This window comes from Natrinema sp. DC36 (assembly GCF_020405225.1).
GTDB lineage: Archaea > Halobacteriota > Halobacteria > Halobacteriales > Natrialbaceae > Natrinema.
This window is the reverse complement of record NZ_CP084472.1, coordinates 2,749,207-2,805,387: the sequence shown is the minus strand read 5'-3', so window position 1 is coordinate 2,805,387 and position 56,181 is coordinate 2,749,207. Positions and strand designations below refer to the sequence as shown.

Annotated in this window: 56 protein-coding genes and 2 pseudogenes (1 of these 58 only partly in view); 26 read left to right on the top strand and 32 right to left on the bottom strand. The window is 64.7% G+C overall.

The features are described from left to right. The 3 genes from gnd to LDH74_RS14500 form a co-directional block, all read left to right on the top strand. A protein-coding gene (gene gnd / locus LDH74_RS14510) for a phosphogluconate dehydrogenase (NAD(+)-dependent, decarboxylating) (protein WP_226039424.1) crosses the window boundary here: on the top strand, positions 1-86 show its 3' end. The gene continues 814 nt to the left of window position 1, outside the view; 86 of the gene's 900 nt are visible here — the last part of the coding sequence; the start codon falls outside the window, past its left edge; the stop codon is at positions 84-86. Positions 87-242: 156 nt separating this feature from the next. After that, positions 243-548, top strand: a complete 306-nt coding sequence (locus LDH74_RS14505; RefSeq protein WP_226039423.1) for a HalOD1 output domain-containing protein — start codon at positions 243-245, stop codon at positions 546-548. A 697-nt stretch (positions 549-1,245) separates the two neighbouring features. Then, the gene (locus LDH74_RS14500) at positions 1,246-1,632 is read left to right on the top strand and encodes a hypothetical protein (RefSeq protein WP_226039422.1); all 387 of its coding nucleotides are present in this window, start codon (positions 1,246-1,248) and stop codon (positions 1,630-1,632) included. 97 nt (positions 1,633-1,729) lie between these two features. Here LDH74_RS14500 and LDH74_RS14495 read toward each other — a convergent pair whose 3' ends face one another. Continuing rightward, positions 1,730-2,212, bottom strand: a complete 483-nt coding sequence (locus LDH74_RS14495) for a hypothetical protein (protein WP_226039421.1) — start codon at positions 2,210-2,212, stop codon at positions 1,730-1,732. 256 nt (positions 2,213-2,468) lie between these two features. On the opposite strand from LDH74_RS14495, the gene LDH74_RS14490 reads away from it, so the two are divergent. Beyond that, a complete protein-coding gene (locus LDH74_RS14490; protein ID WP_226039420.1) occupies positions 2,469-2,729 on the top strand; it encodes a hypothetical protein in 261 nt (86 codons plus the stop codon). Between the two features lie 8 nt (positions 2,730-2,737). Further along, positions 2,738-3,022 (top strand): ArsR family transcriptional regulator, encoded by a 285-nt coding sequence (locus LDH74_RS14485; RefSeq protein WP_345778529.1) that lies wholly within the window; start codon positions 2,738-2,740, stop codon positions 3,020-3,022. A gap of 86 nt (positions 3,023-3,108) precedes the next feature. On the opposite strand, the gene LDH74_RS14480 is transcribed toward LDH74_RS14485, so the two are convergent. Continuing rightward, positions 3,109-3,309, bottom strand: coding sequence for a hypothetical protein (locus LDH74_RS14480; protein ID WP_226039419.1), 201 nt, complete (start codon positions 3,307-3,309; stop codon positions 3,109-3,111). A gap of 693 nt (positions 3,310-4,002) precedes the next feature. On the opposite strand from LDH74_RS14480, the gene LDH74_RS14475 reads away from it, so the two are divergent. Continuing rightward, entirely contained in the window at positions 4,003-4,515 is a 513-nt protein-coding gene (locus tag LDH74_RS14475) for an FxLYD domain-containing protein (protein ID WP_226039418.1), read from the top strand. A 386-nt stretch (positions 4,516-4,901) separates the two neighbouring features. On the opposite strand, the gene LDH74_RS14470 is transcribed toward LDH74_RS14475, so the two are convergent. The 3 genes from LDH74_RS14470 to LDH74_RS14460 form a co-directional block, all read right to left on the bottom strand. After that, the gene (locus LDH74_RS14470; RefSeq protein WP_226039417.1) at positions 4,902-5,267 is read right to left on the bottom strand and encodes a 4a-hydroxytetrahydrobiopterin dehydratase; all 366 of its coding nucleotides are present in this window, start codon (positions 5,265-5,267) and stop codon (positions 4,902-4,904) included. A gap of 77 nt (positions 5,268-5,344) precedes the next feature. Beyond that, positions 5,345-6,595, bottom strand: a complete 1,251-nt coding sequence (locus LDH74_RS14465) for a hypothetical protein (RefSeq protein WP_226039416.1) — start codon at positions 6,593-6,595, stop codon at positions 5,345-5,347. A 57-nt stretch (positions 6,596-6,652) separates the two neighbouring features. Further along, entirely contained in the window at positions 6,653-6,847 is a 195-nt protein-coding gene (locus LDH74_RS14460; RefSeq protein WP_226039415.1) for a hypothetical protein, read from the bottom strand. 86 nt (positions 6,848-6,933) lie between these two features. Here LDH74_RS14460 and LDH74_RS14455 point away from each other — a divergent pair, with 86 nt between their 5' ends. Continuing rightward, positions 6,934-7,326, top strand: coding sequence for a DUF393 domain-containing protein (locus tag LDH74_RS14455; RefSeq protein ID WP_226039414.1), 393 nt, complete (start codon positions 6,934-6,936; stop codon positions 7,324-7,326). 27 nt (positions 7,327-7,353) lie between these two features. Here the strand turns inward: LDH74_RS14455 and LDH74_RS14450 are convergent, their stop codons facing one another. Then, on the bottom strand, positions 7,354-8,814 hold the full coding sequence (locus tag LDH74_RS14450) for a lipase maturation factor family protein (protein ID WP_226039413.1): 1,461 nt from the start codon (positions 8,812-8,814) through the stop codon (positions 7,354-7,356). Positions 8,815-9,017: 203 nt separating this feature from the next. Then, positions 9,018-10,250, bottom strand: a complete 1,233-nt coding sequence (locus LDH74_RS14445) for an MFS transporter (RefSeq protein WP_226039412.1) — start codon at positions 10,248-10,250, stop codon at positions 9,018-9,020. 111 nt (positions 10,251-10,361) lie between these two features. Here LDH74_RS14445 and LDH74_RS14440 point away from each other — a divergent pair, with 111 nt between their 5' ends. After that, positions 10,362-10,886, top strand: a complete 525-nt coding sequence (locus tag LDH74_RS14440) for a pyridoxamine 5'-phosphate oxidase family protein (protein WP_226039411.1) — start codon at positions 10,362-10,364, stop codon at positions 10,884-10,886. A gap of 12 nt (positions 10,887-10,898) precedes the next feature. Here LDH74_RS14440 and LDH74_RS14435 read toward each other — a convergent pair whose 3' ends face one another. From LDH74_RS14435 to LDH74_RS14415, 5 genes are all read right to left on the bottom strand, one after another. Next, positions 10,899-13,409 (bottom strand): heavy metal translocating P-type ATPase, encoded by a 2,511-nt coding sequence (locus LDH74_RS14435; protein ID WP_226039410.1) that lies wholly within the window; start codon positions 13,407-13,409, stop codon positions 10,899-10,901. Between the two features lie 77 nt (positions 13,410-13,486). Then, positions 13,487-14,617: a GNAT family N-acetyltransferase gene (locus tag LDH74_RS14430; RefSeq protein ID WP_226039409.1), complete on the bottom strand. Its 1,131-nt coding sequence runs from the start codon at positions 14,615-14,617 to the stop codon at positions 13,487-13,489. Positions 14,618-14,902: 285 nt separating this feature from the next. Further along, entirely contained in the window at positions 14,903-16,273 is a 1,371-nt protein-coding gene (locus LDH74_RS14425) for a hypothetical protein (protein ID WP_226039408.1), read from the bottom strand. A 235-nt stretch (positions 16,274-16,508) separates the two neighbouring features. Next, positions 16,509-16,805, bottom strand: coding sequence for an Hsp20/alpha crystallin family protein (locus LDH74_RS14420; protein ID WP_226039407.1), 297 nt, complete (start codon positions 16,803-16,805; stop codon positions 16,509-16,511). A gap of 161 nt (positions 16,806-16,966) precedes the next feature. Further along, positions 16,967-18,592 (bottom strand): sulfatase, encoded by a 1,626-nt coding sequence (locus LDH74_RS14415; RefSeq protein WP_226039406.1) that lies wholly within the window; start codon positions 18,590-18,592, stop codon positions 16,967-16,969. A gap of 310 nt (positions 18,593-18,902) precedes the next feature. Between LDH74_RS14415 and LDH74_RS14410 the strand changes: the two genes are divergently transcribed. Then, positions 18,903-19,697, top strand: a complete 795-nt coding sequence (locus tag LDH74_RS14410; RefSeq protein ID WP_226039405.1) for a hypothetical protein — start codon at positions 18,903-18,905, stop codon at positions 19,695-19,697. Between the two features lie 160 nt (positions 19,698-19,857). Here LDH74_RS14410 and LDH74_RS14405 read toward each other — a convergent pair whose 3' ends face one another. After that, entirely contained in the window at positions 19,858-20,793 is a 936-nt protein-coding gene (locus tag LDH74_RS14405) for a phosphatase PAP2 family protein (protein WP_226039404.1), read from the bottom strand. 230 nt (positions 20,794-21,023) lie between these two features. On the opposite strand from LDH74_RS14405, the gene LDH74_RS14400 reads away from it, so the two are divergent. The 3 genes from LDH74_RS14400 (at position 21,024) to trpB (ending at position 23,420) form a co-directional block, all read left to right on the top strand. Further along, on the top strand, positions 21,024-21,161 hold the full coding sequence (locus LDH74_RS14400; RefSeq protein ID WP_226039403.1) for a hypothetical protein: 138 nt from the start codon (positions 21,024-21,026) through the stop codon (positions 21,159-21,161). Between the two features lie 4 nt (positions 21,162-21,165). Continuing rightward, complete coding sequence (locus tag LDH74_RS14395; protein WP_226039402.1) at positions 21,166-22,149, top strand: putative sulfate exporter family transporter; 984 nt, start codon at positions 21,166-21,168, stop codon at positions 22,147-22,149. A gap of 119 nt (positions 22,150-22,268) precedes the next feature. After that, entirely contained in the window at positions 22,269-23,420 is a 1,152-nt protein-coding gene (gene trpB / locus LDH74_RS14390; RefSeq protein WP_226039401.1) for a tryptophan synthase subunit beta, read from the top strand. A 54-nt stretch (positions 23,421-23,474) separates the two neighbouring features. Here trpB and LDH74_RS14385 read toward each other — a convergent pair. The 3 genes and pseudogenes from LDH74_RS14385 to LDH74_RS14375 form a co-directional block, all read right to left on the bottom strand. Next, positions 23,475-23,886 (bottom strand): annotated as a pseudogene (locus LDH74_RS14385) (HIT family protein). 78 nt (positions 23,887-23,964) lie between these two features. Continuing rightward, on the bottom strand, positions 23,965-25,026 hold the full coding sequence (locus LDH74_RS14380) for a glycosyltransferase (RefSeq protein ID WP_226039400.1): 1,062 nt from the start codon (positions 25,024-25,026) through the stop codon (positions 23,965-23,967). Between the two features lie 160 nt (positions 25,027-25,186). Further along, positions 25,187-25,924, bottom strand: a complete 738-nt coding sequence (locus tag LDH74_RS14375; protein ID WP_226039399.1) for a hypothetical protein — start codon at positions 25,922-25,924, stop codon at positions 25,187-25,189. A 234-nt stretch (positions 25,925-26,158) separates the two neighbouring features. Here LDH74_RS14375 and LDH74_RS14370 point away from each other — a divergent pair, with 234 nt between their 5' ends. From LDH74_RS14370 to LDH74_RS14360, 3 genes are all read left to right on the top strand, one after another. Continuing rightward, the gene (locus LDH74_RS14370; protein WP_226039398.1) at positions 26,159-27,979 is read left to right on the top strand and encodes a S9 family peptidase; all 1,821 of its coding nucleotides are present in this window, start codon (positions 26,159-26,161) and stop codon (positions 27,977-27,979) included. A gap of 75 nt (positions 27,980-28,054) precedes the next feature. Then, positions 28,055-29,023 (top strand): ABC transporter ATP-binding protein, encoded by a 969-nt coding sequence (locus tag LDH74_RS14365; protein WP_226039397.1) that lies wholly within the window; start codon positions 28,055-28,057, stop codon positions 29,021-29,023. After that, the gene (locus LDH74_RS14360; protein ID WP_226039396.1) at positions 29,020-29,859 is read left to right on the top strand and encodes an ABC transporter permease subunit; all 840 of its coding nucleotides are present in this window, start codon (positions 29,020-29,022) and stop codon (positions 29,857-29,859) included. The genes LDH74_RS14365 and LDH74_RS14360 overlap by 4 nt, the downstream gene beginning before the upstream one ends. 39 nt (positions 29,860-29,898) lie before the next feature. On the opposite strand, the gene LDH74_RS14355 is transcribed toward LDH74_RS14360, so the two are convergent. Next, positions 29,899-30,960, bottom strand: coding sequence for an NAD(P)-dependent glycerol-1-phosphate dehydrogenase (locus tag LDH74_RS14355; protein ID WP_226039395.1), 1,062 nt, complete (start codon positions 30,958-30,960; stop codon positions 29,899-29,901). A 173-nt stretch (positions 30,961-31,133) separates the two neighbouring features. Here LDH74_RS14355 and LDH74_RS14350 point away from each other — a divergent pair, with 173 nt between their 5' ends. Then, positions 31,134-32,216 carry a M48 family metalloprotease gene (locus tag LDH74_RS14350; protein ID WP_226039394.1) on the top strand — a complete coding sequence of 361 codons (1,083 nt, stop codon included), beginning with the start codon at positions 31,134-31,136 and terminating at the stop codon, positions 32,214-32,216. Here the strand turns inward: LDH74_RS14350 and LDH74_RS14345 are convergent, their stop codons facing one another. Next, a complete protein-coding gene (locus tag LDH74_RS14345) occupies positions 32,217-33,206 on the bottom strand; it encodes an NAD-dependent epimerase/dehydratase family protein (protein ID WP_226039393.1) in 990 nt (329 codons plus the stop codon). Positions 33,207-33,416: 210 nt separating this feature from the next. Here LDH74_RS14345 and LDH74_RS14340 point away from each other — a divergent pair, with 210 nt between their 5' ends. The 4 genes and pseudogenes from LDH74_RS14340 (at position 33,417) to LDH74_RS14330 (ending at position 34,787) form a co-directional block, all read left to right on the top strand. Beyond that, positions 33,417-33,554, top strand: a complete 138-nt coding sequence (locus LDH74_RS14340) for a hypothetical protein (RefSeq protein ID WP_226039392.1) — start codon at positions 33,417-33,419, stop codon at positions 33,552-33,554. A gap of 143 nt (positions 33,555-33,697) precedes the next feature. Then, a pseudogene (locus LDH74_RS26475) lies at positions 33,698-33,820 on the top strand (DUF123 domain-containing protein); the annotation flags it as partial. 83 nt (positions 33,821-33,903) lie between these two features. After that, positions 33,904-34,122 (top strand): DUF123 domain-containing protein, encoded by a 219-nt coding sequence (locus LDH74_RS26470; RefSeq protein ID WP_345778559.1) that lies wholly within the window; start codon positions 33,904-33,906, stop codon positions 34,120-34,122. Positions 34,123-34,172: 50 nt separating this feature from the next. Further along, positions 34,173-34,787 (top strand): peroxidase-related enzyme, encoded by a 615-nt coding sequence (locus LDH74_RS14330; RefSeq protein ID WP_226039391.1) that lies wholly within the window; start codon positions 34,173-34,175, stop codon positions 34,785-34,787. Between the two features lie 133 nt (positions 34,788-34,920). Here the strand turns inward: LDH74_RS14330 and gltB are convergent, their stop codons facing one another. From gltB to LDH74_RS14300, 6 genes are all read right to left on the bottom strand, one after another. Beyond that, positions 34,921-39,480: a glutamate synthase large subunit gene (gene gltB, locus LDH74_RS14325; protein ID WP_226039390.1), complete on the bottom strand. Its 4,560-nt coding sequence runs from the start codon at positions 39,478-39,480 to the stop codon at positions 34,921-34,923. Between the two features lie 649 nt (positions 39,481-40,129). Continuing rightward, positions 40,130-41,611, bottom strand: coding sequence for a proline--tRNA ligase (gene proS, locus LDH74_RS14320; RefSeq protein ID WP_226039389.1), 1,482 nt, complete (start codon positions 41,609-41,611; stop codon positions 40,130-40,132). A 66-nt stretch (positions 41,612-41,677) separates the two neighbouring features. Next, positions 41,678-42,916, bottom strand: coding sequence for an MBL fold metallo-hydrolase (locus LDH74_RS14315; RefSeq protein ID WP_226042532.1), 1,239 nt, complete (start codon positions 42,914-42,916; stop codon positions 41,678-41,680). Positions 42,917-43,052: 136 nt separating this feature from the next. Beyond that, positions 43,053-43,475, bottom strand: a complete 423-nt coding sequence (locus tag LDH74_RS14310) for an SHOCT domain-containing protein (RefSeq protein ID WP_226039388.1) — start codon at positions 43,473-43,475, stop codon at positions 43,053-43,055. Positions 43,476-43,577: 102 nt separating this feature from the next. Beyond that, positions 43,578-43,922 (bottom strand): hypothetical protein, encoded by a 345-nt coding sequence (locus LDH74_RS14305; protein WP_226039387.1) that lies wholly within the window; start codon positions 43,920-43,922, stop codon positions 43,578-43,580. A gap of 54 nt (positions 43,923-43,976) precedes the next feature. Continuing rightward, positions 43,977-44,255, bottom strand: coding sequence for a hypothetical protein (locus tag LDH74_RS14300; RefSeq protein WP_226039386.1), 279 nt, complete (start codon positions 44,253-44,255; stop codon positions 43,977-43,979). A 333-nt stretch (positions 44,256-44,588) separates the two neighbouring features. Here LDH74_RS14300 and LDH74_RS14295 point away from each other — a divergent pair, with 333 nt between their 5' ends. Both LDH74_RS14295 and LDH74_RS14290 read left to right on the top strand, forming a co-directional pair. After that, positions 44,589-44,987: a 30S ribosomal protein S6e gene (locus LDH74_RS14295; protein ID WP_226039385.1), complete on the top strand. Its 399-nt coding sequence runs from the start codon at positions 44,589-44,591 to the stop codon at positions 44,985-44,987. Positions 44,988-45,015: 28 nt separating this feature from the next. After that, positions 45,016-45,453: a hypothetical protein gene (locus LDH74_RS14290; protein WP_226039384.1), complete on the top strand. Its 438-nt coding sequence runs from the start codon at positions 45,016-45,018 to the stop codon at positions 45,451-45,453. A 162-nt stretch (positions 45,454-45,615) separates the two neighbouring features. On the opposite strand, the gene LDH74_RS14285 is transcribed toward LDH74_RS14290, so the two are convergent. The 8 genes from LDH74_RS14285 to LDH74_RS14250 all read right to left on the bottom strand — a co-directional run bounded on the left by LDH74_RS14285 (position 45,616) and on the right by LDH74_RS14250 (position 53,316). Next, positions 45,616-46,116: a helix-turn-helix transcriptional regulator gene (locus LDH74_RS14285; RefSeq protein WP_226039383.1), complete on the bottom strand. Its 501-nt coding sequence runs from the start codon at positions 46,114-46,116 to the stop codon at positions 45,616-45,618. A 340-nt stretch (positions 46,117-46,456) separates the two neighbouring features. Next, a complete protein-coding gene (locus tag LDH74_RS14280) occupies positions 46,457-46,918 on the bottom strand; it encodes a FlaD/FlaE family flagellar protein (RefSeq protein WP_226039382.1) in 462 nt (153 codons plus the stop codon). A gap of 175 nt (positions 46,919-47,093) precedes the next feature. Further along, on the bottom strand, positions 47,094-48,821 hold the full coding sequence (gene flaJ / locus LDH74_RS14275) for an archaellar assembly protein FlaJ (protein ID WP_226039381.1): 1,728 nt from the start codon (positions 48,819-48,821) through the stop codon (positions 47,094-47,096). Between the two features lie 6 nt (positions 48,822-48,827). Then, complete coding sequence (locus LDH74_RS14270) at positions 48,828-50,507, bottom strand: type II/IV secretion system ATPase subunit (protein ID WP_226039380.1); 1,680 nt, start codon at positions 50,505-50,507, stop codon at positions 48,828-48,830. Beyond that, complete coding sequence (locus LDH74_RS14265; RefSeq protein WP_226039379.1) at positions 50,508-51,236, bottom strand: ATPase domain-containing protein; 729 nt, start codon at positions 51,234-51,236, stop codon at positions 50,508-50,510. Next, on the bottom strand, positions 51,233-51,703 hold the full coding sequence (locus LDH74_RS14260; protein ID WP_226039378.1) for a flagellar protein G: 471 nt from the start codon (positions 51,701-51,703) through the stop codon (positions 51,233-51,235). Before LDH74_RS14260 ends, LDH74_RS14265 begins: the two co-directional genes overlap by 4 nt. A 3-nt stretch (positions 51,704-51,706) precedes the next feature. After that, positions 51,707-52,156, bottom strand: coding sequence for a flagellin (locus LDH74_RS14255; protein ID WP_226039377.1), 450 nt, complete (start codon positions 52,154-52,156; stop codon positions 51,707-51,709). A gap of 38 nt (positions 52,157-52,194) precedes the next feature. Then, entirely contained in the window at positions 52,195-53,316 is a 1,122-nt protein-coding gene (locus LDH74_RS14250; RefSeq protein ID WP_226039376.1) for a FlaD/FlaE family flagellar protein, read from the bottom strand. 417 nt (positions 53,317-53,733) lie between these two features. Here LDH74_RS14250 and LDH74_RS14245 point away from each other — a divergent pair, with 417 nt between their 5' ends. The 4 genes from LDH74_RS14245 (at position 53,734) to LDH74_RS14230 (ending at position 56,176) form a co-directional block, all read left to right on the top strand. Next, complete coding sequence (locus tag LDH74_RS14245; protein WP_226039375.1) at positions 53,734-54,354, top strand: archaellin/type IV pilin N-terminal domain-containing protein; 621 nt, start codon at positions 53,734-53,736, stop codon at positions 54,352-54,354. 3 nt (positions 54,355-54,357) lie between these two features. Beyond that, entirely contained in the window at positions 54,358-55,011 is a 654-nt protein-coding gene (locus LDH74_RS14240) for an archaellin/type IV pilin N-terminal domain-containing protein (protein WP_226039374.1), read from the top strand. Between the two features lie 25 nt (positions 55,012-55,036). Further along, complete coding sequence (locus tag LDH74_RS14235; protein WP_226039373.1) at positions 55,037-55,486, top strand: hypothetical protein; 450 nt, start codon at positions 55,037-55,039, stop codon at positions 55,484-55,486. Positions 55,487-55,741: 255 nt separating this feature from the next. Continuing rightward, a complete protein-coding gene (locus LDH74_RS14230) occupies positions 55,742-56,176 on the top strand; it encodes a DUF5807 family protein (protein ID WP_226039372.1) in 435 nt (144 codons plus the stop codon). Positions 56,177-56,181: the final 5 nt, after the last annotated feature.

Genomic DNA, 56,181 nt, shown 5'->3' with positions numbered 1-56,181 from the left:
GGGCCGACGACGGCCGGTTCTCGCGGCGCCTCGCGAACCGACTCCGGTACGGCTTCGGCCGGCACGAGGTCCCGAGACGGAACTAATCGTGTGCTGACACCGAACTCCGGAGACACGAATACTCGATTCCGGGCCGGTCGTGACAGCTATTCGACCGACCGCGTCGAACCGTTCTTTTATCCGGAATTGGCGAGGGGAAATATTGAGTCATCTTCTTTGCTCTCCGACCCGGATCGGCGGTTATGAACACATCTCAGTCGCCATCCGCTTCGGGAGAGACGTCTATCAGCATGACCGTCATCGACCTCGTCGCCCAGGCGGACGGCGCCGATCCGCTCGAGACCGAGCCGCTATACCACGCGATCGATCCCGACATCCTCGACTCGCTTCCCGATGCTGACGGTTTTTCACGCCTCGAGTTCTCCTATCAGGGGTATACCGTTTCCGTCACGGACGGTACCGACGGCGTCGAGATCTCGCTCGCGGAAACGGGTGTTTCGGTCGATGAGTCAAGCGGGGACCTCATCGACACCGAATTTTCGACGTAGTCTCGACGCTGACGGGGAAGTCGTGTCGGGAACGGGCAATCATCGTATTTTCGCTGCGGCTTCTGCTTTCTCGAGGGCGCGCCGCTCAGTGGCTGTGATTTTGGTCTCGAGCCGGGGTTTAGGCTCGAACGCAACCGATTGCCGCTCGCTCGAGCGCCCACAGGTGTTGCTACTACTCCGAGCAGTGGTGTCGGTCTCGACGGACGCCTCGGACGCCGATCGAGTCCCTCGTTCGGTCAGTCCCAACGTGATTTGGGGACAGACGTATCATCGGTACCACGGTATACAGAAGTACGGCAGGGCGACGCGCGACATTGAAAGTCACTTAATTTCGCGTGCTGTGTCCCCTGCCAGTATACCACTTCTTACGCGGCCCCAATCCGTACTCGAGAGGCATCTCGAAAGACGTCCGATGCTCGATAGCGCTGCGCGACGGCTCTCGGAGTCACTGCCCCTTAGTGCACACCTGATCGAACGACAGCGATGCGATTCGCGTGATGGCTTCCCGGTGACAGGTTCACCGATCGGACCGTGAGCCGCGCTCGATCGCCGTCGAACTATAGAGCCACTGAAACGAATCACACACTGATCGCGCCGCTATCGTCCGATCTGGCATGCAGTGACTTTCGGTGGCTACTATAGAGCCCGGCGGCTCGCAGTAGCCACTCTTATCAACGTCTTGTCCGATTGAAGTTATATGAACAGGCGGACGGTACTCTACGGGAGCGGTGCAGTATTCATACCGGCACTCGCCGGCTGCTCGAGCGACGAGACCGACGCCGATTCCGACGGTGACGGCGACGATGACGAACCGGAAACGGTCGTCGACGAAACGATCGCCACCGCGTCGAACTACAGCGTCGACGCCGACGCGGGAGACGTGATCTCCGTCGACGTCACCGGATACGAAGGGGGAGCCAGTATCCGTGTCGTCAACGTAGATGGGGCCGTCGAATCGATCTACCGCGAAACCGTCGAGGCCGACGCGTCGTTCGAGGTTGCGATCGAGGACGCAGGCGCGTACGAAATTCGAGCGGATCCACGGGGAGAGACGAAGATTCGGGCTCGGATCATTCGCTCGTAGGCAGCTATCGATACCGCCGGCCGCGGACTGTGTCGACCCCGATCGCCGAGCGAGTACGGCGATGGGATTCCGTACTCGGCCTCGAGAACCCCGGATTTCAGTCGTCTTCGGTCTCGCGCTGGCGCTCACACTCGCGCTCGAGCGCCTCCGGCTCCGGACCGCGATAGGCCGTCGTCAGCGAGCCGCCGGGAGCGGCGATCGAGAGGCCGCTGGAATCGCCGTCGGGTCGATACGGGATCGCCATCGCTGGACCGAACAGCAGGAGGCCGACGCGGCTCGCTTCCGCTCTGATCTCTCGGACGTGGCGTGTCGCTTCGAGACGCGCGTCTCGATCCGCGGTCTCGAGGTCGGCGTGAAACTCGTCCGTTCGGATATCCGCGAGCAACGAGCGCGTGAGTCGATCGAGCGACTCGAGGCGTTCGCGAACGGTGTCGTCGGCCGTCCCGCCGTCGGAACGGAGTTCCGGAGCGGGTCGCTTCGTTTCACTCGGATCACCGCGATCGTGACGGCCTCGAGCGTTCGGTGTCGATACGTCGAATCGGTCGGGGCTTTCAAGGCCCCGTGAATTGTCGTCGGACATGGCTTCCGTAGCACTGATACGGGAGCTACTGCGGATCGGTGTCTGCGCACCGGACCGCTTTTTCGAAGTACCTGGACTGACAGGGCCTCCGTTCGCTTCCGTCCGAGTACCATTTCGTGATCGATCCACTTAGAATATTCGCATATACGAATACTAAAAAATGTAAATGCGTATATGGGGTTGTATGAGATTCTATATGCGAGTGTTCTCGCTTGCATGAGCGGGTTCTATTGCCGAGTAGAACACGGACCTCGGTATGCGGGAACGCGCTGACTGGATGGTTCCGACTGACGACGCTGTTTTGGAGTACACACGGGATGCAGGCGAAGTTCCGCCAGCGGTTATCGGTCGGAATATCGATTCCCATCCGAACTACACCGGACAGCGCTGTCGCATCCTCGCCGATCACGGACTACTCGATCGCGAAAGTGATGGGTATTATTCGCTTACCGAACTGGGTGCTCGGTATCTCGACGAAGATCTCGAGCCGGGCGAATTGGATGACGATTCAGCGTAGGAGAGGACATGCGTCCACGATTAGCCGACTGGATGACGCCGGTTGATCGAGACATCCTCGAGGTACTCCACAATGCTGGCGGGCCTCACGAACTCGTTCTGTCACCCCGAATTATCGCGGAAAACATCGACTGGAGTCGGCAAACCGTCCGAGACCACATAATGGCGCTCCGTGACCGGGGTCTCATCGAGTACTACGACGAAACCGGCGGCATCTACCAACTCTCCGATCGCGGCCGTTCGTATCTCGAGGGGGATCTCGATGCCGCCGATCTCGAGTCCGAGAGCGAATAACAGAAGTGGTGATATAATTTCTTTCCCCGAATGAAAGAAAGAAAGTGAAGCACCCGATTTGGTAAGTACGTATGCGAACGGAACGATCAAGACTTCTTTTTGAAATGTGCGATTCCGTTTTTATATATAAGCACATATGATATAATTGGTACAATTAACTGTAATGGGATAGTATAGAACATTTGTGTGACTGGATCAGGTGGCGAAATGATTGCTGCTATTATGTTCGCAAGCGCAGATAACAGAACCATTACCGCTAAAAACTGGAGGAGTTTTTCCAAGTTCATGTCTTCGTTATATTGTCTATGCAATATATGCCTTCTGTCATAGGCGGGTTCTGTATCAGGATTATGCCTTCGTCTCGTGTTCGCCTCCCTGAACGCTACTTACTTCACCTGTACTGAACGGCAACTACATTTGCGAACTGAGCAATGGAGTCAGAAATCACAGATCGCCGCTTCTTGTTTTGCAACGTCTGAACCCGTCAAAGTACTATCGCGGACCTCCTCCACAATACCCAGATGTGCGAACAAACATTCTCCCTCAGTATCCTTCGCGTGAACCTCAGGGCCGATTGAACCGCCACTCGAGTAGCATTCCTTCCCAGTTGGATGTCGGTTTGCAGTAGCGCAGTCGCTCCCCAGAAGAACGGAGATACCGATCCGGTACGCGAGACTGGCGCGACAACGGTCACGCCGCCATTCGGATCCCCGTCGGGCACCCGGAGCGATGGCACCGACCATCCCTGTCCGTTCGCGTTCCCCCACGTTTGTAGGGCTAGATCACTTCACTCCTAACCAGACGACTATCCGTTTCATCAGTTCGTCCCTGAAAGTCTCTCTCTCTATACACCACTAAGGCCGATCCCGCTATCCCAACTGCCGAATCCCGGAGCCGTTTCCGGTTTGCCCGACTTTCCTTTGAAGGCCGAACTGGTACCCTGCTCAGAGAGTTAAGGTTGATTACGGTTATCAACTACTATGGATCGGAGAACGTTCGCAGCGACCGCTGGAGCAACGCTCGCAAGTGTCGGCCTCGCCGGCTGTAGCGCCATCAATGATAACGATAATAGTGGTAATAGCGGTGATGGCAACCAGACGAACGGATCCGGCGAGAGCGACGCCGCCGACGAACTCGATTGGGAGGAAATCGAGGCAGAGATCGGCCAGACGCCGGACAACGTCGAGCTCTCGGAGAGCCGCCTCGTGGAGACCCAGGAAGGCGCGGCGGTGATCGGAACCATCCGGAATACGGGACAGAACCCCTACTCGGTCCTCGAGGTAGAGGTGACGCTGAACGACGGCGACACCATCATCGGCGAGTGGGTGGACACCACCGAGGAGGAGATCAACAACCTCGGCTCCGGCGAGACCTGGCGATTCGAGGCGGCCTTCGACGACGAGAATGTCTACGACGTGACGGGGTACACGATCACCATCGACGGCGACATCGAGGACCTCGAGGGCGACGGCGCCGGGAATAACACCAGCTGACCACCGAGCGGACCACTGTCGGACCCCCCGACGGAGCCGGAGCCTCGCAACGAGCCGTCGCGTGCGGCTCGAGGACCCCCTTGGCCCGGAGGGTCCCCGACTTCCTTTCCTGCACTACTTCGCGAGCACCTGCAGGTGTTCTGGGCGCGTACGCCCTGAAACCGCTTGAACCAAATGATCTCATCAGGACCGTTGAAAAATTCTCATTTGAGTAGAAATCCGTGTGATATTAATCTAGTACTGCTATGTATGTCGCCTATACTTGCCGCGAATTGCACGAGTCTGTCTAAATAAAGAACGCGTACTACTATTTATTGGCAAATATCACCTCTGAAGAAGGCCGCTTCACATGCAACGGAGGTGTGTCTGCGGTCGGCTCGCCAGCGCTACGCGCCTTCGTCGGGTTCGTACTCCGCGTAGATGCGGTCCATCCGAGCGGCCATCACGAAATCGGTCTTGTGGAGCCCGTCGATCTTGTGCGTCCACATCTCGATCGTTACCTCGCCCCACTCGAGTTGGATATCCGGATGGTGCCACTCTTCCTCCGCCAACTCGCCCACCTCGTACGTGAACTCGAGGGCGTCCCGGAAGTCCTCGAACGCGTACGTTCCCTCGAGATGGTGGTCGTCGACGACGTCCCAGACATCGTCGCGAATCTCCGCGAGATAGTCGGCGTACTCGTCGGACTCGAGGGGCTCGTCTTCGCTCGTACAGGCCTCGCACTCCTGGTCGGCGAGCGCTGGTTCGGACATGGACGATACTACGACCGGGAACGACGTGAAGATTCGGGGGAGGCCGTGTCGTCTCGAGGGGCCGAAAACAAACCGAATCAGACGGGTTCCCGAAGCGCCCAGACATCCTCGAGCGGCTCGAGCCGGTGCGGTTCCGCTCCCCGCTCGGTGAGAATTCCGGTGTGGTACAGCATCGCCTTCAGCTGGAACACCGTCGGCGAGTGATAAACGGAGCCGTCCTCGAGCGCGGAGCGCCGGAGTTCGCCGTCCTCGGTCAGCACCCGGCTTCGGACGCCGTCGTCACCCCGGATGAACAGTTCGACGGTGAACGATGGATGGAGTTCGTGCAGGTAGGTGACCGCGTCAACCAGCGACGGCTCCGTGATCCCGTCCTCGTGCATGGTTTGTAACTCCGTGACCAGCAGTTCGGTCGCGGGATAGGCGAAGAGCACCCGCCGGGCCAGCCGGCCCCACGCGGGCGCGAGATCGACGAACCGCGCTCGCGATCGGTACCAGTCCTCGAACTCCGCGAGCGCCGCCTCTACGGAGCCACAGCGGGTCGTGGCGAATCGAACGACTTCCTCGCCGAGCGACGTTAGTTCGACGCCCTCGAGACCGACCTCGTCCTCGATCAACCCCAGGAACGCGGCACCCTGTCTGGCGCTATCGACGGCGCTCACGACATCGTACTCCGACAACAGCGCCGCGGTGTCGCCCGCCGCGTAGTGGGCGAGCGGATAACCGAGGTAGTTCTTCGGATGGTTCAGCCCGAACGATGCGTCCGCGACCCCCTGCGCGCTCGCCTGGAATCGCAGCGCCGTCGCCTCGCTCGTCGTCCGATTGCCGACGACGCGGGGCACCTCGAGCGCGTCGACCGCCCCCGCGGAATCGACGCCGAGAACGCCGACGTTCAGCTCTCGCGCGAGCGTCCGATCGGTCTCGGAGATCGCGGCCGCCGGCGCGGCCAGGTAGGCCGCGTTCGCCTCGTGGAGCCGATCGTAGGCCTGCACGATTCCGAGTTGGGTGTCGACGCCGCCGCTCGTCTCCCCCTTCGCCTCGATGGCGATCAGCGGCGGCTCGTCGCCGAGGCGCTCGACGGCGAGGAGATCGGACTCGAGGGTTCGAACCCCGACGAGGTCGGGGTAGCCGCCGCCGATCCGGACGTGATTGAACGGTGCCAGAGCGTCGCGAACCGCCGGCTCGACGGGGTGGCCCGGCAGCCACTCGGCTTTCGAGAACTGGGTGTCGGCCACCGCGTAGGCCGTTGACTCGTCGTCCGCCGGAAAGAGCCGCCGCTTCGCGTGGGCCAGCACCTGCGGTTCCGAGAGCGACCGGGCCGCGCTACTCATGGCTCCCCATTGGCCAGCTGTCCCAATAATGTTCTGGCGACGGAGCGACGAACCGGTTCACCCCTCCTCGACGGCGAACGCGCCCGGCTCGAGTTCACCGGTAATTCCAGCGACAACGGCTCCCGTCCCGAGTAGGGCGAGGACGATACCGCCAACCCACGGAACCGATCCGTAGTCGGCGAACGCGGCGAGCCAGCACGCGCCGACGAGGACGACGCCGCCGGCGACGATCAGCCGAACGAACCGCTCCATGGGTGTCGCTTCGCCGGCCCGATCCAAGTATTCCGGTGCTCGAGACCGAGAACAAGCGTTAGTAGCTCGAGGCCCCACGTCCCTCTATGAGCGAGAGCGAGACGATTCTCGTCTACGACGACGACTGCGGCTTCTGTACCTGGTGGGCCGACTACTTCGACGAGCGGACGGCCCTCCGTATCGTCGGCTTCAGCGACCTCACCGACGAGTTACGCGCGCGACTGCCCGACGACTACGAGGACTGCTCGCATCTGGTGACCGACGACGCGGTGTACTCCTGCGGGGCGTCGATCGAAGAGGCGCTCACCCGCACCGACGTTGGCGGCCCCGTCGACGATGTCGTCGAGTTCCTCCGGCAGTTCGAGGACTACGAACGGTTCCGCGAGCGCGGCTACCGGTGGGTCGCGGACAACCGCGACCGCTGGGGCCGGTATCTCTCGAAGACGCCGCCGGCGCGTCGGGGATCCGACGACGGCTGAACTGCGTCCCAAATACGGGCCGCCGAATCATCCCGATCGCCGCTGGCGACCCCGCAACTCCTCGAGCGAGACCGGCTGCACGTACGTTCCGACGCGCTCTCGAGCCCACCAGCGGCCGCTTTCGCTCCGCTCCTCGGACGTGGTGTACCGGTAGCGGTACCGGACCGCACGGACGCGTGTCGGCGGCTCCCCGTCGAACGGATCTTCGGCGAGCAGCGCGAGCGTCTCCTCGTCGGCCTCGAGCAGTTTCGCGAGGAATCGCGGGAACCACGGACTCCGGCGGGGGGTCGGCGACATGGCGGCGAACCACAGCTGCCAGTCCAGCCGGAGGTGGTAGGGCGCGATCTGTGACGGCCGGCGCTCCGGATCGGTCGGCTTCCCCCTGAACCGATAGGATCGCCACTCCGTCTCCGGCGTGAGCTTCTCGTCGTCGGTGCCCTCGACGACGATCTCGTAGCGATCTCGCGTTATCGATCCGAACGCACCGTAGGTGTTGACGAGGCTGAGCGGATCGAACGACGTGTTCATGAGCTGGCTCTCTGAGAGCATGTTCCGCACCGGCCGGACGCTCAGGACGACCACGATCGCGGCCAGGATGACCGCGAGGACCTCAAGATAGAGCGGCGTCGGCGCGGTCGCGGGCGCGGAAACCGGGAGCGCGGCCGCGAGCACGCCGTCGCTGAACGTCGGAATCGCCAGCACGATCGTGAGCGCGTTCAACCAGGCGAAGTTACCGGTGACCAGCAACCACCCCTGAAACCCGATCGTCGCCAGCCCGGCCAGCGCCGAGACGGGCTGCGGTGCGAAGTAGCAAAACGGTATCAGGAGCTCGAGGATGTGATTTCCGAACGTCTCCATGCGGTGGAATCGATCCGGGAGGCGGTGGGCGAACCAGCTCACGGGGTTCGGGATCGGCTGCGTCTCGTAGTGGTAGTCCATGGCGGTCAGATCGCGCCAGCAGTCGTCGCCGCGGAGCTTGATCAGCCCGGCACCGAACATGTTGCGAAACAGCACCCACTGCAGGAGCAGGATCACGACGAAGGGCGGCGCGACCGAACCTGCCCCTAGAAAAATCGCCAGAAAGCCGGTCTCGCAGAGCATCGACTCCCAGCCGTAGCCGTAGAAGGTCTGGCCCGCGTTCACGAAGGAGAGATAGAGCGCCCACAGCGCGGCCCACAGAGCCATCGAAACCGGTGTCGCGAATCCCACGGGGAGCCAGTACGGCACTCCCACGAGCGCCAGCGCCGAGAGCACCACGCCGGTCCAGGCCGCGATACCGATCGCACGGTCGCTCGGCACGACGTAGAAGAGGCTCGGCCGGTCCCAGAACGAGACGCCGTCGACGTACCGCTCGAGCGGCAATAACCCGTCCTCGCCCGCCAGCGGTCGAAACTGATGCGCAGCGACGAGAAAGGCGAGCAGGTACAACAGCGCGAGGCCCCGCTGGAAGACGAACCGGACGAGCCAGTAGCCGTCGCCCTGCCACATGGTCGGCGGTAACTCCGCGGACGGTCAAAGGAGTGGCGCGTCTGAGCGCGCGGTCGGCTCCTGTATTCGATTCTGCTGGGACCCGCCGATCGATCGCGTCGTCGGACTGCTTTTGCATATGAGGAAAAGGGTTGCATATCATGCAAAGCCGAGTCCGAGCGGACTCTCGGCCCGAGAAATAGACCCGACTGAGACGTGAGCGACTACTCGTATCGATACCGCAACACGCCGCCGGCGACCGCCACGACGAGCCCCCCGGTCGCGAGGATTCCCAGCCCCGGTGCGTACGAGCCGGTGAGGTCGTAGAGCACCCCGATCAGTACCGGGCCGAGAAAGCCGCCGATCTCGCCGACGGCGAAGATGAACCCCACGGCCGTCCCGGTCAGCCGAGCGCCGATCCCCTCGAGTGCCGGCGGGATCGCCCGAATGAGCGGCGAGAGGCCGCCGTACCCGAAGCCGGTGACGACGACGCTTCCGAGGAGCACGAGTCCGAGATCGCTCGAGAGCACGCCCGAGATTCCGAGCGTGGCGACGAGCCCGCAGGCTATCAGGGCGGTGCGGCGAGCGCCTAATTGGTCGGCCGCCACGGGAACGGTCAGCACGCCGACGACGTTGGCGGCGACGAGCAGGCTCGTCGTCCGTCCCGCTCGATCCGGCGAGTAGCCCCGCGACTCGAGCAGCGTCGGGAGCCACCCCTGTATGCCGTGGGCGATCAGGAGATACATCGTCCCGATGACGACCACGAGCTGTAGCTCGCGGTGGGTGAGCACGAGTTCAAGATCTCGCCGAATCGCCGCGAGCGAGAGCGACGAGTCCGCCGCGTCGGCGTCGTTGGCCGCGCGGTTTCGGGCGTCGATCCCCAACCGGCGAGCGACGACGAACCACAGGAAGCCGTAGCCGATCGCGACGATCCCGCTCCAGAAGAACAGCTCGCGCCAGCCGCCCAGCAGCGGGCTCAGAATCGGTCGCCCGACGGCGAACGCGCCGGCCGTTCCCGCCGACGCGCCGACGAGGTAGATCGAGGACGGGACGCCGGTCTCGTCGGGCGGAAACAGCACGGAGACGAGTTTCGGCAGCCCGAAGGTGATGGCCGTCGCGCCGACGCCGATCAGCAGCGTCGCCGCGAGTAGCGACGGAAACCCGGCCGCGAAACTGCGGCCGACTTGGGCGACGCCGTAGATCAGGATGCCCGCTGCGAGGCTCCGGCCCGGCCCGACGCGGTCGATGACCAGGCCCGTGAACAGCGCGATCGGAATGTAGGTCAGCGGGACCGCACCCGCGACGACGCCGGCCTGCGTGCCCGAGAGACCGAGATCCGCGATGATCGTCGTGAGAGATGCCGGCAGCGAGAACCAGATAAACATCAGGCAGGTGTAGCCGCCCGTCCCGACCACGACGGCCGCGTACGCGCGACGCCGACTCATCCGTGCAGTCATCTGCACGTGGCTGAGTGACCGCGGCCCGAGTAAGTTCGCGTAGCGGTACGACTCCCCGGAACCGGCGTCGCCCCGGACAGCTCTTTTTGCACCGGTATCGTCCGTCGTCCCATGACGCCCGACGAACGCGCCTTCCTCGAGCGGGCCCGCGTCGGCTCGCTGGCGACGGTCGACGAGGAGAATCGCCCGCACGCGGTGCCGATCTGTTTCGCGCTCCTTGAGCGTCCACGGGTGGCGAGTCCGACGGATGTGACGAATCGGACGGCCTCGAGCGAGTCACGGAGCGCTGACGACGGAGCCGCCGTCCGAATCGTCTCGGCGATCGACGAGAAGCCGAAAGCGACCCGCGACCTCCGGCGCGTTCGGAATATTCGGACGAACCCGCAGGTGACGGTGCTCGTCGACCGCTATCGCGAGGGCTGGTCGCGCCTCGCGTGGGTTCAGGTTCGCGGTCGTGCAGGGATTCTCGAGCCCGACGCCTCAGAACACCATTCAGCCGTGCACGCACTCGAGTCCAAATACGACCAGTACGCGACCCACGATCTCGACGAGCGGCGGATCGTTTCGATCTACGTCGATCGAACCGTTTCGTGGGGCGCGCTCGAGGACGTCGAGGAGAGCGTCGAAGAGGAATGACGGCCGTGACGGTCAGTCGCCGACGAGCGATCGCTCCGCGTTCCCGACGATGAGGAGTGTGCCGACCACGACGGCGACGGTCGTCACCAACGGGTTCACGATCCCGAGGACGGCTGGGGGAATGGCGAGCGCGTTGTAGACGAACGCGAGCCCGAGGTTCTGCCTGATTCGGTTGCGTGCGGCCCGCGCGAGCGCGAACGCCCGCTCGACCGCGGCGAGGTCGTCGTCGACGATCGCCACGTCGGCCGCGTCGGCGGCGAGCGCGGTGCCGCTCCCCAGCGAGATTCCCAGATCGGCCGCGGCGAGCGCGGGCGCGTCGTTCGTCCCGTCGCCGACCATCGCGACTCGGCTGTCGCCTTTCATCCGCCTGACGGCCGCCGTTTTCCCGTCGGGCGAGACGCCGGCGAAGACGTGATCGACGCCGGGATGTTCCGCGAAAGTCTCGGAAGCCGTCCCGTCGTCGCCGGTCAGGACCACGACGTCGATACCGTCCGCGTCCAGCGCCGCGATCGTCTCCTCCCACGCCTCGCGGGGTTCGTCGCCGACGATCACGACCCCCTCCGCCGTCCCGTCTCGGCCGACGACGACCGGGAGCCGCCCCGCTTCTCGAGCGCGCTCGAGTCGCGCCTCGAGTCCGTCACCGAGCGTCCACCCGAGTTCCCGGAAGAGGTCGGGGTGACCGACGAGCACCGTTCGACCGTCGACGGTTCCCTCGACGCCGGTCGCGTGGGTGTGGAAATCACTGACCGCTCGGTCACCCGCCGCGGCCGCGCCGCCGTCCGCGCGAGCCGACCCGCTCGCGTCACCCTCCTCGTTGCGGCCGTCGCTTCCGTCGAACGCGGTCGCGATCGCCGCCGCCGCCGGGTGGGCCGCGCGCTGCTCGAGGGCCGCGGCGGCCGCCAGGAGGTCGTCGGGCGCGTCGGCCTCGAGCACGGACATCTCGCCGGTCGTCAGCGTTCCGGTCTTGTCGAAGACGACGACGTCGATTGCGCGCAGCCGCTCGAAGATCGTCTCGTCGAAGACGACGATTCCGCGTTCGAGCGCCGCCTCGAGGCTCGTCGCGACGGAGTAAGACGTCGCGAAGCCGAGCGCCCACGGGCTCGCGACCATGAGAGTCATGCAGACGGCCAGCGCGGCCGTCATTCCGCTCGCACCGAAGAGGAGGGATCCCGCGCCGACGACGACGGCGGCGGCGAGGACGATCGGGACGAGCGGCGCGGCGAGTTCGTCGGCCCGGCGCGTGACGCCGTGGTCCGCGCTCTGGACGTTCCAGACGACCCGCGTGAGTCGGTCGATGCTGCTGGTCGTCCGCTCGCCGACGTCGACCACTGCTGCGTCGGTCGTGACGACCGAGCCGCCGACTACCTCGTCCCCTTCGCGTTTCGTCACCGGGAGCGACTCCCCGGTCACGACGGCCTCGTCGACCGCGCACTCGCCCTCGGCGAGGGTCCCGTCGACGGGAACCCGTTCCCCCTCGCGGACGAGCACCCGATCGCCGGACTCGAGGTCTGCGACGGGCAGCTCCGTCGTCGAGCCGTCCGACGCGTACAGCCGGGCCGTGTCGACCTGCGAGACGGTCAGGTCGGTCAGCCGGTCCGTCGCGCGGCGCTTGACCGTCGCCTCGTAGTAGGTCGCGCCCATCACGATCGAGGCCACGACGATCGTTAGATCGAAGTAGAGGTCGTTGCGTCCGAGTCCGGAGACGGCGACGCTGTAGACGTACGCGCTGCAGATCGTCAGCGCCGCGAGCAGGTCCGTCGTCGGTCGTCGGAGTTTCAGGCTGACGTACGCGCCCCGCAGGAGCGGCCCGCCGGTCAGGTAGAGGATCGCGGCCGTCATCACCAGAAACAGGGGCATGTACATCGGGCCGCTGAAGCCGGTAAAGGCGTCGTCGAACTGCGAGAGCGCGCTCCAGTCCGTGAAATCCGTCAGAAACATCGGATAGAGGACGGCCAGAAACGGCAACAGGAGGAATGAACCGAAGACGACGCCGACCACGTACCGCATCTCGAGCATGTCGTCCGAACGGCGCTTCCGGAGGCCGGACATCTCCCGCGAGCGCCGTGTCCCGCCGGTCTCGTCGTCGGCGGTCGCGTCCTCGCGCAGGTACGCCGTGTAGCCGACCGTACTCAGCGCGTCCTCGAGCGCGTCCGTCGAAACCCGCTCCGGGTCGTGGTCGACTCGGACCGTCTCCGTGACGTAACTCGCCTCGGCGTCGCTCACGCCGTCTCGGTCCTCGGCGACGGCCTCGAGGAACGCCTCGCAGGTCGCGGAGTGCATTCCGTCGACTCGGAAGAAGGTGCGGACGGAGCCGTCTCGATCGGTGTCGTCCGTCCCGCCGTCAGCCACGTCACCGCTGTCGGTCCCGCTATCACCGTCGCCCGCGCCGAACTCGGCGGCGACGTCGCGACAGCCGGTCGAACAGAAATCACTCACCGCAGACTCGCCGGTCGTCTCCGAGAGCGGCGAGCCGCACAGTCGACAGCGGTTGCGCCGGTCGTCGCCCGCGCGTCGATCGCTCACGGTAGTGGCTGCGGGTTCGACGGCAATAACGGTGGTCGATTCCGACCGCCCCGTCGTCGCCCGGCGGCCCGCCTCGCTCAGGTCGTGTCCAGATCGAGCCGAGAGAACGTCCACGACGCGATCGAACTCGACTCGAGGTCGACCTCCTCCCCGAGATTCCGCGCGAGGAGCGTCCGGGAGGTCGGACGGATCAGCGCGGACAGCGGCAATCGGGTATCGGGATAGAACCGGAATCGGAGCGGCGCGGGCAGCGTTTCCCCGAACGCCTCGACGTAGCTCCGGTCCGCGCAGTCGTCGAGCGCCGAGACGAGCAGGCGGTTGAGCGCCCCGGACTCCGATCCGATCGTTCGAGGGAGCGCGTCGACGATTCGGGCGTACTCGTCCGCGCTTGAGACGACGAGTGCGGCGATCGGGTCGCCGTCCCGCCGGGCGACGTAGGCCACGTACGAGTGTACAGGGTTGTCGAACCGCCAGCGATAGAACGCCGCAGTCCGGTTCGTGTGGATCGCGTCAGGAATCGACCGTCGATAGATCGACGCGAGCGTCTCTGTCGGCGGCGTCTCGTAGTACTCCACCGCGAGGTCGGAGTCGGATTCGACGAGCAGTCGATCGCCGGCCCGCTGGGAGGTCGCAATGGCGTCCTCGAGCGTGTCCGTGACGGCGGTGGCCGGACCGTCGTCAGCCGGCTGGGCATCAGTGACGTCTCTCCTCGGCCCGGCGTTGATCCGGTCCTCGAGGACGCTAATGGGGTTTTGCGGCCGGTAGTACGCCGGCACCGTCCCGATCTCGCGCCAGCCGTGTGCCAGGTTGCCGGGCTTCGAGTTCTCGTTCGGGAAATTGAAGAAAAACGACGGCTCCCCGTCGGTGTAGCGCTCGATGGCCCGCTCGTTCATGCGACCGAACAGCCCGCGCCCGCGATGATCCGGGTGCACCATCGTATCGCAGGGCTGGAACGCGGTCCGGACGGCTCCACCGATGCGCATCTCCTGGGCGAAAAACGACCGAAACCCGACGGGGTCGCCGCCCTCGCTCGCCACGAGGATCGGGACGTGATCGACGTACGGATTCTCGTCGAACTTCCAGTGAAACCAGTCCGCGTTCCGCTGGTGGCCGAACACCGATTCGTACAGCGACAGGAACGCCGATCGGTCATCGGATTCGAACGCGCGGACGGTGTATCGCGTCGCCGTTCGTTTGCGTGTACTCATGGTGGTGGCCGTTTCACGGCTGTCTGCAGGTCAACCGAGAGATGTCCCGCAATGCGGTCGTGATAGTCTGCTATTCCCGTCGGAGTGGAATGGTGGTTTGCCTTGAATACGCCGATCCGACAGGTCGTGAATTACTCGATAATTCGACTAGTAATCGGTCCGCTCGAGCCGATCAACGGCGGACCTCGACCGGTCAAGAACTCGATACTATCGTCGCTCCGTCCGTCTCGAGAGTCGGCGTTCCGTCGATCGCACTCCGATCGATCGTGCGCTACTCAATCGGTCTCACCGACGCTCGACGACAGTCCCGCCCTCGCCGACCGCGACCGCCCGTTCGCCGTCCGCATCGACCGAGACGGCCAGCAGCGACTCTGGTGCGCGTGTGTCGACCTGTTCCCACTCGGCCTCGGTCCGCTCGTGGATCACTCCGTCCGCGTCGCAGACGATCGTTTCCCGCTCGCGGCGAGCGATGCCACAGATGGCTTCCTCGCCGACCCGCTCGGGCGTCCACGTCGAGCCGCCGTAGCGGTGGACGACGCCGTCATCGGCGCTCACCAGGCAGTCGCCCCGACCCAGCGTCGCGAGGTTCTCGAGCGTCCCGCCGGCCCCGACGGGCCCGATGCGATCGAATGAATCGCCGCCGTCGGTCGTCTCGAAGACGGCATCGTTCGTATCGCAGCAGTAGCCGATCGACGCGTCGGCGAGGGCGATTCCGCTCAGGCTCGAGCCGCTGCCGGGCGTGACGGGCTCGTTCCACGAGAGGTCGCCGTCGCGATAGCGGCCGCGGAGAACGTCGCCGGAGCCGTTGATCAGCAGTACCGTCTCGTCGCCGCTCGGGCCGGCGACGGCGACTCCCGGCCAGTTATCCGTGATCCCCGCCGGAGCCGAATAGTCGGTGTGACGTCGGGTATCGGTCTCGAGCCGGCCGACCGCGCCGCTATCGCCCGCGATCCAGATGGCCGCTCCCCCCGCGGTCGCGTCGACGCCGCTGAGGTTCTCGCCCTCGGCGGCCGGGCCGTCCTCGAGGGCGATCGTCCACGCTCGTTCGGCGTCGGTACCGTCGGTCGGTCCCGCGGCGAGGACCTGCCCGTCGTCACCCACGGCGTAGACCGCGCCCGTCTCGGTGACGCAGACGTCCCGGAGCGTCGTCTCGGTCGGGACGTCGACGAGTTCCCAGCGCCGAGATCGCTCGGCCTGGGGCGCTCGGTCGGCTGCGGTCTCGCGGTCAGCCGCCGGGTCGGCGTCGCGACGCTGTTCCTTCGAAACAGTAGTAGCGCTGCCGGGTGCGCGGCCGGGTTCGGTGCCCCCCTTGCTCTCGGGCTCAGTGAAGGACGCTGCCTCGGTGTCGCCTTCGGTTTCGGCACGCTCGAGCGGTTCGGATCCCGAATCCGTCGCGCGATCCGCGGCTGCCGCGTCACGCTGGCGATCGGTTGCGGTGTCCCCGTCGGATCCCTCGATCGGCGTCCGCAGCACGTACAGCAGGATCGGCGGCACGACGTAGGAGGCGAGCGCGAGCACGGCGAACCCGCGGTGAACGATCGTCAGCGTCCCGAAGGCGGTCATGCCGGCCGCCGCGACCGCGTGAACCCACGACTTCGCGTAGCGGCGAAAGAAGGGGACGAAGCCGTCGCCGGCGCTCGAATCGTGGGTGGCCATGATCGAATCTCGCAGCGTAGGTCTCCCTATCCGACTGGCGAGCAAAAGCGTGCTGCAGGCAGGCGGCGACGGCGTCTCTCGGTCGAACTGCCCCGTTCGTCGACCTCGAGATCGTCCGCGAAACCGTTTCAGTGGCTACTATAGTCGTCGCTCATTACGTAACAGGCCGTTCGACGGGCCGCGGAATCAAACGGGGGCAAGCGAATACCGGCGGGGACGGCCGTTCGGGCTCCGACTACCGCCAGCGTTCGACGGTCTCGAGGGTCACGCTGAGAACGCCGTGATTGTAGACGGCCTCGCGATCGTCGCCGAAGACGTGGCCGGCGGGAAGGGGCGTGACGGTTCGCTCGGCGAGGGTGCCGTCTCGAGTGACCGCGATCCGGAGGCGACGCGCGCCGGCCTCGACCGTCACGTCCTCGCGGGCCGTCGGAGCGACGTCGACGGCGACGCGCAACTCGTCGGCCCGCCCGTCGTAGACGACCTGCGTCGGGTACGGGAACGACGTCGTTTCGGGAGGTGAAGCGGAGGACACGGGCCCACGTTCCGACGACGGTCGGAAACGGGTCCGGGTGTACAGTTGTGCGTTTGATAGTCACGGTCCCGTTGCTGAAACCCATCTTCCTATCAGCACGCTTCAAAGAGCTTCTCGACTTCGGAACTGTCCGAGTACGACACATACTGCCACGCACTCCGTCAGAGATAGCCGAGATCCGCGAGTCGCTCTTTCGTCCCCGCTCGCATCTCGACCTCTTCCGACGCGCCGTCCTCCGATGAGTCATCCGCCAACCCGTCGGTCTCCTCGAGCGGCTCGAAGCGCTCCTCGAGCCGCCGGCGAAGCGCTTGCACGCGCTGGGGCTCGTCGTCGCTGATATCGGTTCGCTCGAGCGGGTCGGTCCGGACGCGGTGGCAGCGCTCGAAGCCGTCGTCGCCGCGGACGTACTTGTACTCGGCCGTGCGGACCGCCCGCAGCCGCCGATCGAACGCCCGGACGCGATCCGGAATATCACCGAAGCGGGCCTCGAGGCGCTCGATCGAGGGCTGGGGGGCGACGTACTCGGCGAAGACGGCGTCGCGGGGCTCGGCGGCCGAATCGGGATGGAGCGATCGACTCGACCACTGCTCGCGGAGCTCGGGGTCGTCGATGCCGGCCGTCTCGAGCAGCGTGGCCGGGAGGTCGAGCAGTTGAACGAGCTCTTGTCGTCGACCGCCGCCGGCGCGGTGGTCGCCAGTGAAGGGGCCGCCGTGGAACACGAGCGGGACGTTGAGCAGGGTGTCGTAGAGGTTGTACTGGTGGCCGAAGAAGCCGTGTTCGCCGATGTGTTCGCCGTGGTCGCCACAGACGACGAAGAGGGTGTCCTCCCACTCGCCGCTCTCCTCGAGCGCGGTTCGAAGCTGCCCGACCTGCTGGTCGACGTAGGCGAGTTCCGCCCGATACAGACCGCGGAGGAGGGCGAATTCGTGGTCTGAGATGTCGTAGTCCTCGCAGTCGTAGGCGCGGGGATCTTGTCTGATCGCGGTCGCTTCCTCGTAGCTGGCACCGCGGGGGAGGAACTGTTCGGCGTACTCCCTTGGCGGATCGTACTGGACGTGGGGCTCGATGAAGTTACAGAACAGGAAGAACGGCCGGTCGTCGTCGCGACTCTCGAGCCAGTCGGCGATCCAGTCGGTCGCTCGGTCGGCGCCGTCGTCGCCGGCGGGCTGCAGGAGTTCGCTGTAGAGGATGTTTGCGGCGTTCACGACCGGGTTGCCGTCGAAGAGCCGGTTGCGGGTCGCGGTCAGTTTCTCCCGGAAGTCCTCGCCGCGGACGACCGCGCCCATGTCGGCGTCGGACTGGATGTACTGCCAGCCCTTGCGAAGGTCTTCGAATCCGCGGTCGAAGCCGAACTCCTCGGTGATCCAGGTGTTGTTCGAGACGCCGATCGTCTGAAACCCCGCGTCGGCGAAGGCCTCGGGGAGGGTTCGAAGCTCGTCGTCGAGATACGTGTGGCCGCCGTGCGTGCCGTGTTCTGAAGGGTACGTCCCGGTGAAAAACGACGCGTGAGAGGGGAGCGTCCAGGGTGCGGTCGCGAACGCGTTCTCGAACGCGGATCCCTCGTCGGCCAGCCGCGTTAGCGTCGGCGTCGGGTGTGCGCCGGCGGAATCGGCTTCGGTCGTGGCCGCCTCGCTGCCGGCTACGCCGTCCTCGGTATCGGCATCGGGGCGATCGGTCGGAAGCAGCTGCATTCCGACGCTTTTCGCCCGGGCCGTATCGAGAACGACGAGGACGACGTTCCGCACAGTGCTATGTGACTCGGCATCACGTCCGTTAGAGTCCGACATGGATGACTACTCAACGGCAAGCAGGGAAGGTCACCGGGCTGGAGTATGCAGGGGTATATTCGCAGATATCGGCCCGCTTTTCGGGTGAAACCGTCGATTTCGGCCGTGATCGATATCGCCGCTGCCCGCTGGGCAGAGTACCGCTCCCGACGCGGGTATTCATCTGCCGGTCGAATATTCATCCGATCGGACACCGTAGGTATCGTGAGCGGATCACTGGTGACCCGCGGCTCGCCGGCTGGCTAGCGGCCTGCCAGCGAGCCGATGTACCGATCGAGGCTCACCAGCATTGTCGCTCGGAGGCTTTCCGATGACTACAAATCACGAAAACGACGCGGCGACGGACGATTTGATGGACGCGTTTGATGACATCGACGACGTCGAGGATCTCGAGGAACTGGATTCCCCGGTCGGCGATGCCGCCTCGGCGGCGGCCGACGCGCTCGAGAGCGGGACGCTCCCGCTGATCGGCGGCGGACTCGCGCTAGTGGCTGCGATCCGATCGATGGCCGCGAAGCGACGGCGGGCGATTCCGCTCGCCATCGTCGGCACCGGGCTCGTCGGTTTCGGGCTCAGCAACCGCCGCTCGAGCGGCGGGTCCGGGAGCGAGACCGGCGTGCCGGATGTCGAAGCGGGGACCGACGGAAAGGAGACCTCGGACGAAGCCGGCGCCGCCGCCGAACGCGTCGATTCGGGACGGGAATCCGAGATCCAGTCCGACGGCGAAATCTCGGCGGAACCGGGGATCGACGATACGGAAGAGTCGAGTTCCGAGGTCGATTTCACCGACGCGCCCGACGAGGACGAGTCCCGGTCTCGACCCGACCTCGGGGCGGACGAGGAAGAGCCCCGACGCGAGACCGATACCGACGGGGTCGAGGTCGATGTCTCCGACTCGGCGATGGCCGACGAGACCAGCGAGGCGACGGGGCCGGATCCCACGCAGGCGCAGCCGACACAGACTGCGGACACCGAACCGGAGGAGAGCCCCGCGGACGACGCCTCCCACATGAAGGTCGATCCGCCGGATGCGGACGAGTCGGACTCGGAAACGGACGAGACTGACGGCGCGGACGCGGCGGAGTCGGACGACAGCGAGCGGTAACCGCCTCTCGCGGCCGCGACTGGTGCCAGCGGTGCTGGTCGCCGCTCGAGCGGTTGATCGCGGCTTTCTCGAGTGATTCGCTTCCCAGGGGTGGGCCAGGTCACTATCCGCAGAGCGCGTGCCAGTAGCTTCGAAGCGCGGGCCAGCGGTGACGGTCGGGCTACCGCGAACGCGAGGGCGACCGTTCTCGGAGACTGTCGACGCGTTCGAGACGGTACAGCACGGGTGCGGTGACGAACGCGGCGACGATCACTCCGAGAGCACCGCTGCCGGCGAGCACCAGCGCGGGCCAGTAGTAGCCCGAGAGGGCGACGAGTGACGCGATCACGGCGGCGACGACGACGGCCCTCGTAGTGAGTTCGCGGCTGCGTTGGATCGGGCCGTGTCCGGCGTCCAGCGCTCGAGCGAGGAGGGCGAGTTGCCAGCCGGCGAACGCGCCGAGCGATGCGCCGACGAGGAGCACGGCGTCGCTGTCCCCGCTACTGACGGCGAGCGCAACGGCGGCGATGCCGACCGCGATCCCGAAGCCGAGCGTGCCTTGATGGAGCGAATACCGTTTCAAGAGCCCCCACGCGAGGAGCAAAAACGTTAGTCCGACGGCGACGCCGGCGACGACGTCGACGAGGTAGTGGACGCCGAGGCCAACGCGCGAGAGACAGACCGCCGTCACGAGTCCAGCGGCACCGAGGTATCGCTGGCGGCGCGTCCCGGTAGAGCTGTATTCGGCCAGACTGACGTACACGATCGTCGACATCACGGCGTGGCCGCTCGGAAAGCCGTAGCCGGTCGCCGTCGCCGTCGCCTGATAGAGCGGATGTACCGTCTCCGGGAGCGCCCCGACCTCGACGAGTACGCGCTCCGGCCGCGGAAGCGCGAACACGTGTTTCAGCGCCGTAATGAGCGAGAGCCCGGCCAGTAACAGCCCGAAGACGGCGGCGATCTCCGCCCGATCGTCGGTCGCGAGCCAGTAGAGTGTCCCCACGAGCAGCCCGAGAAACCACACGTCGCCGAGCTGGGTCACTACTCCGAGCAGGACGACGGCCCACTCGGGAGCGACCTCGCGGAACGCGTCGAACCAGCCGATCCCTCGAGACATGTTCCATGCTACGGGCGACGAGATACATAAACGATTTCGATGAACGAGACGGCGCCCCCGTCACCGATCGCGGACGTCCGTCACTACTGATCGTGGGGCCCGGTCGCTTGTGGCCGTCTCCCATCTCTACGTACGGCCGTCATGACTCTGCCGTCCGGACCGGAAGCGTGCGCCCGAATCACCGACCGATCGGCAACTGTTAACTGTGGCGGCGCCCGGAGACCGGACACATGGCGATCGATGGATGGCGGTCGAACGTCGACACCGGGACGGTCCGCCGGTCGGCGCCGGAACGTGGCTGGAAGACCGTCGTCGGGGCAGCGATCGTCGCACTGGTCGCCGCACTCGAACTGCAGGCCCCCCGGTGACGAGATGGTCGTTCGTCGTCTCCTGCCGGGGTTCGTCGCCCTCTGTCTCGGCGCGTTGCTGGCGCGGGCGCTCGCGCAGTCGCTCGGATTCAACCGGCTGCTCCTCGCTATCGCGCTCGGGTTCGCCGCGACGAACGTCGTCGGCATCCCGACGCGACTCGAGCCCGGTCTCGCGACGCACAACCTGTGGCTGGGGGCCGGCATCGTCCTCATGGGCGCGTCGATATCTGTCGACACCGTCCTCGCGGTCGGCGGACCAGTCTTCCTCCTCGTGATCGTCGCGGCCGCGCTCTCGCTCCTCTTCGTCGAACTGCTCGCGCGAATCGTTTTCGGATTGACCGAGCGACTCGGCTCGCTGCTCGCGGCCGGTGCCAGCATCTGCGGCGTCTCCGCGGTCGTCGCGGTCGCCGGTGCTATCAGCGCGCGCGAGGATCAGATCGCCTACGCGGCGGCGACGGTCCTGCTGTTCGACGCGATCACGATCGTCGTCTACCCGATCGTCGGCGATCTGCTGGACCTGTCGGGGACGGTCTTCGGGATCTGGGCCGGCGTCAGCATGTTCTCGACGGGCCCCGTCGTCGCGGTCGGCTTCGCTCACTCCGAGGTGGCCGGACAGTGGGCGACGATGACGAAGCTCTCGAGAAACGCGCTGATCGGCGTCGTCGTGCTCGCGTACGCGGGGTACTACAGTCGATCCGGGGGCGGCAGTCGCCCGTCCTTCCGGACGCTCTGGGACGAGTTTCCGACGTTCGTTCTCGGATTCTTCGCAGTTGCCCTCGTCGCGAGCGCCGGTCTTTTCTCCGCGGCACAGCAGGCGTCGATCGAGCGCGCCTACGACTGGCTGTTCGCGCTCGCGTTCGTCGGCCTGGGGACCGAAATCCGACTCGGTAATCTCAGGGCGACCGGATTGGTGCCCGCTCTCGTCGTTCTGCTGGCGCTGCTCGCCAGTAGTGCGCTCTCGCTGACGGCGCTGCTGGTACTGTTCTGACGGCCGGCTCCGAATCCGACAGCGTCCCGTCGACGATCGTAGTGATATTTCCGCCGCCGGCTGCGGAGGCCGCGCGTCACCGCGGAACATACTTGGTGATGAGCCCGAAATCAATCAGCATGGAAAACGGAGAATTCGATGGATACGGGGGTCGACACGTGCCGGAACCGCTTCGAGAGCCGCTCGAGCAACTCGCCGCGGCGTACGACGACGTCGCGAACACCGACGAGTTCCGGTCCGAGTTGCGCGGTCTGCTCGAGGAGTTCGCCGGCCGGCCGACGCCGCTGTACTACGCGCGAAACCTGAGCGATCGCTACGACGCCGAGATCTACCTCAAGCGCGAGGACCTGCTCCACGGCGGTGCGCACAAGATCAACAACTGTCTCGGGCAGGCCCTGCTCGCCAAACGGGCCGGCCGGGAGCGGCTGATCGCCGAGACCGGTGCCGGCCAGCACGGCACCGCGACCGCGATGGTCGGCGCGCTGTTGGGCCTCGAGACGGAGATCTACATGGGGAAAAAGGACATCGAACGCCAGGAGATGAACGTCTTCCGGATGCGACTGATGGGTGCCGAGGTCAACGAAGTCACCCGGGGCGACGAGGGTCTCGCGGACGCCGTCGACGCCGCGCTCGAGGACTTCGCCGAAAACGTCGACGACACCCACTACCTGGTGGGCAGCGTCGTGGGTCCCGATCCGTTCCCGCGGATGGTCCGGGACTTCCAGAGCGTCATCGGCCGGGAGGCCCGCGAACAGATTCGGGAGCGAACCGGCGACCTCCCCGACGCGGCGGTCGCCTGCGTCGGCGGCGGCTCGAACGCGATCGGCCTCTTCCACGCCTTCCGAGAGGATCCCGTCGACTTCTACGGCGCCGAGGGCGGCGGGGAGGGATCGGACTCGAGCCGGCACGCGGCCCCGCTCGCGAAGGGAACGGACGACGTCCTGCACGGCATGAAGACGCGCGTCATCGACGACGACGTCGACGTTCACTCCGTGTCCGCGGGGCTTGACTACCCCGGCGTCGGCCCCGAACACGCCATGTTCCGGGCCGTCGGCCGCTGTGAATACACGGGGGTCACCGACGACGAAGCGCTCGCGGCCTTCCGCGAACTGAGCGAGACCGAGGGAATAATCCCCGCGCTCGAGTCCAGCCACGCGATCGCTCGCGCGATCGAACTCGCGGAGGAGGGCGACCACGAGACGATCCTCGTCAATCTCTCGGGCCGAGGCGACAAGGACATGGAGACGGCGGCGGCGCAGTTCGATCTCTGAGCGTCGACTCCGAGCGCGGCGAGCGTCAGTTCGGCACTCGAGTGACCGACTCCGTCACAGGTGTGCTCGAACGCGATCCCGCAGGTGTGTTGCCTCGTCGGGATCGAGCCGATCCCGCGGCAGCGACAGCGCCACGTCGTCGTCCGCGAAGCGAGGCACGAGGTGGACGTGGGCGTGGTCGACGGTTCCGACTAGCGGCCCGCTGGTGTGAAAGACGCTGAACCCGCTCGGCTCGAGTGCCGCCTCCAGCGCGGTCGAAACGATTCGGACTGTATTGAAGACGGCCGTCGAGACCGATTCGTCGATCGTCAGTACGTCCTCCTCGTGGGCGCGCGGAATAACGATGACTGTGTCCGCGAGCGGCCGGATTCCGGTCGAGAAACGCGATCGTTCGCTCGTCTTCGTAGAGCACGCGCGCCGATCGATCACCGCTGTGGATCTGACAGAACTCGCAGTCGTCGTGCATGGTCGAACGTTCTCCCGAATCGACATATAGGTGTCTCCGTCCGACGGTCGCCCGTCAGCGTTCGACACGAATGGACTCCTACAGGAGACCGTGTTCGTCCTGTAGCGTTCGATACAGCTCGAGATACCGATCGGCCACCGCCGACCGATCGTACTCCGCGAACGCCTCGTCGTACGCGCGGTGCTCGAGGTTGCCCGCCGCGAGGATCGCTTCGGCCAGCTCGTCCTCGCTGGTGGTCCGGAACCCCCTGTCCCACCCTTCGACGAGTTCGTGGGCGCTCGAGTTCGCGTGGTACTCGACGATGCCGACACAGCCCGCGGCGAGCGCCCACAGCATCTCCGTCGGGAAAACGCAGTGATCTGCGGTCTGGGCGAAGACGTGCGCCCCGCGGTAGGCCGCGATCCGCTCCTCGAGATCGAGCTCACCGACGAACGTCACGCGCTCTTCGATCCGGAGATCTCGCGCGAGGCGCTCGTAGGTCTCCCGTTCGGGGCCGTCGCCGATGACGTTGGCCTGCCAGTCGCGGCCGCGGAGTTCGGCCAGTCCCAACAGCAGGCTCTCGAGGTTGGCCCCCTCGTCGAGTCTGCGGGCGTAGATCACGTCGACGTCCTCGCCCGGCTCAACGCGCTGAATTCGGTCGCAATCGATCGGGTTCGGGACGGTTTCGACGATATCACCGTCGGCTCCGATCTCTCGGACCCACGTCCCGACGAGTTCGGAGGGCGTGACGATCCGACCCGGTCGGCCCGTCGCCAGACGGGTCCATCGCGTGTCGCTCACGCCGTCGTCGCCGTACCACTCGAGGACGAGCGGCGCGCGAGCGAGCGTCGATCCCCAACTGGCCGCGAGCACTTGACTCGACGGCTGTGCGCTGGCGTGGATCACGTCCGGACTCGCGGCCGCGAGGACGAACGGCAGCCGCAGGAGGAACGAGCTCCGGGCCTCGGTGCCGCTCGAGACCGCGTGATAGGTGACGCCGTTGCGCTCGAATGCGGACTCCTCGCCGGCCCAGAACCCGGCGCAGTAACAGTGGACGTCGTGGCCGCGTGCCGCGAACAGCTCGCAGACGGTTCGAAAGCGCTGGTTCGTCTCGGTATCGCGGTGATAGACCGTTTCGAACGAGACGAACGCGATTCGCATATTCGGCCGCCACGTAGCCCCGGGCTATAAAGTCACTTTTTTCGTCCGATTCGTCGGCTCGAGGGTCGCAGTTTCGTCCGAAATCGCCGCCTGAAACCGAGGACAGGTGACGATCGGTGGCCGTTTTCGGCCGCGCTAGACGGATTCGGGACCGAATCGATCACTCGTCGCTCTCATCGCTCTCGTCGCCGGGAAGAAGGTCCTCGAAGAACGACCCGACCCCCTCGAAGAAGCCGCCGTCGGTGTCGTCCGAATCGTCGTCGTCCGTACTGTCGCCGTCCGTACCGTCGCCGTCGCTCGTGCCGTCGTCGGTCTCGTCACCGTCGGCGGCCGATTCGCTGTCACTGCCACCATCGTCGCCGTCTTCGGTCGCCGTATCGTCGTCGCTCTCGTCCTCACTCGTTCCCGATTCCGGATCGTCGACGGTCTCTTCGTCCGTGTCGTCACCGTCCTCGACCTCCCGCGCTTCGTCTTCGGTTTCGTCACCCACGGACTCGTCGCCCTCGGTCTCGTCTCCGTCTTCAGTCTCGTCGCTCTCGGTCTCGTTGCCATCGTCCGTTTCGTCATCGTCGGCCTCGTCGCTTTCGTTGATCTCGTCCCCACCGTCGGTCCCGTCGTCACTACCCTCAGTTCCGCCTTCCTCGGGCGAATCGTCCGCCGATTCGCTATCCCCGGAATCTCCGCTCTCGTCCTCGGAGTCGTCAGCTCCCGTCTCGTCGCTCTCGGTATCCTGTCCCCCCAGCGGTTCCGTTTCGCCGTCGGCTTCGGGCGTTTCATCCAACTCGCCCACGAACAGCTCCGGGCCGACGGCCGCGACGGTCAGCCCGAACGCTGCGAGGATGATCACGGTCGTCACGAGGACGGTCCCGATCGACGACGAGTCGGTCTCACCTGCCATCGACCGTGTTCGGCACGGGAAACGGTATTGTTAAGCGCAGCCATCAGCGGAGCGAGCCGTCGTCACGGCAGCCCACCGGGTGCTCGTCGCTCGAGTGCTCGACTCATCGCGGCCGGTGACGAGTGGGGATAACCGCCCCTTACCGGGGTGTGTTCGCCGCATCGAGTCCGTCCCGAACGAATCGAGTCCGCCCTGACCGAAACGACTACCCGCTCGAGTCCGTACGGCCCTGCCATGGGAAGCTACGATATCGAGCGCTATCTCAACGTCCGCAGCGCCTACGGCGCGTCGTTCGGTCCCGACGGCGACCGCCTCTCTTTCCTGATGAACACGACCGGCACGCCACAGATCTGGACGCTCGAGAACGCCCGATCCTGGCCGGAACAGCGAACGTTCTACGACGAGCGGGTGACCTTCGCCTCGTGGTCGCCCGAGCGGCCGGAGCTGATCTTCGGGATGGACGAGGGCGGCAACGAGCGAGCCCAGCTGTTTCGGCTCGACGCCGAGACGGGCGAGATCGAGAATCTGACGGCGATGCCCGACGCCAAACACCGATGGGGGGGCTGGAGCCACGACGGTGAGCGATTCGCGTTCACCTCGAACCGCCGCGACGAGTCCGTCTTCGACGTCTACGTGCAAGAGCGCGACGAGCGGGGAGACGATGCGACCCTCGTCTGCGAGGGCGACGGCTGGCTCTCGCTGGCCGGCTGGAGCCCCGACGACTCCCGCCTGCTCGTCTCGCAGGCCTACTCCAACTTCGATCAGGACCTGTACGTGCTCGATCTCGAAGCCGACGAGCGAGAACTCGAGCACCTCACGCCCCACGAGGGCGACGTTCGCTACCAGAGCGCCAGCTGGGGGCCCGACGGCGAGGGGATCTACCTCGTTACCGACGAGGGCGAGGCCGACACGCTCTATCTGGCCTACCTCGACGGAGAGCGAAAGGAGCTTGAAACCGTCATCGACGGGGACGGATGGAACGTCGGCGGTATCGCGCTCGACGACGAGACCGGCCGGTTCGTCTGCTCGCAGAACGTCGAGGGCTACACCGAACTGACCGTCGGCGAGTTCGACGCCGACGAGCCGACCGCGTTCGAGAGGTTCCCCCAACCCGACCTGCCGGGCGGCATCTCCGGTGGCGTGAGCTTCGACCCCGACGCGGAACGGTTCGCGCTGTCGACCACCGGCGACGCGGTCAACACGAACGTCTTCGTGGTCGATCTCGAGAGCGGTGAGACTGAGCAGTGGACCAGCGCGCCGACCGCCGGCATTCCCCCGGAATCGTTCGACGACTCCGATCTGGTCGACGTGGAGAGCTTTGATGGACTCGAGGTACCGGGTTTCCTCACGTTACCGGACACCAACGAGAACGGCGAAACGCCCGTCATCGTCGACATCCACGGCGGCCCCGAGAGTCAGCGTCGTCCCTCCTTCTCGAGCGTCAAGCAGTACTTCCTCGACCGGGGCTACGCCTACTTCGAGCCGAACGTCCGCGGCTCGTCGGGTTATGGTGCCGAGTACGCCGCCCTCGACGACGTCGAAAAGCGGATGGACTCGGTCGCCGACATTCGAGCCTGCGTCGAGTGGCTTCAGGATCATCCCGCGATCGACCCCGATCGGATCGCCGCCAAGGGCGGCTCCTACGGCGGCTTTATGGTGCTGGCCGCGCTGACCGAGTACCCCGACCTCTGGGCCGCCGGCGTCGACGTGGTCGGCATCGCGAATTTCGTCACGTTCCTCGAGAACACCGGCGACTGGCGGCGCGAACTCCGCGAGGCCGAGTACGGCTCGCTCGCGGAGGATCGCGAGTTCCTCGAGGAAATCTCCCCGATCAACAATGTCGAGCGGATCGAGGCCCCGCTGTTCGTTCTCCACGGCGAGAACGATCCTCGCGTCCCGGTCGGCGAGGCCGAACAGATCGCCGAGAAAGCGGCCGAACAGGGCGTCCCGGTCCGAAAGCTCATCTTCGAAGACGAGGGGCACGGTTTTTCGAAGCTCGAGAACCGCATCGAGGCCTACTCCGAGATCGCGGACTTCCTCGACGAACACGTCTGATCGATCCCTCGCCGTCGAACCCGTTCGCGAACTTATTACAAAACATATACATGACAGTGTCGTAGACTATCGGGTATGGCCGCCATCGAAACGACCTCGCTCACCAAGCGGTACGGTGAATCGGTCCTCGCCGTCGACGACCTCAACCTGTCCGTCGAGGAGGGAGAGATCTTCGGCTTCCTCGGTCCGAACGGTGCCGGGAAGTCGACGACGATCAACATGTTACTGGACTTCGTCCGGCCCACCGACGGGAGCGCGACGGTGCTGGGGTACGACGCACAGGACGAAACCGGGGAGATCCGCGAGCGGATCGGCGTCCTCCCGGAGGGCGCGACCCTCTACGAGCGCCTGACCGCCCGCGAGCACGTCGAGTGGGTCGCCGATACCAAGGGCGTCGACACCGACATCGACGCGCTGTTAGAGCGCGTCGGGATCCTCGAGGACGCCGACCGGGCGGCCGGCGGCTTCTCGAAGGGGATGCGCCAGCGGCTCGGTCTCGGGATGGCGCTGGTCGGCGATCCCGACCTGCTGCTCCTCGACGAGCCCTCCTCCGGACTCGACCCGACGGGGATCCAAGACATGCGGGAACTGCTGCGAACGGAGGCCGACTCGGGGACGACCGTCTTCTTCTCGAGTCACATCCTCTCTGAGGTCGAGGCGGTCTGTGATCGCGTCGGCATCATGAACGAGGGCCGACTCGTCGCCCTCGACAGCATCGAGAACCTCCGGGACGAGTCGACCGGCGCGGCGACGATCGACGTCGAACTCGCCTCGACGGCCGATCCGGCCGCCCTCGACGTCGGCTCGATCGAGGGGGTACAGCGGGTTACCGCGGACGACGATACCGTCACTGCGGTCTGTGACGACCCCGCCGTCAAGGTCGACGTCGTCCGCCACATCGACGAGCGGGCGACCGTGACCGATATCCTCTCGACGGACACCTCGCTCGAAGAACTGTTCAACCAGTACACCGGGGCCGAGAGCGCGGGCGAGGGATCGGTCGCGCCGGCCGAGGAGCGACGGGAACGGGAGGTGTCCGCATGAGCGCGCTCTCCGTCGCCAAGCGGGACTTCTTGGACGTCCGACGAGCCAAACTCGTCTGGATCCCCGCCCTGCTGTACGCCCTGTTCATGCTCGTCTTCTACTGGGGCCAGAGCAGCCGCCCGGAGCCGGACTTCTACATGGTCCTGTGGAGCCTGGCCGGGATCGGCGGGGCGCTGGTCATCCCGCTGGTCGCGATCGTCGCGGCGTACCTCTCGATCGCCGGCGAGCGCGAGTCGGGCAGCATCCGCTATCAGCTGAGCCTCCCGGTCTCGCGGTCGGACGTGGTCGTCGGCAAACTACTGGCCCGCACCGGCGTCGTCGCGGCGTCGCTGCTGATCGCGTTCGCCGTCGGGATCGTCGCCGCACAGGTCCTCGTTCCGGATATGACCCTCGAGTACGACGGCTACGCCGCCTTCGTCGCGCTGACGCTGCTGTACGCGCTGGCGTACGTCGCCGTCGCCGTCGCAATCTCGGCGGCCACCGCGAGTCGCTCGCGGGCGATGAGCGGTGCGATCGGCTTCTTCTTCGTGTTCAACCTCGCGTGGAACTTCCTGCCGGTCAGCCCCGTCCGGATGGCCGAGTTCGTCTTCGAGGAACTCGGCGTCGATTACAGCGACGCCCTGCTAGACCTCATCTTCAGCCTCAGCCCGACCGGGGCCTACCTCAACGGGATGAAACTCGTCTTTCCGGACGATTTCACCGCCCTGCAGGCCACCACGGCCAGTAGCGATCCGTTCTACATTCAGGGCTGGTTCATGCTCGTGATCCTCGCCGGCTGGATCGTCGTTCCGCTGTTACTGGGCGCGTGGCAGTTCCGGCGAACGGATCTCGGCTAACGAACGGTTCGCGCCGACGACCGCGACCGCCGTCGCTGATCAGTCGATGATTCCCGTTTTTCGCGCTACATCTCGAGCGGCTCGCTCGTTCATCCCGTTGCCGAGAATGGTGTACCGGTCACGGATCTCGTGGCAGGTCGTCAACGCCTCGATAACGGTCTCGTCGTCGATTCCCAGTTCGGCCGCGGTCGTCGGCGCGTCGATGCTCGAGAGCGCGTCGCGAATGTCGCGCCAGATACCGTCCTCTCCCTGGTGAAGGTAGGCGGTCATGATCGAGCCGACGCCGACCTGATGGCCGTGGAGGGCCGCGTCGGGGGCCAGCCGGTCGAGCTGGTGCGAAAAGAGGTGTTCCGCGCCGCTGGCCGGCCGCGAGGAGCCGGCGATGCTCATCGCGACGCCCGAGGACATGAGCGCCTTGGTGACGACCCAGGCCGATTCCTCGAGCCCCGGCCGGATGAGATCGGCGTTGTCGACGAGGATTTCGGCGGTCATCTCCGAAAGTGCGGCGGCGTACTCGGAGTACTCGACGTCTTTGAGCCGCTGAGCGAGCCGCCAGTCCATCACGGCGGTGTAGTTGGAAATGATGTCGGCGCAGCCGGCGGTCGTCAGCTCCCACGGCGCCTCGGCGAGAATTCCGGTGTCGGCGACGACCGCGAGCGGCGGCTCCGCGGCGACGCTGTGGCGGGAATCTCCGTCCGGGACGGAGCCGCGATTGCTGACGATCCCGTCGTGGCTGGCCGCCGTCGGTACGGAGAGGAAGCCCATCTCGAGGTGATGACTGGCCAGTTTCGCGATATCGATGGCCTTTCCGCCGCCGATGCCGACCAGATAGGAGACGTCCTCGGTCTCGGCGACCTCGATCACCCGTTCGACGGCCTCGAAGGTCGCTCTCTCGATTGTGACGATCGCGGGCTCGATTCCGGCGGCCTCGAAGTCGGCCGCGATGGGGTCCGCGGCGACCTTTCGAGGCGTTGGACTCGTGACGAACAGCGGCCGTCCCTGCAAGTGGAGGTCGTCGATCACGTCGAGGACCTCGTCGCGAACGCCGTGGCCGACGACGACGTTTCGCGGCAGGCGGATCCACGTCGACTTCTCGAACATACCGTTCCTGACACACCCCCGGGTCATGTGTTTTTCCTCGTCGGCGCGTCGTTCGGGGCGACCACTGTCGGGGTCGAACCGGCGAGCCGATTGCGGCAGTCGGCCGTCAACCTTGAGCCGATCCGTCGGATCGATCGGCGATGTTATATAATTTCCAACTACAACGAGCGTATATGATTGCAGCGGCCGCGCTCTGGCTCGGACTGCTCGGCGCGGGTTACGCCGGCGCCAGGCTGTACGGACGGTACACGCTTCGACGCCGCCCGGACGGCCGGCGATCGCTCGGCACGTATCGCCTTCTCGCCGTCGTCGGCTTCGGGACTGGGATCGTCCTCGCGTTATCCGGCCTCCCCGAGGCGACTGAAAACACCCTCTCGAGTGTCCATCCAGCGCTGGCGGGCGGGACCGGAGCGACGCTCGCCTGGCTTCCCGTGCTCGGCGGTGCGATCGTCGCGACGCTCGTCGCGTATCTCGGCGTCTTTCCGTACGCTCGCGAACGCCGCGACCTCGAGATCAGCGCCGCGACGGCGGTCGGTCGGCTCGCGAAATATCTCGTGGCGATCACGATGCTCTGCCTGGGGGCACTCGTTCCCCTCGTTGCGCTCGTCAGCGCGTCGGATCCCGATCCGGTGTTGATTCCGCTCTCGTTCGTCGTCCTCATCGCCGTGGTCTACGCCTGGTTGCAGTACGGCATTCGCCTCTCACAGACAGTCACCGAGACGACGGCCGAACAGCGCCAGCGACTCGAGAACGCTGCCGACCGAGCCGGCCTGACCGCGACGGTCGCCGGCGTGATCCCGGCTCGCGAAACCGAGGTTGCCAGGCTCTACCTCGACGGACCGTTCTGGAATCGGCGGGTGTACGCCACGGACTACGCTCTCGACGCCCTCGACGACGAGGCGTTGACTGCGCTCTGTGCGCGTGCGGACGCCGGCGACGAGTTGCGGCTCCTCGAGCGGCGGTCGCTAGTGCTGGCGCTTCTCTTCGGACTGGTCGTGACGCTGACCGTCTGGACATCGCTTCTCCTCATGGTGGGTAGCGTTGCGATCACCGCGCCGCTTCTTCTCCGGTATTACCGGCGGTTCGAGTTCACCGCCGATCGCCGCGCCGCTCGAGCCGTCGGAGCCGCGCCCCTCGCGTCCGCTATCGAGACCGGCTCCGACCTGTCCGACGACCGGGGTCGGCTCAGCGAGTGGCTCTCGTCGACACCATCGCGAGCGCGACGGCTCGAGCGACTTGAACAACTCGACTCCTGATCAGAGCGTCTCGAGGATCCCCAGCACGCGCTCCTCGGCCTCCCGTTTCGGCCCGTTCTCGCTCCCGTCCCGATCGCTCTCGAGGTGGTCCGCAACCGAGCGATCCATCGCCGTCTCGAGCGGCGTCGACTCCCAGCCCAGCGTGGCGAGTTTCGCCGTCGAGAGGACGTGCGGATACGTCCGGTAGAGTGGGTACTCGTCGAGTTCGATGTCGCCGGCCGCGAGTTCGCGGGGGCCGGCGTGGACGAGTTCCACGTCGGTCTCGAGGCATTCGGCGATCAGATCGATCATCTCCTCGAGCGTGACGAGCCGTCGGTCGCCGACGTTGTAGGCCTCGCCGGCCGCGCCGCGTTCGGCGACGATCCGGAGCGCGCTCGCGACGTCTTCGACGTAGACGCGGTGGCGGAGGTTCGTCCCGTCGCCGGGCACGACGACGCGATCGAAGCGGTTCACGCGGTCGATCCACCAGTCGAGGCGCTCGGTGTGGTCGTGGGGTCCGTAGACGATCGGCGGCCGGACGGCCATGGCGCGGACGCCGTCCTCAGCCGCCGTGAAGACGGCGCGGTCGCCCTCGGCCTTCCGATTTCCGTAAGTCTCGAACGAATCGTCGGTCGCCTGTTCGGGCGTACACTCGTACAGCGGCGTCTCGCCCTCCCGCTTGGGGATCTCCTCGCGGCCGTAGGCTGCCCCGCTCGAGACGTAGACGTACGCGTCGCAGTCTGCGAAAATGGTCGTCGCGGCGTGGACGTCCTTCGGATGATAGGCGATGCAGTCGAAGACCGCGTCGGGGTCGACCGTCGTCGCGGCCGCCTCGAGGGCCGTGTCGTTCGTTCGGTCGCCCTCGACGTGGGCGACGCGGTCGTCGTCCGCGAACGGGTTCGCGCTGTTTCCGCGGGTGAACAGTGTGACGTCGTAGTCGTGCTCGAGCAGATCGTCGACGAGGTGGCGGCCGATGAATCGCGTGCCGCCGATAACGAGTGCGCTGTCCATGTGTGGCCGTCACGATTGCGGGAGAAAACTGTGGCGGACGAGGACGTTTCCACGGGAACGAAACCCTCGCGACCACCGGCAGTCCATCCTAAAGCGCCGATTGGCCTCGACTGACAGTACCGTGTGACTACCACTCGATAACAATAATTAATTTTCTATTCAAAAACTATACTTGGCAATGCGTAAATACCCTCGACTCAAAACTGAGACATGGACGCACCCGAACGCAGAGATCCAATTACTGGTGTTTCGATCGAACGACCCGATACCCCGGTCTACATGCCCGGAACGCCGACCGACTCGTTTACGGAAACCCTCGAGCGCATCGTCAGCATGGTTCTCCGCTGAGACTGAACCTGTAGAACAACTCCTCGAACAATCTGCAGTCGTACGGAACCGTCGCGTACTGCGAGACGCGAGTTTCGGAGATCGCCGGCGAGCACCGATCGAAACTACCCTCGTTTTTGCCGCCGCTGCTCCGACTGCTCCGTATGAGCGGGACGGACGTCCTCGTGATCGATCTGATGGAGACGACGATCATCGAGGTCGGTGCGCTCGGGGACCGGGAGTTCACCGCAGGCACGTACGCCTACGTCGGGAGCGCGTTCGGCCCCGGTGGATTCAGTCGCATTGACCGCCGTCGGAGCAAGCTCCGTCAAGCTCCCACTCGCTTCGCTCGCGAGAACGCCACTGGCACATCGATTACCTGCTCGGGAATTCCGCAACCCGACTCGAGACCGCGATCACGTTCCCGGGCGCTGACCGGGAGTGTGAGCTCGCGGGGCCGCTTCCCGGAACGCCGGTTCCCGACTTCGGGGCGTCGGACTGTGACTGCGGCTCGCACCTCCTCGAGGTCTCGGTCGACGACTCCGTTCTCGAGGTAGCGGCCGACGCGGGCGGCATCGTCGACAGCTAGCGTTCGCCGTTCGCCCCTGAGTTATTAGGGGTGCATGTGAAACGGTAGCTATGGCCAACTCAGGTTCCGACGCCGAATCAGCGACCGACCCCGAACTCAGCGACGACGCGATGGCACGGTTCTCCGTTCCGGAATTCGACGACCTCCCCGAAGATCTCCGGGATCGAATCGCGGAGGAAACCGACCGCGCCGGGTTCACCCCGAACGTGTTCTCCGCGTTCGCGTACAAGCCCTCCCACTTCCGGGCGTTCTTCCAGTATCACGACGCACTCGTCGAGGATACGGCCCTCGAGCGCGAGGAGATCGAGATGATTATCGTCGCCGTTTCCGGTGTCAACCACTGCTACTACTGCAACGTCGCCCACGGGGCGCTCGTTCGAATTTACGCCGACGATCCGACGCTGGCCGACCAACTCATCGCGAACTACCGGACGGCGGATATTAGCGACGCTCACCGGACGATGCTCGACATCGCGGTCACGCTCACTGAACGGCCGACAGAGGTCGAACCGGCCGATCTCGAGGCGCTACGCGACGCCGGCTTCAGCGAGGAAGCGATCTGGGACATCGCTGCCGTCACGGCCTACTACAACATGAGCAATCGAATGGCCACGTTCGCCGAGATGCGACCGAACGACGAGTTCCACACGCTCGGTCGCGAGTGAAGAGCGAACTCCGCCCCGTTCTCCTCCATTTCGGACTCCAGTGGCCGGTCGGATCGCGACCGCCTCCGCTATCGGGTGTCGAAACGACGGACAGAAACGAAACCGGATCGCGACCGCTCGAGACGAACGGCCGTCAGTCGTCGCTCGCCGCGAAACTGGCCGATTCGGATTCGGCTGCCACCTCGGGCGCACCGGGCAGTTCGTTGCGGACGTCGTCGCTCCCCTGCTCGGTGATCGCCTCGTAGTAGGCCTCGGGCATGACCTTCACGAAGGACTCGAGCGCGCGCTCCCAGTTCTCGAGGAGGTGCTGGCCGCGCTCGGAGCCGGTGTACGCGACGTGGTTCTCGACGAGCCGACGGAGCATCCGTTCGTCTTTCTCCTCGAGGTCGTCGTGAAGCGAGACCATGCCGGTGTTGGCCTTCGCCGCGAACTCGTCGTCGGGGTCGTAGACGTACGCGACGCCGCCGGACATGCCGGCGGCGAAGTTCTTCCCGGTCTCGCCGAGGACGGCGACGACGCCGCCGGTCATGTACTCGCAGCCGTGGTCGCCGACGCCCTCGACGACGGCCTTGGCTCCGGAGTTGCGGACGGCGAAGCGCTCGCCGGCGACGCCGTTGACGTACAGCTGACCGTCGGTCGCACCATAAAGCGCAACGTTGCCGATCGAGACGTTCTCGGTGGGATCGTAGCTTGCGGTCTCGGGCGTGCGGATCGTGAGTTTGCCGCCGGAGAGCCCCTTGCCGACGTAGTCGTTCGCACTGCCGTCGAGGTGCATCGAGACGCCGCTGGCGAGGAACGCACCGAAGCTCTGGCCGGCGGTCCCCGCCGCGTCGATGGTGATCGTATCCTCCGGGAGGCCGGATTCGCCGTAGCGGTCCGTAATGCGGTTCGAGAGCATCGCGCCGACGGTCCGGTCGACGTTCGTGACGTCCGTCTCGAGCGAGACCGGGTCCTGATTCTCGATGGCGTCGGCCGCGGCCTCGATGAGGTCGCGGTCGAGCTGGTCCTCGAGCTCGTGGTCCTGTTCGCGGATCTTGCGGCGGACGTCGCCGCCCGGATCCGCCAGCACTTCCGAGAGGTCGACCTTGCGGGCCTTCGGGTGGTCGACGTCGGTGCGCTGTTCCAGGACGCCAACCTGCCCGATCATCTCGTCGATGGTCTCGTAACCGAGCTCGGCCATGATCTCGCGCAGCTCCTGGGCGATGAACGTCATGTAGTTGATGACGTGTTCGGGCTCGCCGGGGAAGCGCTTGCGCAGGTCCTCGCGCTGGGTGGCGACGCCGACCGGACAGGTGTTCTTGTGACACTGTCGGGCCATCACGCAGCCGCCGGTGACCAGCGAGGCGGTGCCGAAGATGTACTCTTCAGCGCCGAGGAGGGCGGCGACGGCGACGTCGCGCCCGGTTTTCATCCCGCCGTCGGTCGAGACGCGGATGCGATCGCGGAGGCCGGTCGCACAGAGCATCTGGTTGGCCTCGGCGAGGCCGAGTTCCCAGGGGAGACCGGCGCTCTTGATCGAGGTGCGCGGCGAGGCACCGGTGCCGCCGTCGTGACCCGAGATGTGGACCACGTCGGCGTTGGCTTTCGCGACGCCGGCGGCGACCGTGCCGATGCCGGCCTCGGAGACGAGTTTGACGTTGATGTCCGCCGTCTCGTTCGCTGCCTTCAGGTCGAAGATCAGCTGCTTGAGGTCCTCGATCGAGTAGATGTCGTGCAGCGGCGGCGGGGAGATCAGCCCCACGCCGGGCGTCGACTTGCGGACGTGGGCGATCATCTCGTTGACCTTCGAGCCGGGGAGGTGGCCGCCCTCGCCGGGCTTCGAGCCCTGTGCCATCTTGATCTGCAGCTCGTCGGCGTTCGAGAGGTACGTCGAGGTGACGCCGAAGCGACCCGACGCCACCTGTTTGACGTTACACTCGCGCTCGGTGTTGAACCGCTCGGGCGGTTCGCCGCCCTCGCCGGAGTTGGACTTGGCGCCCAGCCGGTTCATCGCGATCGAGTTGTTCTCGTGGGCCTCCGGCGAGAGGCTTCCGAGACTCATCGCGGCCGTCGAGAACCGCTGGACGATGTCCTTGATCGGCTCGACGTCCTCGATCGGAACCGGATCGCGATCCGACTCGAACTCGAGTAAGCCCCGAAGCGTCTGGAGGTTCTGTTGCTGGTCGTTGATCTGCTCGGCGAACTCCTGGTAGCGCTCGTAATCGTTCGAGCGGACCGCCTGCTGGAGCGCGCCGACGGTCTGGGGGTTCCACTGGTGGTAGATCCCGTCCGAGCGGTGTTCGAACTCGCCGTGGCGGTCGAGGTCGGCGTCCTCGTCGTTGCCGTCGAAGGCGGTGGCGTGGCGCTCGCGAAGATCCTCCTCTATTTCCGCGAGACCGATCCCCTCGGTGCGGTTCTCGGTGCCTTCGAAGTACTCGCCGACCAGTCCCGAGTCGAGGCCGACGGCCTCGAAGATCTGGGCGCCCTGATAGCTCTCGACCGTCGAGATGCCCATCTTGGCCATGATCTTCAGCAGGCCGTCCTCGACCGCGCCGACGTAGGCGTCGATGGCGACTTCGGTGTCCGCGCCGTCGGGGCCGGCGGTGATGTCTTCGATCGTCTGGTAGGCCAGATACGGGTTGACCGCACCCGCGCCGTAGCCGACCAGCGTCGCGAAGTGGTGGACGGTGCGCGGATCGGCGGACTCGACGACGAGGCCGACGTGGTTGCGCAGCCCGTTACGAACGAGGTGATGGTGGACGCCGCCGGTCGCCAGGAGGCTCGGGATCGCGACCCGGTCGTCGTCGACGGCCCGGTCGGAGAGGACGATGACATCGTGATCGCCGTCCTCGATGGCTTCGACGACGTCCTCACGGACGCGCTCGATGGCGGCTTCAAGGTCGTCGCCCGGCTCCTCGCTTTCGGGTTCGTAGGTGATGTCGATCGTCGCGGCGGTGATCCCGTTGGTCGAACAGTCGCGGATCGAGCCGAGTTCGGCGTCCGTCAGAATCGGCGAGTCGAGCACGAGCTGGCGGGCGTGTTCGGGCGACTCGTCGAGCAGGTTGCGCTGGAAGCCCAGCCGGCTCTCCATCGAGGTGACCAGTTCCTCGCGGATGTAGTCCAGCGGCGGGTTCGTGACCTGCGCGAACAGCTGCTTGAAGTAGGAAAAGAGCGGTCGGTTGAACTCGGTGAGCACCGACAGCGGCGTGTCGTCGCCCATCGAGCCGACGGGGTCTTTCCCCTTCTGGGTCATCGGCTCGATCATGTTCTCGAGTTCGTCGTGCGTGTACCCGAACGCGGCCTGATAGTCGCGCAGCCCCGAGACCGCCTGCTGTGGCGAGCGGTCGTTCGTGGTGCGGATATCGTCGAGATGGACCTGCTCCTGGGCGACCCACTCGCCGTAGCGGTCGTCGGTGAGGTCCTCGAAGACCTCCTCGTCAGGAATGACGCGCCCCTCGTTGGGGTCGGCGAGGAACAGCTGTCCGGGCTTGAGACGGCCGCGCTCTTCGATGTTCTCGGGATCGGTCTCGAGCGCGCCGGCCTCGCTGGCCATGATCAGTTGATTGTCCGTCGTCACGTCGTACCGGCAGGGGCGCAGTCCGTTGCGGTCGAGGACGGCACCGACGCGTTCGCCGTCGGTCGCCGCGACGAGCGCGGGACCGTCCCACGGCTCGACGAGCGAGGCGTGGAAGTCGTACCAGTCTCTCCGATCGGGGTCCATCGCGTCGTCGCCGCGCCAGGCCTCGGGAACGAGCATCCGCAGGGCGTGTTCGAGGTCCCGGCCGCCCTGCATGAGGAGTTCGAGGGCGTTGTCGACGCTCGCCGTGTCGGATTGGTCGGGGTCGTCGATGATCGGCTTGACCGCCTCGAGATCCTCTAAGACCTCACTCTCGATGTCGGTCTCGCGGGCGCGCATCCAGTTGATGTTCCCCTGAATGGTGTTGAACTCGCCGTTGTGGATGATGTTCCGGTAGGGGTGGGCGAGGTGCCAGGCGCCGAGCGTGTTCGTCGAGAACCGCTCGTGGACCATCGCGAACGTCGATTCCATCCGCTCGTCGGTGAGATCGGGATAGTAGGCGGGGACCTGAACGCCTTTCAGCAGTCCCTTGTAGACGACCGTCTTCGAGTCGAGAGAGACGACGTAGAAGCGCTCTTTGTTCTCGATATCGGCGCTTTCGACGGCGTTCTCGAGAGCGCGTCGGGCGACGTAGAGACGGCGGTCGAAGTCGTCGCCGGAGATATCGTCGTCGGGTGCGACGACGACCTGCCGGACATCGGGCTCGGAGTCGACGGCCGTCTGCCCGAGGTCGTCGTTGTTCGTCGGCACGTCGCGCCACTCGAGGACCGAGAGATCGTAGGTAGCGACGGTTTCCTCGACCAGCGAGACGAGCGCGTTGCGGGCCGCGTCGTCCTGAGGCAAAAAGAGCGAACCGACGGCGTACGTGTCCGGAAGTTCGACGTCGAGCACGTCTCGGAAGAACGAATCGGGCGTCTGGAGCATGATGCCGGCCCCGTCGCCGGTGTCTTTCTCCGCCCCGGTCGTCCCTCGGTGCTCGAGATTGACGAGTAGTTCGAGTCCGTCGGCGACGACGTCGTGGCCCCCATCCCCATCGAGATCCATGACGACGCCGACGCCGCAGTTCGACCGCGCGTCCGCGGGGTCGGCGAGCCCCTGTGAACGCTCGGCGGATGACGCTATATGTGGCTGTGGCATAGCCCTCCCTAGCGGAAACAGATATAAGAGGCTAACCCATTATGGCTAAGTGTATTATAAACACATATGGTGCAATATAAGGTGTTTGTGGGTCCCTTATAGGGGCGCATCGTCGCCGTTCACGCGCCTTCTCGCCGCAGTTGCTACTGCTTTCGGATCGAGCTACCGCTCTGGGGTTGAGATCTAGGGCGGCACTGTTCGAACCCCCTTCCGGGAAGCGGCGCTTCCCGACAGCGGGGTGAATTGTCAGAGGCACGTAGTGTTCACCCACCAGAGTGAACACCACAGTCTCTAGTTACTCGCCTCCGGTAAGCACTATTGGGTTAAAGAGTTAGGTCCATGTGACAGTAGAACCAACGATTCGTCGCGGTGACCGTTCGAGTCAGTTCCCGAAGGGAGGTCGGCCGTTTCGCGTGGGGTGTCCGCCTTGACACTTGGAACCGACGACCCATCACACCGTTTCGCGCATCCCGCTGGGACGAGAGCTCCGCCGAAGACGACGCCGAATCCGGAGTCGCTGCTGCCGGCAGCGAAATATCGGAAAATAGCTGGTTCGATTCTCGGCTCGAGTGAGTAACGACGAGTCGACGTGTTACCGCCGAGCGGGCGTGTTACCGCCGAACGGGCCTGCTCCCGTCGAGTAACCGCGCTAGTACGACTTCGCGAAGTAGGCGATCTCGTCGGCGGGATCGCCACAGACGCCGCACTCGTCGCGGTCGGGTTCGGGTACTTCGCCGGCCGTCGTCCCGCCCTCGTCGGCCAGGGGCTGCATGACGATCTCGGCGGCGATCTTCTCCTTGATGGCCTCCTCGCAGGCCTCGTCGCCACACCACGCCGTCTTCACGTAGCCGCCGTGTTTACCGATCGTCCCGAGGATCTCCTCCGGACTGTGGGCCTCTCGGACGTTCTCCTCGAGGTTCTCCTCGGCTGCCTCGTACAGCTTGTCGTAGATCTCGTCGAGGTGCTCGTCGACGGCGTCGACGATCTCGTCGCGCTCGGCGACGGACTGCTCGTTGTCCGGCCGGTGGACCAGCGTGACTTCCCCGTCGTCGACCTCGTGGGGACCGATCTCGAGTCGCAGCGGGATCCCGTTGAGCTCGTGTTCGTTGAACTTGAAGCCGGGATTGCGCTCGTCGCGGTCGTCGAGTTCGACGCGGAACCCGGCGTCCTCGAGGTCCGCTGCGATCCCCTCGGAGTACTCGAGGACATCGTCCTTGGTATCCTCCTGCCAGATGGGGACGATGACGACCTGTGTCGGCGCGACCGTCGGCGGAAGCACGAGCCCCTGATCGTCGGAGTGGGTCATGATGAGCGCCCCGATCGCTCGCCAGGAGAGCCCCCACGAGGTGGTGTAGGCCGTCTGTTCGGCCTCGTCCTCGTCCGCGAAGGTGATGTCGAACGCCTCGGCGAAGCTCTGGCCGAGGTTGTGGCTCGTCGCTCCCTGGACGGACTTGCCGTCGGGCATCAGCGCCTCGACGGTCGTCGTCGTATCCGCGCCGGGGAACTTGTCGTGTTCGGGCTTCTTACCCCGCAGCACCGGAATCGCCAGCACGTCCTCGTAGACGCGCTCGTACTGGCCGAGACGGGTCCAGACCTCCTCCCACGCGCCCTCGTTGCTCGCGTGGGCGGTGTGGCCCTCCTGCCACATGAACTCCTTCGTCCGGAAGAACGGCTTCGTCTCCGTCGCCTCCCATCGTACGACCGAACACCACTGGTTGAGGCGCATCGGCAGATCGCGGTGGCTGCGGGTCCACTCGGCCATGAAGGGCGCGATGATCGATTCGCTCGTGGGACGGACGGCGAGACGCTCCTCGAGTTCCTCGTGGCCGCCCTGGGTCACCCACGCGACCTCGGGGTCGAACCCTTCGACGATGTCCTTTTCGCGCTCGAGGTAGCTCTCGGGGATGAACATCGGGAAGTAGACGTTGTCGACGCCGGTCTCCTTGAACCAGCCGTCCAGCGAGTCCTGAATGGCCTCCCAGAGGGCGTAGCCGCGAGGTTTCGTGACGATGAACCCGCCCATCGGGGCGTAGTCCGCGAGGTTCGCCTTCTGGACGACCTCGGCGTACCACTCCCCGGGCTTGTGCGATTTCGACTCGGTGATCCCGAGTTCTTGACTCTCGTCGCTCATTGTGTCGACATGCAGGCAGCGCGGGCTTAAACCATGCGAAGGCCACCGGCGACGTCGCCCGAGCGCTTAGACTCCAATTCGCTCGCCCAGTTCGGGTGCCGTCGCGTCGTAGCCGTCGGCGCGCAACGCCGCCGCGAACGCCTCGCAGCGATCGCCGTGGTTGATCAGTACCGTCGCGTCCGCGTAGGACTCGAGGAACGTACGAACCCCATCTCGATCCGCGTGCGCGGAGAAATCGTACTGTTCGACCTGCGCGCTGACCGGCATCATCCGGCCGTCGATCTCGGCGCTCCCGGTCTCGAGCAGGTCGCGGCCGGGCGTCCCCTCGACCTGATAGCCCGTCATGGCGATCTTGTTCGTCGGGTGGGAGCGGATCGCGGGCACGTAGGTCATCGCGGGGCCGCCGTGGAGCATCCCGCTGGTCGTGACGATCACGGTATTCTGTTCGGCGATCCGTTTGCGCTGGCCGTCGCGGCCGTTGACGAATCGCGCGTTGCCCTTCGCCCGGCGCAGCAGGTCCGGATCGCGCAGAAACCCTCGGTTCGCATCCCGGAGAAAGAGTTCCGTGACTCGTTTGCCCATCCCGTCGACGTAGCACTCGAGGTCGTATTCCTCGCAGATGCAGAGCACCTCCTGCGTGCGGCCGATGCCGAAGGCGGGGACGACGACGGTGCCGCCCTCCCAGATCGTCGTTCGAAGACTCTCGGCGAACTCGCGTTCGATCTCGGGCCGCGGCGGTCGCGTCACGTCCGAGTAGGTGCTTTCACAGAGGACCACGTCGGCGTCGGGCCGCGCGGTGGTGCCCTCGAGTAACCGCTGTTCCTCGGTGTGGAAGTCGCCGGTGTAGAGCAGTCTCGTCTCGCCGTCATCGACGAGCACGTGGGCGCTACCGGGAACGTGGCCGGCGTCGAAAAAGGTGACTTCGTACCCGGCGGCCTCGAAGGCACTCTCGTAGCCGTGGGTCTCGGAGACTTCCGCGACGCGAGCCAGTTCCGCCTCGGTGAACGGACAGTCGTAGCTCCCGCCGTGGAGCTTCAGCGTGTCCCGCGCGAGGACCGTGGCGAGGTCGTACGTCGGTTGCGTCCAGTGGATAGGCGGCCGCGCGTCGCCCGACAGGAGTGTCGGGACGGAGCCGACGTGATCGAGGTGGCCGTGACTGACGACGACGGCGTCGGGATCGACGTCGCCGATCGGAAACGCCGGCGGGTTCCCCGAATCCATTCCGAAATCGAGCAAGAGCGTGTCGTCGATGAGGATCGCGCTCCGGCCAATCTCGCGCGCGCCACCCAGCAACTGGACGTCCATTACGAGTCCCTTGCACCTCACCCGGTTTGCTTCCGTTGGTTCGCGGATTCCGGTCGAGCAACTCGTCGTCCGCATCCGAGAACGAGAACTGGACGTAGCGATCACGGGACCGGTGCCAGCGAGTCCGGAGCCGGTATCAGTGATCCCGGAGTCGATGTCGGTCATTCGAGGGCCGTCGGGAACTCGAGCGATCGAAGTCCGTTCGACCGCGTCCCTCGTCCGGTTCGAGGACCCGCTCGAGTTCTCGTTCGAACTCGTCGTCGTCGAGTTCGCCGTCGACGTACCGAGAGCGAACTCGGTCCTCGGGAGCGGTCCGGTCGTCGGACCGCTGTGGCGGACGCGCGTCGTCTCCGGCGGCTGAATCGCCACTGAACACTGAAAACAGCCCGACGATCGCCAGGACGAACAGGCTCAGGACGGCGAGCGAGACGATCATCGAGAGGACGGCGACGACGAGGGAGAGCGCGATACCGACGATCGTTCCGACGACGCTCAACGCGATGAGCGCGAGTACGAGTACGCCGATTCCCTGCAGCAGGACGGAACTGAGACGTCCCATACGCATCGTTCGTCCGATGTGCACAAAAATCACGCGGGCCGTAGACGGCGATATTCTGCGTATAGTGACCCTCTCTCGAGTGGACGGCTCTTTGTAGCGGCGTCAGGAACTGTTCGATCGAAGGTCGTTCGCATCGGCCCGCCGGGCGTCGGCCCGTTCGGTCAGCCCGATGAGATAGACGTCGAGGAGACAGATCAACAGGATCGCGAGCGGTACGGCGACGTCGGTGAAGCGCACCGCGTCGAACTGCAGCGCCGTCACGACGAACGGGTCGCCCGGTTCGAACGCGCCCGACAGCGATCGCGCGCTCAGGAACGCGAGCGCGAGGCCGTAGCAGACGAACCAGATCCCGGCGCGTTTCCACCGACCGAGGTAACAGTGGCCGAGGCCGGCCACGAGCGCTGACAGCGGATACGCCGGCCAGACCGGTCGTGACAGCTCGCTCATTGAGAGCCACTTACGTCGTGGAAGATAATCCGTGTTGTCCTTTCGACCGAGCGGTTATTTCCGATACTGACGGATCCCGAACCGGCCGTAGCCGCCGTATGCAACCTCGAGCGAGCCGATCCACCAGTTCCATCGCTCGGGTGGGGTTCCGTCGGGGGCGTCAGAGAGTTCGTCGATGACGATATCGTTCGTCAGCGTCACACCCACATCTCCCTCGTACTGGTTGGAATCCGCGAGATCGACGGCCTGCCGAACGACGACGCGCGACTGCCCCATCGTTCCGCCGAACTCCTCGCGCAGGCGGATCTCGAGTCGTCCGGGATCGATGAACACGGCTACTCGTTGGGGGTCGGGGTACTTGACTGTTCGAGCGGTCGAACGCTGAAACGCCGCTGGGTCGAGTGGCCGGGCGGACGGCTCGAGCAACGCGAGAGCCGTCCAACTCGGGGGAGGGCAGGTGGTCACTCGGTATGACCGCGAGCGAACCCGAAGGGTGAGCGAGCGGGCCGACGACTGACCCAGAAGCCGCGCTTGGCGCGGCTGGCGGGGAAGGAGGAGTGCTTTTGATCGACCTTTTGCGCTGCGCTCCCTCACTTCGTTCGGTCGCTCGGCAAAAGGTCGGTCCCGATCGATGATCTTTTGAGCGACGGCCGTCTTCCGTCGGGCATGGCAAGTTTCACTGTCGTTGTCGGCGACCCCGAATCCGGGTCGTCCTATCAGCTCGAGGCGGAGGAACAGGACGCGAACCGATTCATGGGCAAGTCGATCGGCGAGGAGGTCGACGGCGGCTCGGTCGGCCTCGACGGCTACACGCTCGAGATCACCGGCGGCTCCGACAAGGCGGGCCGTCCACTCAACGGCGAGGTCTCCGGGCCGAATCTGACGGAAGTGCTGATGAACGGCCGACAGACGGGCTACCGTCCGGACCGTGACGGCGAGCGTCGCCGGATCACGGTTCGCGGTCGCGAGATTTCCGACGCCGTCGCGCAGGTCAACGCCTCGATCGCCGAACGCGGGAGCACCGACGTCGACGACCTCCTCGGCGAGGGCGGCGACGACGAGTAAATCGCAACGATACATTCGATTCGTTTTTATGGGAGACAGAGTTGCGAGCGACCATCCTTCGGTAGAGACGGTCCGGTCGACGTGTATAGAGACGGCGACCGGCGTCAAACTCGAGGTGCCGGCCGACGAACGCGATGCGTTTTCGACCGACGAGGTCGTCCGAGTCGTCCTCGACGGCGAGGAACTGTTCGCGCGAGTCGAGCGGGCGCTGACGGGCGATGACCTGTCGGTTCCGGGCGTCTACGAGACGCCGGACGAGGCCCGAGACCCCAGCGGCGCGACCGACCGACTCTCGGAGTGGACCGCCGAGCGCGATATTCCGGCGGGGGGATCGGTGCTGGTCGACGTCGTCGAATCCGAGTTCCTCTACGGCCTTCGCGCACCCGGCGAGACGACCTATTACGACGCGCGAGCGCCGCCGAGCGATAGTCTGAGCGAGATCGCGAAGGATCTCGAGGACCACTGATTCGCGAGCCCCCGATCTCGGCGGTAGCCGAGCTTTGGCCGGGAAATAGCGTTGTCACGACCGGACCGACGCGGCTCCGTCGACTCGAGCCTGTCAGTGCCGGGTGACTTCGGGTTCGAAAACGCGGTCGCCCGTAACTCGAGCGCGGAAAACGGGAGTGCCTTAGAGTCGCGGCAGAAATGCGTACAGCAGCAGGCCGAAGGCGAGGTGCTGTACCATCGTCCGCTCGACGGTCGCGCGGACGTACTCTTCGTCGGCGATCGAGTACTCCTTGGTTCTGACCTTGGCGTGCATCGAGAGCACGTCCTCTTCCTCCAGGTTGTGGAGACTCGGATAGACGGTGCCCGGACTGAGCTGGGCTCCGAAGAGGTGGGTCAGGTCCGAGAGGAGCTCTTTCCCGTGTGTTTCTTCGTGGAGCGCGATGAGCATCAGGAGGATTTCGTCCAAGTTCTCCTTGATGATAGCCTCGTCGAACTGGACCTCGTCGGTCGGGAGCGCGCTGTTTACCTGCGCCATCAGTTCGTCGAGTTCGCGTTCGACGTCTCTGGTCGCATCGTCGGTCGATCCGAGCGAGATATCGTACGATTCCGACTGGTTGTCCGCAGTCGCCGCCCTCGACAGTTCGTCGAGCACGGATTCGGTATTTGGAGTGTCCTCACGCATTGACGATCACCTATGGGGGGACGTGATGTGAACCGTTCCGCAGCCGTCGACCACGCACTGTCGCCGGATGATCGGTGACGGTCCCACTCACGACTACTGAGTTCCTGACACCGACCCGTATTAAGAGACAGGGAAGTGAATGGTATCGAATATAGATAAATCAAGATTCCGTGAATGATACAATAAACATTCACTTATGGACTCTTCGGATACTAGTCTGTGTGAGGGGACAAAACAAAACATTTGAACATAAATTTCTGTATAACTCATTTAAATGTGAATTTATAGCCGCCAGTTCGAAATCGATGATAAGTGTTATGGCCAAAAGCCGAATATATGCTCAGTGCTGAGATGGACCGTCTCGGATGATGCTTACCATCTCGTTCGGTTCGTCGCCGTCGTCCTCGTCGTCATCGATTCGTCGTTCGACCCGCCGCTCGGCCATCCGTGCGATCATCACGTGTTCCTCGAGGTCGTCGCCTCGAATCTTCGCGATGTACTCGAGGGTCTGGGCGTGGGCGCTGAAGAGCGTCCCGCTCAGGGACTCGAGCGGATACTCGAGCGTCGTCGGTTCGTCGTAGCGTTTGTTGTGGATCTCCCCGAGGGAGAGCCCGCGAAGGTACGAGGTCATCTGCTCGCGGACGAGCGGGCTGATCCAGCCCAGGTCCTCGTAGTACCGCAGGCAGTTCAGCGCGCCCGTCGTGCCGAAGGTCTCGCCGAGAAAGCGCGCCCACTGGATGGTGGCGTTGGTTCGCCCGGCCGATCGCTCGAGCGTCTGAAGATATGGTTTTTGATCTGGCATGGATGGCTGGTGTCGCCGGTCTACTGTAATTCAGTCGTCCGCTACTCAAGAACATTCACGTCATTACGAACGGTGAGTCGTCGTCGCTACCGGATCGAAGGCTGCTGGATTGCGAGCGATCGGGGTGAGTCGATCGATGGCCGGTCGGCCGTCGGGGTGACGAGTCCGAACGCCGCTACACGCTGATAGCTATCCCGACGACGTACTCCGTGATGACCGCGATTACGGCACCGAGCCACGTCAGGAAGACGAAGTGAACCAGCGCGCTGATAATGTGGCCGCGGTCGGTGAGTCGAATCATGATCGCCGAGAGCGCGGCATTGATGACGATCGTCAGAAGCAATAGATACTCGATGACCTGAATGTCGTACTGCTCGGTGCTGAGCAACCCCCCGGTGAAGCTGCTCTGTTCTTGGAGGTCCATCTCGCCCGTGATCTCCATCATGATTTCGACGACCTCGAGGCCGACGAAAAACGAGAAGACGGCCGCGGCGGTGATGCCGTAGAGGACGCCGATCAGGGTCATCGTCGCCTGATCGCGTTGCTCGCGGACTTTGAGCACTTCGTTCTGGTTCTCGCTGATGACCTGCCCGAGGACCTTCGGATCGCCCCCCATCTGGCGACCGACGACGTACATGTCGCCGAACTTCTGGATGAGATAGGAGCCGGTCTCCGCCGCGAACAGCCGCCACGAGCGGATGTCGTCGATCCGCATGTTGAGCCGCTTGTACAGCGCGTCGACGTTGTCGGTTAACGCCCCGAAGTCCTTGCGCCGCAGGCTCTCGAGGACGCTCCCGGTCGAGGTCTGTTTGACGCTCTCGACGGCACCGAGCGCGCGGATGAAGCTGGGGAACTCCCCGTCGCGGACCTTGACCTTTTGTTCTTCCTGTCGCATCCGCCACCCGGGGAGGAGCAGTGGTGTCACGGGGATCGCGACCATGATCGGCAGCGGGACGCGGCTGGCGATCCCCGGCACGATCCCGAAGAGGGCTAGTCCCATCACGACGGCGAGGAGGATGCTACAGCCGATACCGATCGCGAGCGCTCGCGGAATCCGGGTGAGCGGGCCGGTCCCTTCCGTCTCCTCGATATACCAGAGGGGATCGTACGGCGAGATGACGTGGACCGCGTAGATGAACGCAACCTGCACGATCGTGAACATGGCGATGGTGCCGCCGATCAACAGCGTCGGGCTCGTTCCGGTCAGGATCGGCAGAACGATCGCGAACACGAGGATGAACGCTACCGACAGCATCATCGACATGTACAGCTCTTTCATCACGTCGAGTTTCCCCAGGTCCGCCTCGTACCGGGTGACGAACTGCTGGATGATCGTGTCCTGTTCGTCGATCAGGAACTCGCTGATCTGCTGGCCGCCGCCGACCGTGTACGCCAGCCGCTCGAGGAAATCGGTCAGGAGCGGACTCGTCGTCTGTTTGGCGCGGAGCCGGCAGGCGTCGTCGAGGCTCTGGTTCCAGGTGTCGACCATCGCGACGAGGTGTCCCATCTCCTCGGCCAAGGCGTCGTACTCGTCTTCCTCCGCGAGGGTACGGAAGATCTCGACGCGGTTGATGTTCGTCATCGAGAGGACGGTGATGTGGGTCAAGAAGAGGTGAAAGCGCTGGCGAATCTGCTTGCGCTTTCGGTCCTGGGCCAGCTTGGGGTAGATGATCGCGACGACCATCGCCAGCAGTCCCAGGAGGACGACCGGGAGGCCGATCAGCAGCGAGAGTCCGAGCACGACGACCACGACGCCGCTCCCGATGAAGAACGCGAACGCGGGCGCGATGACGAGCAGGAGATACCGCGAGGCACCCATCTCCATGTTCGCGTACGCCCTGTTGAGCGACTCGAGGGCCGATCGAGTGCTCATGTCGGGCGCGGACTGGGAGTCTGTTGACATAGTATCTCAGGCGAACTGGTCGATGCCGCTGATCCGGATGGGTAATCCCTCGAGGCCGTCGCGATGGAAGCCGGCGATCGCGTCGTTGACCTCGTGGTAGCCCAGCACGTCGGCGTCGATGAGCTGGCGGATGATCTCCGCCCGACGGTCGAGCTCGTCGTAGATCTTCCGGGTGTCCTGGTAGCCCAGCAGCGTCGCGATCTGCTCCTCGAGAACGAAGGAGTTGTTGCGACCCGTAAAGGCGACCTCGTCGTCGCGGGGGTCCCACTTGAACGCCTGGCGGGTGACGACGCCGCCCTCGTAGTCGGAGTAGCCCTCGATCTCCTGGACCGACGTGACTCGCCGGAGGACGTCGTCGCCCTGCTTGACCCGGTTCTGGAACAGCGCGACGTCGCAGTTGTCCATGAACGTCTCGGGGACGTTGATCGGTGCCCCGGTAAAGCGCTGAATCATCGAGACGATGTCGCTGGCGTGGAAGGTCAGCATGACGGGGTGACCGGTCTGTGCCGCTTGGAACGCCATCTGCCCCTCCGCCCCGCGGACCTCGCCCACGATGATGTAGTCCGGACGCGATCGGAGGGCCGCCGCGACCAGGTCGAACATGTCCACGTCGGCCGACTCGTCGCCGGATCCCTCGCGAGTGAGCAGTTGCTGCCAGGTGTTGTGCGGCGGAATGACCTCAGAGGTGTCCTCCGCTGTGTAGATCTTCGCGTCGCGCGGAATGAACGACAGCGCCGCGTTCAGCGTCGTCGTCTTTCCCGAGGCCGTCTCACCGACGACGAACACGGTCTGCTCGTTCTCGAGACAGAGCCAGAGGTACGCGGCCAGTTCCGGGGAAATCGTCCCCCACTTCGTGATCTGGAAGACCGACAGCGGGATCTCCTCGCCCTGTCGGATGGTCATCGAGGGCCCCTGGACGGAGACGTCGTCGGAGTAGATGATGTTGATACGCGAGCCGCCGGGCAGCGTCGCGTCGATGATCGGATCGGAGTCGCTGATCGGGTGGTTCATCCGTTCGCCCATGTTCCGGAGCCACTGCTCGAACTCCTCGGGCGTCCCGAAGTCGACGGTGGCCGAGATCATGCCGTACGTGCCGTGATCGAGGTAACACTGCTTCGGACCGATGACGTGGATGTCCTCGTTGGCCGTGTCGGCCATCACCGGTTCCAGCGGGCCGAGGCCGACGATGTCGCGCTGGAGCTGGTAGCGCAATCGGGTGAACTGATCCTGCGAGAGCGAGACCTTGCTCGTGCCGAAGGACTTGAGCCGACCGATCGACTGGCCGGTGATCCCGGACGTGATTTCGACGACTTCGTCCAAGAGTTCGTCCAGGTGCTCCTCGAACTCCTCGTTGTCGCCCGGTGCCGGTCGAGTCACGCTCTTGTCGAGGATTCGCTGTCGGATCTGGTCGTACAGCGCCTTGTCCTCGTCCTCGAGGGTCGGCTCGACGCAGTAGTAGGTGGTGTCGATCCCCATATCGCCGTAGACGTGACAGAAGATCGGTGCCTCGGCTTCGTAGATGACGTTCGGCCGTTTCGACTCCCACTCCTCGGACGGTTCGTCGATGAGTTTCGGATACTCGCCGTACTCCTCGTGGAACCACTCGAGGTGTTCCCGCAGGTGCGGGTGCTCGTCGGCCAGTGCGTCGAGTTCGTTCTCGAGTCGTGCGCTTCCGAAGTCTGACATTTAGGCCACCGTTCTGCTGACGATCGAGATCCCCCGTCCCTGTTGGACGGTGAACCCGATGGAGTCGTCGACCGGACTCTTCATGTTCTGAAACCGCCGGACCAGAACCTTTCGTCTGATCTCCTGACCGACCGTGTTCGTCTCGATCTGAAAGTAGATGTCGGCCATGTTCCGCAGCGGTCGCAACGCGTCGTCACGGACGCTCGTCGGATCGACCGTCAGCACGACCGATTTGTCCTTCATCGTCATCTGGCGCAGGAACGTGACGAGCCGTTGAATGACGTGGTCCTCGTCCCCCGCTTCGATGACGCCCTCGTAGTTGGGATCGTTCCGCAACAGCGCCGAGAGGGTATCGACGAAGACGACGTCGGCCTTCCAGAGCGTCTCCGCGCTCGCGAGTCGCGCGAGGAGCTGGCGTTTCCGGCCCTCGTCGTGCGTGTCGATGTTCGCGTGCAAGAACAGCAACTGTTCGTCCAACAGCAGATCGACCACGTCGTAGGACAGCGAGTGCATCTGCTGGACGAACTCCCAGGACTCGAGTTCCGTCGAGATGTAGGTGACGTAGACGTCCTCGGAGGCGATCCCGTAGGAAAAGCGCTGGGAGAGGGCGCTCTTGCCCGCGCCGTCTTGGCCTTCGATGAGCATGATGCTCCCGGCTGGAATCCCGCCCCCGATGGCGGTGTTTACCCGATCTTGATCGGTCAGTCCGATGGAATAGTAGTCTGTCATGGGACGTAGAATTCGAACACCTCCTCCGCACCGTTGACGGTCACGCTGATCCGGTGTTCCGTCTCCGGATCGAACGGCTGCTCGAGAGCTATCTCGAGTTCGGCGACCGTTCCGTCCCGCCAGGGGCCGCCGCCGTCCCGTACCGTGACCGTGAACGCGTCGTTCGAGACGTACGAGCCGTCGACCAGCACGTCGAGTTCGGTGCTGTCGGCCGTGAGCGTCTTTCGGCCGGTGTTTTTCACGAGGAGCGTGACGTTCTCCGCACCGCTCGAGTTGTACACCGCGTCGCTCCCCGGATCGCTAATGATCTCGATGTCGGTATCGATCTTGTCCGTCATGTCGCCGCTCTGACTGTCGACCGAATTACTCAGGTCGTTGACGTTGGTCACCAGCGTGCCGGCGACGCCGGCGGCGACCAACATCGCGGCGATGAACAGGATCAGCGTCGAAACGGAGTCACCGGCCATGGCTCACCCTCCGACCTCCGTTACCGTCTCGGCGATCCCGTGTTCGGTTACCAGTTTCACCCTGTCCGGTTCGGGCGTCCTGTTGGCTACCGTCACGTGCAGCGTCTCGCCGGGTTGCCACAGCTCGCGTTCGGCGCTGCTCTCGACGCTCGTGGTGTACGAGTCCCGCGTCTGGTAGACGCCGTCGACCAGCAGATCCGTCTCGGTGACCGAGAGCGTCGTCGAGCCGGTGTTGTTCACGCTCATGGTAAAGTCGTTTGTGCCGCTCTCGTTGTAGCTCCACGAGTCGACCGCGATCGCCGTGTTTCGCATCGACAGCGTCCGATCGTCGCGGTCCTGAATCGCCGTCCGTCGCTCCTCCTGTGCCGAGTGAAAGACCGGATAGGCGATCCCCGCGGCGACCAGCACGCCGACGAAGATGATCGCCGTCGCGCCACTGGTACTGAACCCCACGCGCGATCACCGTCCTCCCTCGGTGCCCCGGCGCATGGCTACTGCCCCCGTCCGGTATCCGGGCCGACTTCCCGTTTCGTCTCGTGGATCTCCTGGAGCTTCATGATGTACGTGTAGCTATCGGCGTGATCCTCGGCGGTCAGTTCCTCCGGCGTCATCTCCGGGTCGACGTGAATGTCGAGGTCGGGGCCGCTCAACATCGCCTCGAGGTGGTCTTTGACCTCGTCGTCGATCCAGCCGATCTCGGCGTAGTACGAAATCGCACGCAGCGTCGCCGCCGGCCCGGCCGTCCGGACCAGTTCGGTCAGCCACTCGAGGACGATGATATCCGTCGCGTACGTGTCCGCGAGCGACTCGAGGGTGACGTCCGAGTCGTCGTCGACTGCCCCATCCGCGTCCGCCCCGTCGGCGTCCGCACCCAGTTCCGAATCAGGCTCGTCGACGCTCTCGGTCGCCTGTACTTCGACCCGCGTATCGTCGTCGCCCTCGTCCTCGTCGAACGTGATCGTCTCACCGCCGGTCTCGTCGGCACCATCGGACTGGGCCGCCGCCGCATCCTCGATGACTCCCTTGAGGTCGTCGAAGGAGACCGTTTCCTCGCGCCCCGACGAGTCCATTTCGGCCCGGAGTCCGGCCATCGAATCGCTTCCGCCGTCGGTCGTCGCCTCGTCCTCGCCGAAGACGCCGAACCCCTTTCGCTCCTCGCCAGCGCCGGTAAACGGGTTCACGTCGTCGGTCAACATATCGTACACGCCGAGCAGTTGACGAACCGTCTCGTTCATCTCCTCGACCTGGTCCGCAACCTGTTGCTGGGAGTCCTGGACCGTCCCCAGCGTCGACTCCTTGTTCTCGAGTTCCTCCTCGAGTTCCTCGATCCGATAGAAGAGGTCGTCGAGATCCTCGTCGTCGCCGCTCGAGCCCTTCCCGCGACCGAACAGTCCGCCGCCGCGTTTCTCGCCGCCGTCGGACTCGCTCGGTTCCTCGTCGTCCGTTGATTCCGCGTCGGAATCGCCTCCCGCTTGCGCGGTCGCCCCTCCAGCGTCGTCGGTGTCGCCGTCACGCTGTTGGCGTTGTTGCTCGCGCTCGCGTCCCCGACGGCCGCCGCTGTCGCTGAGGAAGTCTTCGATGAGGCTCCGCAGGGAGGCGAGTCCGAAATCCATCTTAGCTCCGCGAGCCCGTCACTCGGCTCGTTACCTGCCGGCGGAAGCGGTCTTCTCCGTCGGACGATACGGTCATACTACTCCCCAGTAGCGAGGGCGGTCCTAAAGGTGTACGCTCGAGTTCGTCCCGCGTTTCGAGTCGTGAGTCGAGTTTCGATACGTCGACTGAAGTGATACAGAGCTTGATAGTCTATCTATTCGTTGTCTTCGCCGGGGTACATCCCCAGAATCTGTGATGCCAACGACCTCGTCACACGTCTGCCTTCGACGGGACACCGATTGTGTTCCGTCGTCAGTCTCGCGGTGGGAGCGACGGGCTCGGCCCGTCGAGCTGGCAGATGGTGTCCGCGCGGACGGCTCGTGTCGCGATGACGATGACACGATGCGGACGAGGACGGCACGCAGGGTGTACACATAATGTTCGAAGCAATAACAGACTACGATAACGACGACCGCGGTCAGGTCGGGATCGGGACGCTCATCGTGTTTATCGCGATGGTCCTGGTCGCGGCGATTGCAGCAGGAGTACTGATTAACACGGCTGGTGTTTTGCAGAGTCAGGCGTCCAATACTGGCTCCGAGACCCAGCAGGAGGTCGCAAACCAGATCGACGTGGTTCACGCAGTCGGTAACGTTTCGGCTAACGATGCTGTCGATCACTTGAATCTGACTATCAAGAAGTCGGCAGGATCCGATGCGATCGACATCACCTCGATGACGGTTCAGTACACGAGTGACGACACCGATGTTGCACTAACGTACAACCAGACAGATACGACTGCAAGCGAGAAAGTATTAGATTCAGCGGATGCTGGGAATTTCACCACGTCCAAAATCAATGGCTACGACGACGAGTCGTTGACCAATACTGAACATCGTATCAGACTCACCATCGATACAGCTGATATCGAAGGCGGTGACGGGCTTGACGGTGGAGACAGCGCAACACTCAAACTCATCGACCAGTCCGGTGCGCAATACACCTACGGTGTGAGTATTCCGAACACCTTTGGAGATAAAGAAGTGGTGGAGGTCTAATCGATGTTCGAACGACTTCAGGTCGACGATGACACTCGCGGTCAGGTTGGTATCGGTACGCTAATTGTCTTCATCGCTATGGTTCTCGTCGCAGCGATCGCAGCAGGGGTGCTGATTAACACGGCTGGTGTTTTGCAAAGTCAGGCATCTGACACTGGCTCCGAGACTCAACAGGAGGTCGCGAATCAGATCGATGTCATTCACGCTGTTGGTGCTGTGTATGAAGGCGCCTCAGGCGAAGACGCACTTAATAACTCCTACGTCGATACAGTTAATATGACAATCAAGAAGTCTGCTGGATCTGAAGCAATCGATCTTACATCGATGACCGTCCAGTACACGAGTAATAAGGAGGACGTCTCACTCACGTACGATGACGGCAGTGTTTCGGGCGCTAACGCTGAAAACTTCACCACACATTCAATCACTGATAGCTCTAATGAATCGCTTACCAACACTGAAGAGCGAGTCAAGCTAGAAATCGACACTGGCGCGATTGAAGATAACGTGGAAGATAGTAGTGGTACTGGTCAACCTGTTGGACTTCCCGCTGGTGAGAGTGTGACGATCAAACTCATCGACCAGTCCGGTGCGCAGTACACCTACGGTGTGAGTTTACCGAACACATTCGGTGACAAGAGCATCGTCGAGGTCTAATCACCTCACTTACGACTGATATACAATGACCTCCGATCCGCTCGAGCAAGACGACGGCGTTCTCTCCCCCGACGAGCTACAGTTAGACGACGATCACGTCGACGAGTTGGGCGAGAACCGCTATCTCGTTCGATCGGAGGGGTCCGGTTCGAACCGCGCGGCGATGTCGGCGGCCAGCGAGGTCGCGGACGCACTACCGGCGGGCGACGGGCCCGCAGGGGACGCTCGCAGCGAGCGCGACGATCACGATCGCACACACGCACGCGATCACACACTCGCCGACGCGCCCGAACCGCACGGGGTCGACATCACGCTGAAAACTGACGGGGTGGTCGCACACTACAGCGCGGCGTCACACGACGTCCGCGATGTGTTCGTGGACCTACTGACATGGTATGCCGGCCAGCTCGACGACGACATGTCGCCCAGCGAGGCGCTGCAGGTCATGCTGGCCGCGTCAGATCTCGAGGTCTGAGACCTTCGAGGCCACTGAAACGACGCGTCCCGGACGCGGCCGTCGCAACCGGGCGCATCGTTTCAGCGGCTTCGATCGCCCGTCGAATCACTCGCGAACGACAGGTCGCGAGTCCGCTGTCAGGGAGTACCGCGGCGGTACATTTTTATCCGGATCAATACCCCCAGTGACGACTGGAGCCCCGGTCGACGCCCTCGAGCCCGGCCGGAAATCCGAATACCTCCCTTTTTCCACCTCGAGCGTGAATCCGACACCATGAGTGACCAACGCGAGGCGTTTCTGGCGGGCGAGCGACTCGAGGACGTGGCGCTGTTCCTGGCAGAGTCCTACGTGTCGGACGAGCGCCTCGAGGAGTTCGGCGAGCGCGTCGACGACGGGACGCTGATCGTGATCGACGGCGAGCGCGGGCGGAACGCCTTTCAGGCGGCGACCGGCACCGGAGCGATGGAGTTCGCCAAGTCCGCGATGAGCACCGAGGGGGAGATCGACGACGATCTGACGGGTGGGCACTGCCCCGACGAAGCGGGTGACGAGGAGCACGAGATTCAGTTCGTCTTCGCGTTCGCCGAGGCGCAAAACGAGGAGGTCGGCGGCATCTACGCGGATGGGGACGTCGTCCACGCCTACGCCCAGTGTACGTGCGGGACGGCGTTCTCGGATCGATGGAACGTGGGCGAGACGGACGGCTAGCGACG

Coding starts and splice junctions, on each gene's coding strand:
- LDH74_RS14355 (WP_226039395.1), bottom strand. CDS start 30,960: ATGTTCGAGAAGTCGACGTGGATCCGCCTGCCGCGAAACGTCGTCGTC.
- flaJ (WP_226039381.1), bottom strand. CDS start 48,821: ATGTCAACAGACTCCCAGTCCGCGCCCGACATGAGCACTCGATCGGCC.
- LDH74_RS14360 (WP_226039396.1), top strand. CDS start 29,020: ATGAGCGCGCTCTCCGTCGCCAAGCGGGACTTCTTGGACGTCCGACGA.
- LDH74_RS14470 (WP_226039417.1), bottom strand. CDS start 5,267: ATGTCCGAACCAGCGCTCGCCGACCAGGAGTGCGAGGCCTGTACGAGC.
- LDH74_RS14280 (WP_226039382.1), bottom strand. CDS start 46,918: ATGCCAGATCAAAAACCATATCTTCAGACGCTCGAGCGATCGGCCGGG.
- LDH74_RS14405 (WP_226039404.1), bottom strand. CDS start 20,793: ATGTCTCGAGGGATCGGCTGGTTCGACGCGTTCCGCGAGGTCGCTCCC.
- LDH74_RS14250 (WP_226039376.1), bottom strand. CDS start 53,316: ATGGATTTCGGACTCGCCTCCCTGCGGAGCCTCATCGAAGACTTCCTC.
- LDH74_RS14260 (WP_226039378.1), bottom strand. CDS start 51,703: ATGGCCGGTGACTCCGTTTCGACGCTGATCCTGTTCATCGCCGCGATG.
- LDH74_RS14445 (WP_226039412.1), bottom strand. CDS start 10,250: ATGACTGCACGGATGAGTCGGCGTCGCGCGTACGCGGCCGTCGTGGTC.
- LDH74_RS14295 (WP_226039385.1), top strand. CDS start 44,589: ATGGCAAGTTTCACTGTCGTTGTCGGCGACCCCGAATCCGGGTCGTCC.
- LDH74_RS14485 (WP_345778529.1), top strand. CDS start 2,738: ATGCGTCCACGATTAGCCGACTGGATGACGCCGGTTGATCGAGACATC.
- LDH74_RS14290 (WP_226039384.1), top strand. CDS start 45,016: ATGGGAGACAGAGTTGCGAGCGACCATCCTTCGGTAGAGACGGTCCGG.
- LDH74_RS14480 (WP_226039419.1), bottom strand. CDS start 3,309: ATGAACTTGGAAAAACTCCTCCAGTTTTTAGCGGTAATGGTTCTGTTA.
- LDH74_RS14310 (WP_226039388.1), bottom strand. CDS start 43,475: ATGGGACGTCTCAGTTCCGTCCTGCTGCAGGGAATCGGCGTACTCGTA.
- LDH74_RS14235 (WP_226039373.1), top strand. CDS start 55,037: ATGACCTCCGATCCGCTCGAGCAAGACGACGGCGTTCTCTCCCCCGAC.
- LDH74_RS14430 (WP_226039409.1), bottom strand. CDS start 14,617: ATGAGTACACGCAAACGAACGGCGACGCGATACACCGTCCGCGCGTTC.
- LDH74_RS14465 (WP_226039416.1), bottom strand. CDS start 6,595: ATGAGTAGCGCGGCCCGGTCGCTCTCGGAACCGCAGGTGCTGGCCCAC.
- LDH74_RS14330 (WP_226039391.1), top strand. CDS start 34,173: ATGGCCAACTCAGGTTCCGACGCCGAATCAGCGACCGACCCCGAACTC.
- LDH74_RS14240 (WP_226039374.1), top strand. CDS start 54,358: ATGTTCGAACGACTTCAGGTCGACGATGACACTCGCGGTCAGGTTGGT.
- LDH74_RS14230 (WP_226039372.1), top strand. CDS start 55,742: ATGAGTGACCAACGCGAGGCGTTTCTGGCGGGCGAGCGACTCGAGGAC.
- LDH74_RS14475 (WP_226039418.1), top strand. CDS start 4,003: ATGGATCGGAGAACGTTCGCAGCGACCGCTGGAGCAACGCTCGCAAGT.
- LDH74_RS14400 (WP_226039403.1), top strand. CDS start 21,024: ATGGCGATCGATGGATGGCGGTCGAACGTCGACACCGGGACGGTCCGC.
- trpB (WP_226039401.1), top strand. CDS start 22,269: ATGGAAAACGGAGAATTCGATGGATACGGGGGTCGACACGTGCCGGAA.
- LDH74_RS14455 (WP_226039414.1), top strand. CDS start 6,934: ATGAGCGAGAGCGAGACGATTCTCGTCTACGACGACGACTGCGGCTTC.
- LDH74_RS14305 (WP_226039387.1), bottom strand. CDS start 43,922: ATGAGCGAGCTGTCACGACCGGTCTGGCCGGCGTATCCGCTGTCAGCG.
- LDH74_RS14460 (WP_226039415.1), bottom strand. CDS start 6,847: ATGGAGCGGTTCGTTCGGCTGATCGTCGCCGGCGGCGTCGTCCTCGTC.
- LDH74_RS14245 (WP_226039375.1), top strand. CDS start 53,734: ATGTTCGAAGCAATAACAGACTACGATAACGACGACCGCGGTCAGGTC.
- gltB (WP_226039390.1), bottom strand. CDS start 39,480: ATGCCACAGCCACATATAGCGTCATCCGCCGAGCGTTCACAGGGGCTC.
- LDH74_RS14410 (WP_226039405.1), top strand. CDS start 18,903: ATGACTACAAATCACGAAAACGACGCGGCGACGGACGATTTGATGGAC.
- LDH74_RS14440 (WP_226039411.1), top strand. CDS start 10,362: ATGACGCCCGACGAACGCGCCTTCCTCGAGCGGGCCCGCGTCGGCTCG.
- LDH74_RS14425 (WP_226039408.1), bottom strand. CDS start 16,273: ATGGCCACCCACGATTCGAGCGCCGGCGACGGCTTCGTCCCCTTCTTT.
- LDH74_RS14395 (WP_226039402.1), top strand. CDS start 21,166: ATGGTCGTTCGTCGTCTCCTGCCGGGGTTCGTCGCCCTCTGTCTCGGC.
- LDH74_RS14375 (WP_226039399.1), bottom strand. CDS start 25,924: ATGGCAGGTGAGACCGACTCGTCGTCGATCGGGACCGTCCTCGTGACG.
- LDH74_RS14370 (WP_226039398.1), top strand. CDS start 26,159: ATGGGAAGCTACGATATCGAGCGCTATCTCAACGTCCGCAGCGCCTAC.
- proS (WP_226039389.1), bottom strand. CDS start 41,611: ATGAGCGACGAGAGTCAAGAACTCGGGATCACCGAGTCGAAATCGCAC.
- LDH74_RS14265 (WP_226039379.1), bottom strand. CDS start 51,236: ATGACAGACTACTATTCCATCGGACTGACCGATCAAGATCGGGTAAAC.
- LDH74_RS14380 (WP_226039400.1), bottom strand. CDS start 25,026: ATGCGAATCGCGTTCGTCTCGTTCGAAACGGTCTATCACCGCGATACC.
- LDH74_RS14505 (WP_226039423.1), top strand. CDS start 243: ATGAACACATCTCAGTCGCCATCCGCTTCGGGAGAGACGTCTATCAGC.
- LDH74_RS14285 (WP_226039383.1), bottom strand. CDS start 46,116: ATGCGTGAGGACACTCCAAATACCGAATCCGTGCTCGACGAACTGTCG.
- LDH74_RS14340 (WP_226039392.1), top strand. CDS start 33,417: ATGGACGCACCCGAACGCAGAGATCCAATTACTGGTGTTTCGATCGAA.
- LDH74_RS14345 (WP_226039393.1), bottom strand. CDS start 33,206: ATGGACAGCGCACTCGTTATCGGCGGCACGCGATTCATCGGCCGCCAC.
- LDH74_RS14490 (WP_226039420.1), top strand. CDS start 2,469: ATGCGGGAACGCGCTGACTGGATGGTTCCGACTGACGACGCTGTTTTG.
- LDH74_RS14365 (WP_226039397.1), top strand. CDS start 28,055: ATGGCCGCCATCGAAACGACCTCGCTCACCAAGCGGTACGGTGAATCG.
- LDH74_RS14500 (WP_226039422.1), top strand. CDS start 1,246: ATGAACAGGCGGACGGTACTCTACGGGAGCGGTGCAGTATTCATACCG.
- LDH74_RS14350 (WP_226039394.1), top strand. CDS start 31,134: ATGATTGCAGCGGCCGCGCTCTGGCTCGGACTGCTCGGCGCGGGTTAC.
- LDH74_RS14495 (WP_226039421.1), bottom strand. CDS start 2,212: ATGTCCGACGACAATTCACGGGGCCTTGAAAGCCCCGACCGATTCGAC.
- LDH74_RS14270 (WP_226039380.1), bottom strand. CDS start 50,507: ATGTCAGACTTCGGAAGCGCACGACTCGAGAACGAACTCGACGCACTG.
- LDH74_RS14315 (WP_226042532.1), bottom strand. CDS start 42,916: ATGGACGTCCAGTTGCTGGGTGGCGCGCGCGAGATTGGCCGGAGCGCG.
- LDH74_RS14415 (WP_226039406.1), bottom strand. CDS start 18,592: ATGTCGGACTCTAACGGACGTGATGCCGAGTCACATAGCACTGTGCGG.
- LDH74_RS14450 (WP_226039413.1), bottom strand. CDS start 8,814: ATGTGGCAGGGCGACGGCTACTGGCTCGTCCGGTTCGTCTTCCAGCGG.